The sequence below is a fragment of the Streptococcus sp. 27098_8_186 genome (assembly GCF_041432055.1).
In the GTDB taxonomy this organism is placed as follows: Bacteria; Bacillota; Bacilli; order Lactobacillales; family Streptococcaceae; genus Streptococcus; species Streptococcus dentalis.
The window spans coordinates 1-53,734 of record NZ_JAPVYV010000011.1 but is presented as its reverse complement, the minus strand read 5'-3'; the positions used below and the strand labels follow the sequence as shown (position 1 = coordinate 53,734).

The window sequence follows — 53,734 nt, the reverse complement described above, 5'->3', positions numbered from 1 at the left end:
TGTTTGTCAAGAAGGGGGTTGGTTGGTCGTTGCATCGGGTAAAAAGAATTGGTATACTAGTAGAAAGAAAAAAGGAGGATGCTGTGACCTTTCGAAAATTACGTCTATTAATGTCCAAATATGGATTTAGTATTTTGTTTATGGGCTTTGAACTATGGGCATCCTTTGCGGCCTTCTTCTGGCTCAATAGATGGTTCCCGCATTGGCTATCTGTTGCAGTCATTGGGCTCTTATATGTGTCGACGATTCTAGCTATTGTTAATCGAAATACCCCGCCTGAAAATAAGGTTACCTGGCTCTTGATTGCGGTCATTCCTGTCTTTGGATCACTCTTGTATCTCATGTTTGGAGAGCGGCGTTTGTCCAAGAAGGAAATGATCCAGTTGGAAAATATGGAGTCCATGAAGTTTCGAGAGGACAATAGTCATCAGTTGCGTAAGGAGCTCAAGCAAGAAAGCAAGGCTGTCTATGGCTTGGTTAAGTCTATTTTATCCATGGACCACAATGCGGATCTCTACAATGGGACGGCATCGACCTTTTACCCTCTAGGGGAGGAGATGTATGCGCAACTACTAGAGGATCTGCGAGCAGCGAAAAAATTTATCTTCATCGAGTTTTACATCATTGACGAGGGCTTGATGTGGAACAGCATCCTAGAGATTTTAGAGCAGAAAGTGAAAGAGGGGGTTGAAGTCAAACTCCTTTATGACGATATCGGCTGTATGGCAACCTTGGCTGGGAACTATACCAAACGGTTGCGAAAGATGGGGATTGATGCCCATAAGTTTAACAAGGTGATCCCCCGTCTAACAGTGGCTTATAACAACCGAGACCACCGCAAGATTCTGGTCATTGATGGGCAGATCGGCTATACGGGTGGTGTCAATTTGGCAGACGAGTACATCAACCACATTGAGCGGTTTGGTCACTGGAAGGACAGTGCGATTCGCTTGGATGGACGAGCTGTTAAGGCCTTAACGAGACTGTTCCTCATGAACTGGTACATTAACCGTGGGGAAATCGAGGATTTTGACCGCTACCATATTGAAAACAAGGCAGTCAAAGGCGAAGGACTCTACATTCCCTATGGGAGTGGACCAAAGCCGATTTACAAGTCGCAGGTCGGAAAGACGGTTTATCAAAATATGATCAACCAAGCGACGGATTACGTCTATATCACGACTCCTTACCTGATCATCGATTATGATTTGACAGAAGATATCCGCAATGCAGCCCTTCGTGGGGTGGATGTTCGAATCGTGACTCCGCATATTCCGGATAAAAAATTAATCCAAATCGTAACTCGTGGGGCTTACTTGGATTTGATGGATGCTGGTGTGAAAATCTATGAGTACACGCCTGGTTTTGTCCACAGTAAGCAAGTGTTAGCAGATGATGAAATGGCGGTTGTAGGGTCGATTAACTTTGATTACCGCAGTTTGGTCCATCACTATGAAAATGCCGTCTGGATGTATCGGACGCCTGCCTTGAAAAAGATTCGGGAGGACTTTGACCATATCTTTGAAGTGTCTCAAGAAATTACAGAGGATACCTTCCGCTTTACATGGCACCAAAGCTTAATCAAGGAAATTATGCAATTGTTCGCACCGATGTTGTAATAGGTGTGGGCATACGGAAGAAAGAGTCAGAAGCTAAGAGATCTGACTCTTTTTTCGTAGGACTATGTGGCAAGAGGCTGACACGGTCGGCAGAATTTGGTATACTAGAAAAGATAGCGAGCTTTTTTAAAAGGAAAAAGCAGAGGAACATGGAAGAAAAGGAAAAAGAATGAGCGAAAAAGAGCAAGAAATGACTTCGAAAAAGTTAGGGCTTCACGTGGGAGTTAGTTTTCAGGATACACGTGAAATTCGCGAAGTGCTAGATAAATCAGTCTTTCGTGAAGAAGAGCCGACTCATAGCCAGCAGGCAGAAGTCTTGGAGGAGCCGGTTGCAATGGAGGAATTAGAGCCCATTAGTGATGCAAAGTCAGAACTAGTAGCAGAACCTGAACAAGAATCAGACCAGGAACCGGAGCAACCGCTCAGTCGGATGAGTCGTCGTTCGCGTAAAGCGGGAGTTGAAGCAACAAAAGCGGAAGTACCTAGCGTAGAAGAGAACACGGAGGAGTTAGAGGCAGATGTAGTAGCTGGGTCTGTGCGCCGTCAATGGAAGCGTCCAGTCCCTATGGAGATTCCTCTTGTGTTGAGTCTCTTGATTAGTTTACTGCATGTCGGGGTGCCATTTTTAACCCGTTTTGCCACCAATCAACAATCTCAAAATTTGTATGCTGGCTGGGCAATGACCAAGGGGCAAGTACCGTTTGGTGATTTTTACGGAACCAATGGTCTGCTCTATTATGCGATCAACTGGTTGGGAAGTTTAGCTGGTGGACATTGGATCTTGATGATCCTCCAAGCGATTGCCCTCTTCTTTGCGGGGACTTATCTCTATCGTGTTGTGCGCTTGCTGGTGTCTGATAAAGATACAGCGAAGAATGTCCAGTTACTCTTTTATTTCTTGGTGCTAGGCCTTGGTTTTGGAGGGACTTATGTGACTCTCTTTAGCCTTCCAATCCTATTTGCCAGCATGAATTTCATTTTGGCTTATCTGATTGGGTATCATAAGGATGAAGGATTTATCCTTTATGGTGCGATTGCAGCTGTGGCTTTCTTGATTGATCCGATGACCAGTGCCTTGTTTTATTTGTTGGCCTTCCTTGGATTAACAGCCTTTAATATCAAGCAGAAGAGATGGGCGCGTGGCTTTTATCAACTGCTAGCAGCTCTCCTTGGTTTTTCACTCGTCTTTTATCCAATTGGCTATATCACCGTTTTGAATCAGACTTTTGGCTATGCCATTAACCAAGTAACCTATGTCTTTAATGCCTTGAATTTCACGAATGGACAGACCTTCAGTAATGTTATTTATTACGGATTGTTGGCGCTCGCCTTTGGTTTAGTCTCTGCCTTTTTGATGTCCTTTACTAAGCAAAGTAGCAGTGCTCGCCGGATCTTCCGCTTTATGGGATGGGCAGGTAGCCTGGTAGTCCTCGTCGTGTCTATTGGTCTTCCTGAACAAGGCGCTTACCAATTGTTGCCAATGTTGCCATTTGTTCTTCCCTTGTTTGCGATCTGGTTCTCACGAGATGGGGAAGAAAACGACGGTATCGAACGTCGTGGTCGGAAGAAGAAAAACAAGGAAGTTTGGGCCGCTTACTTTACGAGCCAAGTTTTCTTACCGCTAGTAGCCCTTGTCTATCTGTTGGTGAATCCAGTGGTTCAAGATGTCGTGCTTCAGTCTGGCCAATCGAGTGAACGGAGCGCTATTGCCAGCTACATTAAACATCATACCAAGTCGAAAGATACCATTTATGCTTGGGATACAACGGCTACCATCTATCAAGAAAGTGATCGTTTGGCAGCTTCTGCCTTATTGACCCCGACGTCTTATCTGGGAATTAATGAAAATCGGACCAATGTAGTCCAACAAATCGATCGGTCTGAACCGAAGTATATTGTGGTCAATAATCAGGTAGAGTTGACCTCCAATATGAAGGACTTGCTCAAAGAAAATTATCGTCTGGTTGAGAAGAAATACAGTCGTTTCAAACTCTATCAACGCTCTTAAGAAAATCAATATCTTGTGTTTTAGAAAGTTTTTTAGAATTTTCACCACAAGATATTGATTTTTATTTTTGGAGTGGTATAATACAACTTGTATGTAAATAAATGAAGAGAGGCATGTTTGGTATGATCACCTTGAGAGAAGAAAAACTAAGAATGGTCCCGGATATTTTTGTTGAAAAACGAGATGGCCGCCGTGTTCAATTCGATGTTGAAAAAATTTATAAAGCCTTGTTGAAGGCGACAGAAGAAGTGACTTCTCTCACTCCAGTGATGGAAGCCAAACTAGAAGCCATTGTCGATCGTGTGATCGCAGAGATCTTGGAACGTTTTCCAAATGGCGTGAAGATCTATGAGATCCAAAATGTCGTCGAACATGAATTGCTTCAAGCCAACGAATATGCGATTGCTGAGAGCTACATTACTTATCGGACTCAGCGGGATTTTGAGCGCTCAAAAGCGACGGACATCAACTTTACGATTGGAAAACTCCTCAATAAGGACCAAGCTGTCGTCAATGAAAATGCCAATAAGGACAGCGATGTCTTTAATACGCAACGGGACTTGACGGCAGGGATTGTCGGTAAGTCTATTGGTCTTAAAATGTTGCCTAAACACGTAGCCAATGCCCACCAAAAAGGGGATATCCACTACCATGATTTGGACTATAGCCCTTATACACCGATGACCAACTGCTGTTTGATCGATTTTGAAGGCATGCTCAGAAATGGCTTTAAGATTGGGAATGCAGAAGTAGAAAGTCCTAAGTCCATCCAAACTGCAACGGCTCAAATCTCGCAGATTATTGCCAATGTAGCCTCTAGTCAGTACGGGGGTTGCTCAGCAGACCGGATCGATGAAGTTTTGGCCCCTTATGCAGAAAAGAACTACCAAAAACACTTAGCGGATGCCAAAGAGTGGGTGCTTCCTGAAAAGCAAGAGGACTACGCTTGGAGCAAGACACAAAAAGATATCTATGATGCCATGCAATCGCTGGAATATGAGATCAATACCCTCTTTACTTCGAACGGGCAAACCCCCTTTACTTCGCTTGGCTTTGGTCTTGGAACCAATCGCTTCGAGCGGGAAATCCAAAAGGCGATTTTGGAAATCAGAATCAAGGGACTTGGATCGGAACATCGGACCGCTATCTTTCCAAAACTGATCTTTACCCTCAAGCGGGGGCTCAACCTAGAATCTGGAACCCCTAACTATGATATCAAGCAATTGGCCTTGGAATGTGCGACGAAGCGCATGTACCCAGACGTTTTGTCTTATGACAAGATTGTCGAGTTGACAGGCTCCTTCAAGGTGCCAATGGGATGTCGCTCTTTCCTTCAAGGTTGGAAGGACGAGAATGGTGTGGAAGTTAATTCTGGTCGGATGAACCTAGGGGTTGTGACGGTCAATTTACCTCGGATTGCCTTGGAATCAGGCGGAGACAAGGAGAAGTTCTGGCAAATCTTTAATGAACGGATGAACATCGCTGAAGATGCCTTGGTTTACCGGGTGGAACGCACCAAAGAAGCAACACCAGCCAATGCACCGATTCTCTACCAATATGGCGCTTTCGGGAAACGCTTGGGCAAGTACGATCAGGTAGATCAGCTCTTCCGTCATCGCAGAGCAACTGTTTCTCTTGGCTATATCGGACTCTATGAAGTCGCAACCGTCTTTTATGGTCCAAATTGGGAACACAATCCAGAAGCCAAACAATTCACGATCGATATCATCAAGGATATGAAAGCGCGCGTGGAAGAATGGTCTGACCAGTATGATTACCACTTCTCTATCTATTCGACACCGTCAGAAAGCTTGACAGATCGCTTCTGTCGCCTGGATACGGAGAAATTTGGTAAGGTTCCGGATATCACAGACAAGGAATACTACACCAATAGTTTCCACTACGATGTTCGTAAGAACCCAACCCCATTTGAGAAGTTGGATTTTGAAAAAGTATATCCAGAAGCTGGGGCGTCTGGTGGTTTTATCCACTACTGTGAATACCCTGTGCTCCAACAAAATCCAAAAGCCCTTGAAGCGGTTTGGGATTATGCCTATGACCGGGTCGGTTATCTCGGAACCAATACGCCGATTGACCGTTGTTACAAGTGTGATTTTGAGGGAGACTTCACGCCGACTGAGCGCGGATTTGCTTGTCCAAACTGTGGCAATAGCGATCCGAAAACGGTTGATGTGGTCAAACGGACCTGTGGTTATCTAGGAAACCCTCAAGCTCGTCCGATGGTCAATGGCCGTCATAAGGAAATTGCTGCACGTGTCAAACACATGAATGGATCCACTATCAAATCAGCTGGACACCAAGTGACAAATTAGAAAAGGACATTATGGGAAAATACCAATTAGATGATAAAGGTAAGGCTCAGGTTCAACGATTCCACGAGAAGCATTCAAAGGGTGGAATCAATAAAAAAGACCGAGTAGCCAGCCTAAGAGAGCAATTTTTAAATAAAAATAAGAAAAAGTGAGAGTTCGCTCTCGCTTTTCTCGTATGGGGGAGGTAAAGATGGAATTACGCAGACCAACATTAGCAGATAAAGAAACCATTCTAAACATGATGACAGAGTTCGAAGAGACCCAGTCGGCCCACGACGGCGGCTTTTGGGATGCTGAGAACTTTGATTATGAGGAGTGGCTAGAAACTAACCTTGATAAAGAAATGGGAATAGGATTGCCTGAAAATCGCGTTCCATCAATTCAGTTCGTATTGTTTGATGAATCAGGTCATGCTTTAGGTTTTTTGAATCTACGGCTGAGACTAAATGAGGGATTGCTGAATTATGCTGGTCATATCGGTTATTCCATCCGCCCTTCTGAAAGGGGAAAAGGTTATGCCAAGGAAGCTCTCTATCAAGGTCTGCAACTAGCTAAAGAAAAGAACATCCATCGTGCTCTGGTGACATGTAGCACGGAAAATCCGGCCAGCCGAGAGGTTATCTTAGCTAATGGCGGTCAATTTGAAGATGTTCGAAATGGAACGGAGCGTTATTGGATAGAAGTGGAGTAAAAGGATGACATGGAATACACCTAAACCAGGCGAATGGAAGAGTGAGGAACTGAGTCAAGGGCGTATCATTGATTACAAGGCTTTTAACTTTGTCGATGGTGAAGGGGTGCGCAATTCCCTTTATGTGGCCGGCTGCATGTTTCACTGTGAGGGCTGTTACAATGTAGCGACCTGGTCTTTCAATGCAGGTATTCCCTATACCAAAGAGTTGGAAGAGCAGATCATGGCCGATCTGGCCCAACCTTATGTCCAGGGCTTGACCTTGCTTGGAGGGGAACCCTTTCTCAACACAGGCATCCTTCTGCCCTTGGTCAAGCGCGTGAGAAAGGAGTTGCCTGATAAAGATATCTGGTCTTGGACCGGCTACACCTGGGAAGAAATGATGCTAGAGACACCAGACAAACTAGATCTTCTATCACTGATTGATATTCTGGTCGATGGGCGCTATGATAAGAGCAAGCGCAACCTCATGTTGCAGTTCCGTGGCTCTTCTAACCAGCGGATCATTGATGTTCAAAAATCATTGAAAGAAGGAAAAGTCGTCATCTGGGATAAGCTCAATGACGGAAGGGAAAGTTTTGAGCAGGTCAAGCGGGACGATCTTTTGTAATCGCTTCAAAAAACCGGGTTTTGCACTCGGTTTTTTTGGATTCTCTGCATAAGTATACAAGAGATTTCTCTAGTTTTAGAAAACGCTTATTTTATAAATGTCTATAATGGACAAAATGGTGATAATTAATGCATTTTTTAATAAAAATATGTTACAATAAATATGATTAGGACTAATTGGAGGTATTTATGTCACAAAGGAGACGGTGCCGTCGTTCAGAACATAAGTGGGGGCAATTGCGAATCATTAATTCCGTATTGCTTATTTTTTTGCTTATGAGTGCAAGTTGGGCGACCTATACCATGTTGGCCAATAACATCTTGGCTTTTCGCTATGTTAATATTCTCGTGATTGTACTACTAGCTCTTCTCTTGCTCTTGTCAGCTTGGTTTGTGATCAAAAATCAGGCCAAAAAGACAACGTTCGTCCTGCTTCTTGTCGGCTTATTGGCTAGTTCAGGAGTTTTGTTTGCTAGCCAACAGCTTTTGAATCTGACCAGTAATGTCAATGGCCACTCTAACTATACAGAGTTTGAGATGGCTGTCTATGTCAAGAAAGACAGTGACATCAAAGATATCAAAGAAATCAAGGAAGTGGTGGCACCAAAGGGCAACAATAACGAAGCCAATCTTACTGCCCTCTTGGACAACATCAAAAAGACCAAGGGTCAGGAAATTTCTGTAGTGGATGCACCGACTTATCTAGATGCCTATAAGAGTCTGCAGGAAGGGAATGCCTCTGCTATGGTCCTCAACAGTACCTTTGAGGATACCATTGCCGCAGAAGATGCGGACTATGCGAAGAAGTTGAAGAAAATCTATTCCTACAAGATCCGAAAAGAAGTGGCAGCGACGAGCAAGGTGTCTGCCAATGCGGATGTCTTTAACATCTATGTCAGCGGGATCGATACCTATGGTCCGGTAACCTCGGTTTCTCGTTCAGATGTCAATATCATCATGACGGTCAATCGGAAGACCAAGCAAGTCCTATTGACAACGACACCACGGGATGCCTATGTACCGATTGCAGATGGTGGTAATAACCAAAATGATAAGTTGACCCATGCGGGGATCTACGGAGTGGATGCTTCTATCCATACCCTTGAGAATCTCTATGATATCAAGCTCAACTACTACGTTCGTCTCAATTTCACATCCTTCCTCAAGTTGATTGACCTTCTAGGGGGAATCGATGTGGAAAATGACCAGGAATTCACGAGCCTTCATGGCAAGTTCCATTTCCCAGTTGGCAAAGTCCATTTGAATTCGGAGCAAGCCCTCGGTTTTGTTCGCGAACGCTACTCTCTTCAAGGTGGCGACAATGACCGTGGGAAAAACCAAGAAAAAGTCATTGCAGCTATTATCAAAAAGTTGACCTCTACTAAGGTTTTAAGCAACTACAATGAGATTATTGGAAACCTCCAAGATTCTGTCCAAACCAACATGCAGTTGCCGACTATGATGAACTTGATCAATACCCAGCTAGAATCGGGTGGCTCTTATGAGGTGACTTCCCAAGCAATCACCGGTCAAGGACGCACCGACTTACCATCTTATGCCATGCCTGGTTACAACCTCTATGTTATGGAGTTGGATCAAGCCAGCTTGACCAAGGCTAAGGAAACCATTCAAAAAGTAATGGAAGGAAAAGAAAAATGATTGATATCCACTCGCACATCGTCTTTGATGTGGATGATGGACCAAAGACAAGAGAAGATACGCGTGCCTTATTGGAAGAAAGCTATCGCCAAGGGGTACGGACCATTATCTCCACTTCTCATCGCCGCAAGGGAATGTTTGAAACTCCCGAAGAAAAGATTTCTGAAAATTTTCAAGAAGTGAAAAAAATTGCGGCAGAGGTCGCGCCAGATTTAACGATTCATTATGGGGCAGAGATCTACTTTACCAATGATGTCTTGAAAAAACTGGAAGAAAAGATCATTCCACGTTTGGCAGATACGCGCTTTGCTCTGATCGAATTCAGCATGGGAACACCTTACAAGGAGATTCATACCGCTTTGGACCGCTTACTCCATCTAGGTGTGACACCAGTGGTGGCCCATATCGAGCGCTACAAGTGCTTGGAGAAAAATGAGGAGCGCGTGCAAGAGATGATTAACATGGGCTGCTACATGCAGATCAATAGTTCTAGTGTTCTCAAGCCTCGCCTCTTTGGGGATGAACAAAAACAACTCAAAAAACGAGCTCGGTACTTCTTAGAAAAAGACTTGGTACACTTTGTTGCCAGTGATATGCACAATGTGGATAAACGACCGCCTTATATGGCAGAAGCCTATCGCTTGATCAAGGAAGAATACGGAGAACAAAGAGCACAAGCTCTCTTTGTCAGCAATCAAGAACTCTTGTTAGCGGATGAATTAATCTAACCATGAAACAGGTGGAGAGATCCACACGAAGGAGTAATTAGGAAATGAACAATCAAGAAAATCAAGCAGTGGAAATTGATGTTTTCGCTATGCTGAAGACCCTATGGAAACGCAAGTTCTCAATCGTTTTGGTCGCTCTTGTCTTTGCCATCGCAGCATTTGGCTATAGTGCCTTTTTAGCCAAAAAAGAATACCAAAGTACTAGCCGGATCTATGTGGTCAGTCGTCAAAACCAAGACAACAATGCCTTGACAAACTCGGATTTGCAGGCGGGTTCTTACTTGGTTAAAGACTACCGTGAGATCATCCTTTCTCAAAATGTATTGAGTCAAGCCATCGAAGAATTGAAACTCGATCTGACACCAGCTGAGCTGTCGAAAAAGATCAGTGTATCCGTTCCGACAGATACTCGTATCCTTTCCATCACGGCTAAGGATGGAGATCCAAAAGAAGCGGCCCGCATTGCCAATGGCCTTCGAAATGTAGCAGCTGCAAAGATCATCTCTGTGACCAAGGTGTCAGATGTTACGACTTTGGATGAAGCAGAAGTGCCTCAATCACCTTCTTCACCAAATATCCGACGCAATGTCCTTCTTGGCTTTATTGCTGGAGCTGGCTTGATGGTGGTTCTCATGGTCGTAGTAGAAGTCTTGGACGATCGTGTCAAGAGACCAGAGGATATCGAAGAATTGATGGGCTTCACCTTACTTGGTATTGTGCCAGATATTAAGAAATTGTAGACCGAGGAACGCATGAATACATTAGAAATTTCAAAAAATAAACTACAAGAAATCCATAAGGCAGAGGAGTATTTCAATGCTCTTGCGACGAATATCCAATTGAGTGGTGTGAATCTGAAAGTCATCGCTGTCTCATCTGTTAAAGAAAACGAAGGAAAATCAACCACTTCAACCAACTTGGCCGTTGCCTTTGCGCGTGCGGGTTATAAGACTCTCTTAGTCGACTGCGATATCCGGAACTCTGTCATGACAGGGGTTTTCCGTAGCCGTGATAAGATCCAAGGATTGACTGACTTCTTATCTGGTCGTAGCCAATTGAACCAAATTTTATATCCTACTGATTTTCCAAACTTGGATATCATCGAATCTGGACAGGTCGCGCCAAACCCAACGGGTCTCTTGCAAAGTAAGAACTTCACCGTGATGATGGATGCCCTACGTGAGCATTTTGACTACATCATTGTCGATACACCTCCAATCGGAATCGTGATCGATGCGGCGATTATCGCTCAACGCTGTGATGGAACCGTCTTGATCACGGAATCTGGTGCCAATGGACGCAAGGCTGTCCAAAAGGCGAAGGAACAATTAGAACAAACAGGCACCCCTTTCTTAGGAGTAGTGCTCAATAAATTTAACATTAAAGCTACCGAGTATGGTTCGTATGGTGGATATGGATCTTACGGGGAATATGGGAAAAAGTAAAGAATAGGATCGAGGGAAAATGGGAGAAGAAAGAATTGAACTGGAAAAATTAACGATTGTTCTCTTTCAAAGTTTGGCTGTCCTATTTTCAGCTTACATTGTGAGCTTTTTTAAGAATGCAGAATACACGCCACAGACGATCGCGGTGCTCTATCTTTTGCACTTTGTAGCCTTTTACATTAGCAATGTCTCCTATCGTTTTTACAGTAGGGGTTACCTAGATGAGCTCTTTCAGGTCTTGAAATACAATGTATTTTTCGCTGTTGGGATCACCTTTACCTCTTTTATGCTCGATGGGGTCTTTTCTATCTCTCGACGGGGGATGATCTACTTCTTTCTTTTTAATACCTTTGCCGTCTATGCCATGGATCTCTTGCTTAAGAGATACCGGAAATCTGTTTCACCACGGCGGAAAAGTTCGAGAAAGATCTTCTTGATCACAGCGACCAGTCGGATGGAAAAAGTATTTGATATCTTGCATTCACCCAACCTCTATCATGGAGATCTAATCGGTGTCACTGTCATGGACAATACGGATTTTGCTCATTCAGGTGTCAGGGTGGTGCAGCCGGATCAAATGATGAACTTTGTGACCAAGGAAGTGGTGGATGAAGTCTTTATCAATCTGCCAAGTGAGGACTATAATATAAGTGACTTCGTCTCGGAGTTTGAGAGTATGGGGATCGATGTGTCGGTCAATCTCAATGCCTTTAACTTCGCTTCCTTAGGCAATAAACGGGTTCGAGAAGTCGGGGGACTAAGCGTCGTCACTTTCTCAACCAATTTTTACAAACCGAGCCACGTATTTGCAAAACGTCTCTTGGACATTGCAGGAGCTTTCTTTGGCCTCTTGATTTGTGGACTAGTGAGTATCGTTTTGGTCCCTCTAATCCGCAAAGATGGCGGTCCTGCCTTCTTTGTACAGAAGCGGGTCGGAAAGAACGGACGGTATTTTAACTTCTATAAATTCCGCTCCATGCGCGTGGATGCCGAAGAGATTAAAAAAGATCTGATGGCGCAAAACACCATGACAGGTGGGATGTTTAAGATGGAAAACGATCCACGGGTAACACCGATCGGACGCTTTATCCGTAAGACCAGTCTTGATGAATTGCCACAATTTTACAATGTTCTGATCGGTGACATGAGTCTAGTCGGAACTCGTCCTCCAACGGTAGATGAATACCAAGACTATACGCCAGCCCAAAAACGTAGACTCAGTTTCAAGCCAGGGATTACCGGGCTTTGGCAAGTGAGCGGACGCAGTGAGATTACAGACTTTGACGAAGTGGTCAAACTCGATGTTGCATACATGGATGATTGGACGATCTGGAGAGATATTCAGATCCTGCTAAAGACCGTGAAGGTTGTACTTAGAAAAGAAGGAGCGAAGTAGGCTGTGAGTAAAGTTAGACAGATTCAATTAGGAGAACTATCCTTATTAGAAAAGTATATTGAGATTTGCACAAAACACAATCTTCGATACTATGCTTTAGGGGGCACTTTATTGGGAGCCATTCGTCACAAAGGCTTTATCCCTTGGGATGACGATATGGATTTGGGCATGCCTAGAAAAGACTATGAAAAGTTTCTGGAAATTTGCCAAAACGAATTACCAAGCAATGTCATCTTGAGAATCCATGATGATAATTTAGGCAATACATCCATCATGGATACCTCGCTTCAAATTGAATTTGGTGGGGTTGTGTGTAGTCCTTTTATCGATGTGTTTCCTTTAGATGGTTACCCATCAGATGGCTTCCACTATTTCTTACACACCAATAAAATTAAGTATTACCGTGCCCTTTCCAAAATATCTGTCATCAATCGATTGCACAATCGCGACCGAGGTTTCTTTGAAAATTCAATTGTGAAGGTTTCTAAGATCCTTCACCTAGACAAATTACTAAATACTGAAAAAATCAATCAAAAGTTACAAAATACGATTAAAAAATATGACTTTGAGACAAGTGATCTCGTGGGAAATGTATTAGGCTCATATCGTGAGAGAGAATTGGCCTACAAAGAAGTATTTGGGGAGCCACAACTCCTTGATTTTGAAACCATTAAAATCAGTGGTCATGCTGATCCGGATGCTTATCTGACAAAAATTTATGGCGATTATATGAAGTTGCCAGAAGAATCAGAGCAAAAAGGTCACTTTGAATCCACTTGGGGAGAATAAGCTTGAAAAGTTTTACAATGATGGGGGTCAGAATTGACCCTTTAACAATGGCAGAAACCGTTGCTGCTACAGAAAAATTTGTCCGAGATAAAAAACCACTCCATTTGATGGGGGTCAACGCAGATAAGCTCAATCAGTGTGCGACAGACGAAGCCATCAAGAAGATTGTCAATGAATCTGAAATCATCAATGCAGACGGTGCTTCTGTTGTTCTCGCAGCGCGCTATTTGGGCTATTCTGTGCCAGAGCGCGTGGCAGGCATTGATTTGATGCAGAAATTGCTCCATTTAGCCAATGAAAAAGGCTACTCTGTCTACTTCTTCGGAGCAAAAGAGGAAGTCTTGACCGATATGTTAGCTATCTTTAAAAAGGATTTTCCAAATCTCCGAGTAGTGGGCCATCGCAATGGCTATTTCTCTGCTGAAGAGGAGGAGGCTATTCAAGAAGATATTCGTGAGAAGAAGCCAGATTTTGTCTTTGTCGGCATTACCTCTCCTAAAAAAGAGTACTTGATCCAGAAGTTTATGAACAATGGAGTCAATTCTGTCTTTATGGGAGTGGGAGGAAGCTTTGATGTCCTTTCAGGACATATCAAGCGGGCACCTATGTGGATGCAAAAAGCCAATCTGGAATGGTTGTTCCGTGTGGCCAACGAACCCAAACGGCTCTTTAAGCGTTATTTTGTAGGAAATGCCACTTTTATTAAGAGAGTAGTACATGAAAAACGGAAAGCAAAAAAATAATATTCTTCACATTTCGCGGACCATGGATATCGGTGGAGCGGAACGTATTGTCTATCAGTTGGCGACAGACCTCAAGGATGAATTTGACCAGGTTCATGTCGCATCAACTGGTGGATTGTGGGAAGAAAAACTAGCAGAGAATGGGATTCAACACCATCGGATTCTAGACATCGATAGCAAACAGCCAGCTACGGTGCTCAAGATCCTTGCTAGTCTCTCCAAGATCATCAAAGAAAATGAGATTACTCTTGTCCACACCCATCACCGGATGGCTGCTTTCTATATTCGTTTGCTGCAGATGCGCCATCCGAACTTGCTCCATGTCTATACAGCTCATAATGTTTTTAAGGACAAATTACCACTTTATAAATTCGCCCTAGGAAAGGCTCGAACGGTTGCTGTCAGTCAAGCTGTCCAGGAAAATATCCTTAATGATGTGAGGTCAAAAAACTCTATTGTGATTTATAATGGAGTAAAAATGAAACAAAGTGAGCATACAGTAAATGAAATTACTCAGTGTGACGGTATCAAAATAGGATGTATCGCTCGCCTGTCCGAACAAAAAGGGTTACCCTATCTGATCGAAGCTATGTCACTAGTGACAAATCCAAGTGTATCCTTGTTTCTTATCGGTGATGGAGAATTGAAAAATGATTTGATAAATCAAACCAAGGAGCTGGATTTGGAAGAAAGAATTCATTTTTTAGGTTATCGGAGCGACGTGGTAGAGTGTATCAATAGCTTTGACTTTTGTGTTCTTCCATCGATTTTTGAAGGATTTGGATTGGTTGCAATCGAGGCCTTTATGAACGGCAAAACCATGATTGCAACAGATATTCCAGGTGTGAACGAAGTAGTGAATTCTGAGAATGGGCTCCTCGTCCCAGCTGAGGATCCGCAAGCCTTAGCTCAAGCAATTAAACAATTAGCAGGGGATCCTGAGAAAAGAGCCTCTTTAGCTGCTCAAGCAAAGAGAGATTATGAAAGCAAGTATAGCTATCCGATCTTTTTAGACAACTATCGCAACTTTTACCAATTCATGAGGAAGGGTTCAAAATGAAAAAAGTAATGTTGGTGTTTGGGACGCGTCCAGAAGCCATTAAAATGTGTCCTTTGGTCAATGAACTCAAACAACACGATACCATTGAAACCGTAGTCTGTGTAACGGGGCAGCACAAGGAAATGCTGGACCAAGTGTTAGACGTTTTTCGTGTTGTTCCAGACTATAATCTAGGCATTATGAAGGCCAATCAAACATTATTTACCATTACGACCTCTATCTTGGAAAAAATCCAACCGGTATTAGAAGAGGAAAAACCTGATATTGTCCTCGTCCATGGGGATACCACAACCACCTTTGCAACAGCTTTGGCGGCCTTTTATATGGGCATCAAAGTGGGGCATGTGGAAGCAGGTCTTCGGACTTACAATCTTCAAAGCCCATATCCTGAAGAGTTTAACCGTCAAGCTACTTCCATAGTGGCAGATTACAATTTTGCTCCAACCCAGGTTTCAAAAGAGAATCTTCAAAAAGAAGGACGGACCAATATTTTCGTTACAGGAAATACTGTTATTGATGCCTTAAAAACAACGGTAAAAGAAGACTACGACCACCCTATATTGGAGTGGGCAAAAGGGAGCAAGCTCATCATGTTGACGGCCCACCGTCGCGAAAACCTTGGAGAACCTATGGAGCACATGTTCCGTGCGGTCAACCGGATTTTGGATGAGTTTGAAGATGTAAAGGTGGTCTATCCCATCCACAAAAATCCAAAGGTCAGAGAATTGGCCAGCAAGGTTTTTGGAGAGAATGAGCGAATGAAAATCATTGAGCCCTTGGAAGTGATTGATTTTCATAATTTCATGAATCAAAGCTATATGATCTTGACGGACTCAGGTGGCGTCCAAGAAGAAGCGCCTTCTTTAGGAAAACCTGTCATTGTCATGCGTGATACGACAGAACGTCCAGAAGGTATGGCTGCAGGGACTTTGAAATTGGTCGGAACAGAAGAAGAAAACATCTATCGCAACTTTAAACTCCTTCTGGAAGATCAAGACGAATACGAGAAGATGAGCCAGGCAAGTAATCCTTATGGGGATGGAACGGCTTGTCAACAGATTGTAGAAATTATCATGAAGGGATTAGCATAATGGAAAAGGTTTCGATTGTCATACCGGTCTATAATGTCGAGGAGTATTTACAGTATAGTGTCGGTAGTCTTAGACAACAGACCTATTCAAATATTGAAATCATCTTAGTTGATGATGGATCGACGGATCGATCAGGAGAAATTTGCGACCAGTATGCTCAGGAAGATGACCGTATTCGAGTTTTTCATGTCGAAAACGGCGGGCAATCTCGAGCAAGAAATATTGGAGTCCAGCAGGCAAGCTCTGATTGGATTATGTTTCTAGATGCGGATGACTACTATAATACAAAAGCTGTTGAATATTTAGTGGCTTTAAAAGATCAGTATGCTGTCGATTTGGTTGTGACCTCTATCGTAGAAGTGCGAGATCACCAGACTGATTTGATCGCCGGTGACCTTCCGCTGGAAGATAGCAAAAAACTAGATCGCCGTACAGCCCTTCTTCATATGTTTTATGGGAATAGTGTAGGGACCCATCCTGGAGGAAAACTCTACAAGAAAGAGATCTTACTCCAGTACCCCTATCCAGAAGGAATGATCTACGAAGATTTGGCCATTGCCTATGAGCATATTGCTGCTTGTAAGGAGATTGCTGTAAGCAACCTTAATCTTTATAAATACTATCGAAGAGCGGGTAGTACAGTCAATTCGAAGTATAGCGATCGCCTTTTGAATTTTTACAAGGCTATGGAATGGAACAGAGCCTATGTCGAGAGAGACTATCCTGATGATCCGGAAATGAAAAAAGCGGTCAATACCCGCTATGTCTTTAATGGCTTGCATGTGGTCCATGCTATGCTGGGTTCTCATATGTATGATCAGGTTAACAAAATTCGCAAAGAGTATCGTCGCTATTGGAAAGATATTCTAATCAATTCACATATTACAAGAAAAAATAAACTCAAATACCTTCTTTTGCTCCTTTCTCCACATTTGTATCAAAAGGTGAGAGCAAAACTAGGCTAGATTACTAAAAAGCCGTGTTCTAGAGAAGGAAAAAGAGACAATATCAGGAGGTTTAGGATGATTTATGCAGGGATTTTAGCAGGTGGGACAGGCTCACGGATGGGGATTACGGATATGCCCAAACAATTTTTGGATTTGGGTGGACGTCCTATTTTAATCCACACGGTTGAGAAGTTCTTATTAGTCCATGAGATTCAGAAAATTGTGTTAGGGATTCATCCGGACTGGGTGACCTATACGGAAGATCTGGTAGACAAGTACTTGTCTTCTTATAAGAACCGGATCTTGGTTGTAGAGGGAGGAAGTGACCGCAACTCTACCATCGAAAACATCATCCTGGCTATCGATGAGCTGCAGCCTTTGACAGATGAGGATATTATCGTCACGCATGATTCGGTTCGTCCCTTTGTTAGCCTAAAAACCATTCAAGAGAATATTGAACTAGCTAAGAGCCATGACGTTGTGGATACAGTGGTCGAAGCGACCGATACTATTGTTCAAAGCTTGGACAATACCTTTATCACGGATATCCCTGAGCGCCAATACCTCTATCAGGGTCAGACCCCTCAAACCTTTAAAATGAAAGACTTTCTTGCCTTGTATCATGACTTGAGTGATCAGCAAAAAGAAGTCTTGACAGATGCCTGCAAGATCTTTGTCATCAATGGTAAAAAAGTAGCCCTTGCAAAAGGGGAATATTCCAATATTAAAATTACGACGATTACAGATTTGAAAATTGCACGCGGTATGATTGAGGACAATTAATATGTTGAACCAAATCTTTCAGCTGACCCAGCCGAAAAATATCACCATCAAATACCAAGAAGAAGACATGAGCCGTGGAGACAAGGTGTTAATACGCCCTTATTACATGGCTATTTGTCATGCGGACCAACGTTACTATCAAGGGAAACGGGATCCTAAGGTGCTTAAAAAGAAATTGCCCATGGCCCTGATCCATGAGTCGTCTGGAATTGTGGTAGCGGATCCTACAGGAACCTATCAACCAGGACAGATTGTGGCCATGGTTCCCAATCAGCCTCCTCGTCAAACAGAGGGTGTCTTCTTTGAAAATTATTTGGAGGGGACGCACTTCTTGTCTAGTGGCTATAATGGCTTTATGCAGGAAGTCGTTGCCTTACCGCTGGATCGTGTAGTGGCTTATCCAGAAGAAGTTCGTGGTCCCGTGACAGCTTTAGCAGAGTTTAGCAGTGTGGCCATGCATGCCATTCATCGCTTTGATCTCATTGCCCACCAACGAAGAGAGTCTGTTTTGATTTTAGGAGATGGGAGTCTTTCATATGTGGTTGCGACTTCTTTGCACTATCTTTATCCAGAGCTGAAGATTACAGTTGTTGGGCGTAATAGTGATAAATTGCAGTTGTTTAATTTTATCCATCAGGCAATTTTAACCAGCGAGTTGACAGACGATCAACGTTTCGATCACGCCTTTGAGTGTACTGGTGGCCAAGGAAGCGAACCAGCCATCAATGATATTATTGATCATATCAAACCCCAAGGAACTGTGATGTTGATGGGAGTTAGTGACAACCGGGTCGCGGTCAATACAAGAGATGTTCTTGAAAAGGGCTTGACCTTTGTAGGGTCTTCTCGTTCGGGTCGTGAGGATTTTGAGCGGGCTGTAGAGATGCTGGCTAATCGTCGAGTCCAAAGTCGTTTGAAAAACATTATTCACGTTGATGGAGAAGTTCAAACCATTCCAGATATTCACCGAGCTTTTGCGACAGATTTGATCACACCGTTTAAAACGGTCTTTAAGTGGGGATTGTAGCCAATCATGAAAGTGCTAAAAAATTACGCCTATAATCTCTCCTACCAGTTGCTGGTGATTATCTTACCGATTATCACCACCCCTTATGTGACACGGGTTTTTAGTTCAAATGACTTAGGGACCTATGGCTATTTCAACTCCATCGTCACTTATTTTATCCTGTTGGCGACGCTAGGGGTGGCCAATTATGGAACTAAGGAGATCTCAGGACACCGGAAAGATATCCAAAAGAATTTCTGGGGGATTTATACCCTCCAGTTGGGGGCTACGATTTTATCTCTTACCCTCTATGTTCTTTTGTGTCTAACCCTACCTTCCATGCAAAATCCTGTCGCTTATATCTTAGGACTTAGCTTGGTTTCTAAGGGACTCGATATCTCCTGGCTTTTTCAGGGGTTAGAGGACTTCCGCAAGATTACGGTTCGGAATATCACGGTCAAACTGGTTGGAGTCATCTCCATCTTCTTGTTTGTCAAATCTGCCAATGATTTGTATCTCTATGTATTCTTACTCACCATCTTTGAGCTCTTAGGTCAGCTGAGTATGTGGCTACCTGCTCGGGAGTTCATTGGGAAAGCCCATTTTGATATGGCTTATGCACGGGTGCATTTGAAACCGGTTATTCTGCTCTTTTTACCGCAGATTGCCATTTCCCTCTATGTCACCTTGGATCGGACCATGCTTGGGGCTCTCGCCTCTACAAAGGATGTGGGGATTTATGACCAGGCCTTGAAATTGGTTAATATCCTATTGACCTTGGTGACGTCTTTAGGAAGTGTCATGCTTCCGCGCGTGGCGAGTCTCTTGGCTTCAGGAGATCACAAGGCGGTCCATAAGATGCACCAAATGTCCTTTTTGATTTATAATTTGGTCATTTTCCCGATTATTGCCGGCATGCTGATTGTAAACGATGACTTTGTTCGATTCTTCTTAGGGAAGGATTTCCAAGATGCTCGCTATGCCATCGCTATCATGATCTTCCGTATGTTCTTCATCGGATGGACCAATATCATGGGGATTCAAATTCTCATCCCGCATGATAAGAACAAAGAATTTATGCTGTCCACCACGATTCCTGCTATCGTCAGTGTCGGGTTGAACCTGCTCTTCTTACCCCATTTTGGTTTTATTGGCGCAGCCATTGTATCCGTTTTAACAGAATCCTTAGTATGGCTGATTCAACTCTACTATACCCGTCATTACCTCAAGGAAGTTCCAATTATCGGTGCGATGACAAAAATTATGTTCGCATCTGCTCTGATGTATGGCCTCTTGCAACTTGTAAAACCGTTCCTACATTTCACCCCTACCCTGAATGTACTCGTGTATGCGGTGCTTGGTGGGATCATTTATCTGATCGCTATCCTATCTCTGAGAGTGGTAGATGTGAAAGAATTAAAACAACAATTTTTAAATAAACAGTAGAGAGTAGAAAGGAAGGATATGAATTTTTAAGTAAACAAAAGCTTCAGAAAAGAATGCTATAGCAGGGGTGTCCCCTAAGCAGGACTTCTAATCTAGTCAGAATGAGCTTTTCTTTAAAAATTCTTTATCAGGTAATTTAATGATAAAAATGAAATTTGACGATCTACTGGTTGGTTTTGTCGTCTCGATTGTGATCTTCTTTAATACAATATCCACTACGATGTTAAATAAGGGCTTTTTGCATGTTGGTGCGAGCTCCCTCTTAGTGGTTGTAGCTCTCTTATTGCTTCGTTTTTTTAATAAAATCTCGATTCCCTATCATTATCTAATCTTGTCTGCCATGTTATTGATGGTAGCTGTTATGGTTTATTTCAAGACGGATAAGTTAAATTTCTTAGTTTATTCTCTCTTAATGGTTTTACTGGTCAATGCGGATAGGAAAGTCATTTTAAAAACTTATATAGGTGTTGCAGGTACGATTGTCCTTGCAGTATTTCTATTGTCACTATTAAAGGTAGTTCCAAACTTACAATATAGTCGGGGTGCCGTTATCCGTAATTCATTTGGGTTTATCTATCCAACAGATTTCGCATCCCATTGTTTCTACCTCTATGTCGCGATCTCCTATTTGCTAAAAGATCGGTATATTGGCCTACGGTCCCTAAGTGGCGTGCTCTTAGCTTTATTTATTATGAAGTTCTGTGATGCTCGTATGAATGCGATCTCACTATTGGTCGCTGTCTTACTGTTTCTCTTCTTTTATTTCACAAAGGAGAAGAAGCTGAAGTTGTATCACTTGTTGCCCTATTCGATCATCCTTTTTTCAACCGGAATGATCTATTTAACCTATCATTTCTCTTGGTCATCTCCACTTTATGTCCAAATTAATCAATTCATTACGGGTCGGTTAGCCTTAGGTAAAAATGCTTTTAATTTATATCCTTTGAATTGGTTTGGAACAAGAGGGGTTCAGTTTATCGGATCCGGAGGAAGCACGGAGTCTGTCCTCAATTATAATTATGTCGATTCGTCTTATGTTCAGATGCTATTTACATATGGTATCGTACCGGTTGCTTTATTAGTCGGTATTTATGTCATTGTTTCAAAATATGAATTCAAGAAGGGGCGTTATTTATTTGTTGCAATTTTGTCCCTCATTGCGATTAACTGTATGATTGAAGCATTTTGGTTTGTACCGACTTATAACATTTTTATGTTCACACTCTTTGCAACAGAAGTTGTCAAGAAAAAGCCGGTCAATTCTCTCTCTTATAGTGAGGAAATTGGGGGAATTTGAAGGTCTAATCTATAGCTACGAGTCTAACGAAACGGCTAAGAGTTTAGATATATTTTAAAATAGAAAAATAATGGAGTCTACTATGTACGATTATCTGATTGTTGGTGCTGGTTTGTCTGGAGCCATCTTCGCACATGAAGCTACAAAACGTGGTAAAAAAGTAAAAGTGATTGACAAGCGGGATCACATCGGTGGGAATATCTACTGTGAAGAGGTTGAAGGCATCAATGTTCACAAGTATGGTGCCCACATTTTCCATACGTCTAACAAAAAAGTGTGGGACTATGTCAACCAGTTCGCAGAATTCAACAACTATATCAACTCACCAGTAGCTAACTATAAGGGCAGTCTTTACAATCTTCCCTTTAACATGAATACCTTCTACGCTATGTGGGGAACCAAGACTCCTCAAGAAGTCAAGGACAAGATTGCTGAGCAAACAGCTGATATGAAAGATGTTGAGCCAAAAAACCTGGAAGAACAAGCCATCAAGTTGATCGGTCCAGATATCTATGAAAAATTGATCAAGGGCTATACAGAAAAACAATGGGGACGTTCTGCAACAGACCTTCCACCATTTATCATCAAACGTCTTCCAGTTCGTTTGACCTTTGATAACAACTACTTTAATGACCGTTACCAAGGAATTCCAATCGGTGGTTACAACGTCATCATTGAAAACATGCTGGGTGATGTAGAAGTAGAACTTGGGGTTGATTTCTTTGCCAATCGTGAAGAGCTTGAAGCTTCAGCTGATAAAGTTGTCTTTACAGGAATGATTGACCAGTACTTTGACTACAAACACGGTGAGTTGGAGTACCGTAGCCTGCGTTTTGAACACGAAGTCTTGGATGAGGAAAACCATCAAGGGAATGCGGTGGTCAACTACACAGAGCGTGAGATTCCTTATACTCGGATCATTGAGCACAAGCACTTCGAGTATGGTACACAACCTAAGACAGTTATCACACGTGAATACCCAGCTGACTGGAAACGTGGGGATGAACCATACTACCCAATCAATGATGAAAAGAACAACGCCATGTTTGCTAAGTACCAAGAAGAAGCAGCCAAAAATGATAAGGTTATCTTCTGTGGACGTTTGGCAGAATACAAATACTACGACATGCACGTGGTTATTGAGCGAGCTTTGGAAGTCGTAGCAAATGAGTTTGATTGAAAGAAACCATAATCTATGAAATACTACTTAAAAGAAGAATTCCTGCATGATGTCAACGCAAAGAACGCGGGAAATAAAGCACGCAATGACGTAGAAAGTATTGTGAAAGAAGAAGGCTATCATCCCTTGGTCCTTTCCGTCGACAATTGGTATCAGATGAGTACCCTTGCGGCTCAACGCCATAAGGCAAAGGCTTTTGGACAAGCCTTGGATCAACTAAAGCAAGGAGATGAGTTGTTGATCCAGTTTCCAATGCTTCACCATAGCTTTTTCTCCACCCATTTGGTCAAAAAAGCGCAAATAAGAGGGATTAAAGTCTATCTTTTGATTCATGACCTAGAAGTGCTTCGCCATGCCAACATGACTTCACTGCCTTTAAAACACAGAATTCGGATGTACCTTCAAGAAGCAAGTTTTCTCAAAGCAGCTGATGGGATCATCGCTCACAATCCAGTTATGAAATCTATCTTGGTGGATAAAGGGATAGCGGAAGATAAGATTGTTAGCCTTGGCATTTTCGACTATTTGATTCCAAATTTCCAAGAGAAGACTGGTCTAACTAAGAATCAGCCAATTATTGTGGCTGGTAATTTGGCACAAGAAAAAGCTGGTTATCTCTATGCTCTTCCTGCAGAACCTGCCTATAATCTCTATGGTGTTGGTTTTGATGAGAGTAGAGCTTTAGAGAATGAAACTTACTTTGGCTCCTTCCTACCGGATGAGCTTCCTGCGGCCCTTGAGGGGGGTTTTGGTCTTGTCTGGGATGGTGATAGTGCTGAAACCTGTAGTGGTGTCTTTGGCGAGTACCTTCGCTATAACAACTCTCATAAAGCATCACTGTACTTGGCCTCAGGATTCCCACTTGTGGTTTGGAAACAGTCAGCCTTGTCTCATTTTGTGCTTGAGAAGGGCTGTGGGATTGCAGTAGAGTCGCTCTATGATTTGAAGGAGACAATCGACAATCTTTCAGACGCTGATTACCAAACCTTGGTGGACAATGCCAAGCGTGTTGGTCAGGAAATCAGAGATGGTCACTACTTAAAGACAGCCTTAAAACATTTATCATAAGATCAAAAGAAGTCAGACGGACTTCTTTTTTAGTTTTTTTTAAAAAATATCACTAATTTTAAAAATTTGCCTTATAAAACTTTTCATCGCTGAAACCGTGTGGTAAAATGATTAACGTATAAAATTTGTATAAAGGGAAGTTTATATGAAGAAGAAAGATCTTATTTTTTATGCCGGAGCGGCAGTCTTGATGGCTGTATTTGCTCAGGGAGTCAGTGCAGATGAGCTGGTTTTAAATGAGGCCACTACTACTGAAGGCAACCAAGTCCAAGCTGAAAAAGCGCCAGAAGTAGCCGTTGCTGAAAAGTCAGTAGCACCTGTCGCTGAAAAGTCAGTAGCACCTGTCGCAAGCAACTATGCAGCACCAGCAACTGTGACCGAACCAGCTGTGGCACCTGTGAGCAAGGCCGCAGCTTCAGAAAGTGGGACCCCATCTGTAGAGAAGGCTACAGAAGCATCGACTACTGAGAAAGAAGAAACTCCTCTTCCGTCTGATTCAGGAAGCACGACCTTCTTTAACACAGGCGCTCACGCTCCAGCTGGTCGTTCAACAGATGTGGCGGTTCAGCCAAAATCATTCGTTGATGTGAGTAGCCATAACGGTGACATTAGTATTGGAGACTACCGTACCCTAGCTAATAAAGGTGTGGGCGGTGTCGTTGTCAAATTGACAGAAGACACTTGGTACAAGAACCCAAACGCGGAGAACCAAATTCGTAATGCACAAGCTGCGGGTCTACAAGTGTCGACCTACCACTTCTCACGCTATACTTCTGAGGAAGCAGCGCGTGCAGAAGCGCGGTTCTATATTGCAGCTGCACAACGTTTGAGTTTGCCAAAGAATACCCTCATGGTCAATGACTTTGAGGATGCCAAGATGCAGCCAAACATTAATCGCAACACCCAAGCCTGGGCTGACGAAATGCGTAAAAATGGCTACACCAACTTGATGTTCTACACCAGTGCCAGCTGGTTGGATGAAAACAACCTTCGCAAGAAAGGTCCTGTCAACACCGCTCAATTTGGGCTTCAGAATTTCTGGGTTGCCCAATATCCTTCTCCAAAACTGTCTGTAAACGATGCGAAAAGCTTGCGTTACAATGGGAAAGCTGGCGCGTGGCAGTTCACTTCTCAAGCGGAATTGCTTCCAGGAAAACACCTATTTGACCACAGTGTGGACTATACAGGTCGCTTTACAGCGAACGCAAAACCTGCAGCAGACCCGACAGAAGGTAGCTTAAGTGGGAAAATTAACATTGTCAATAACGATACCATGGCGGGACGCTTTGACGTTGTCATCTCAAATGTTAAGGCGCCAAATGGAGTTCGAACAGTTTCTGTCCCAATCTGGTCAGAAACAGGTGGTCAAGATGACCTTGTTTGGTATACAGCCAACCGTCAAGCAAACGGGACCTATACCGTCAATGTAAAAGCAGCGGACCATAAAAACTCAACCGGTCTTTACAATGTCCACCTGTACTATGTTCAGAATAATGGACAATTGACGGGTGTAGGTGGAACAACGACGACAGTAGCCATTGGAAAGAAAAATCAGACTCCGGTTTCAGCGGATCTGACTATTGTAAAATCAGAAAAAAACGGTACCTTTACCATTACGGCTAAAAATCTTCAAGGTTTCGAAGGCTACAAGGAAGTGAAGATTCCATTCTGGTCTCATGCTAATGGGATGAAAGACATTATCTGGTACACTCCGACTCGTCAAGCAGATGGTTCTTATACCGTAACAGCCAAAGCCAGTGATCATGAAAATGCTGATGGCAAGTACGAAGCGCAAGTCTTCTATGTAGATGCCCAAGGTCAAAACAAATTTGTGAAAAAGGCTTTTACCGATTATACAGCGACAAAACTGGCCAACGCTGTTGCAGCTGATCTGACTATTACAAAATCAGAAAAAGATGGTACCTTCACCATTACGGCTAAGAACCTCCAAGGTTTTGAAGGCTATAAAGAAGTGAAGATTCCATTCTGGTCTCATGCCAATGGGATGAAGGATATCATCTGGTACACTCCGACTCGTCAAGCAGACGGTTCTTATACCGTAACAGCCAAAGCGAGTGACCACGAAAATGCCGATGGCAAGTACGAAGCACAGGTCTTCTATGTAGATGCTCAAGGCAAAAACAAGTTTGTGAAAAAGGCCTTTATCGATTACACAGCTTCTAAACCATCTGCTGATCTGACCATTACAAAATCAGAAAAAGATGGTACCTTCACCATTACGGCTAAGAACCTTCAAGGTTTCGATGGCTACAAAGAAGTGAAGATTCCATTCTGGTCTCAAGCCAATGGGATGAAAGACATTATCTGGTACACTCCGACTCGCCAAGCAGACGGTTCATATACCGTAACGGCCAAAGCGAGTGACCACGAAAACGCTGATGGCCAGTACGAAGCGCAAGTCTTCTATGTGGACGCTCAAGGCCAAAACAAGTTTGTCAAGAAAGCCTTTATTGATTACAAAAATCAATCTCGTCCAACCGGCACTCTCTTGATCCAAAACAACAATAGGGATACGGGTACTTTTGACGTCGTCATCAAGGATGTCTATAGTCCTAAAGGCGTACGGACTGTTCAAGTCCCTACTTGGTCGGATAAGGATGGACAGGATGATCTCCGCTGGTACGAAGCGACTCGTCAAGCGAACGGAGATTATAAGGTATCCATCAAAGCGAGCGATCACAAGAACTCTACTGGTAAGTACCATGTTCACCTTTACTACATTCAAAATGATGGTTCTCGGATTGGTATTGGTACCACGACTACAGACGTGGAGTTCCGAAATGCCATGACCAAGACGCAAGCTTCTATCAAGAATGTCAATGCAACGAACGGGACTTATACAGTAGCTGTAGATCAAGCCCCTCAGGGGCGTCAGATTAAGAACATTCGTGTCGCCGCTTGGTCTAAAGCTCATCAAGAAAATCTTTACTGGTATTCTGCAACGCCGACAGGTATGCACACAGAGATCACAGTTTCTGCTAATAATCACGGTAATGAAGCAGGCAACTATACTACTCACGTCTATGTGGACTACAAAGATGGGGGAGTTGAAGGCTTTAACCTCGGTCAAACAGCCTTGTCTCCACGAAATCAAAAGGTGAATCCACGAACAACCTATTATTCTCAACGTGATCCTCGTTGGGCTGGGAAATATTACGGTGTGAGCAATGTCGATCAGTCAGGTTGTGTACCAACCTCTCTTGCTATGACTTTCACAGATATCCTTGGTAGAACTATTTTGCCAACAACAGTAGCTGATTATCTCTACAACAATACTGATTCATTCAACAAAGGTGAAGCAGGAACAGATTCTGATGGGATTGTAGCTGCCACTCGTGACTGGGGCTTGAAGAGCCAATTGGTTAATGGAGCTGGAGGTATTGCAGAAGCCCTCATGGCTGGCAAGCATGTACTTGCTGCGGTAGGCAATAGCCAATTCACCAGTGATCCTTATACCCATGAGTTGGTCTTGCATGGCTATGATAATGGTAGAACCTATGTCCGTGATCCATATAATAGTGGCAACAACGGCTGGTATTCGATCAATTATCTCCACTCTATTAAGAGTAAAGACCCAATGGATAACAAGCTCGGAGCACCTTTCTTCTCTATTTTTGCATAAGCTAATCAGAAGGCCAATCTGGCCTTCTGTTTTCTTTAAAAACAGGATAAAATCTTCTAATGAAGTTGTTTCGTGATCTGGCGATTTGTGCTATAATACTACTATGTGGGTAGAATCCGTATAAAAAAATGTAAGGGAAGTTAAATGAAAAAGAAAGATCTTATTGTTTATGCTGGGGCAGCGGTTTTATTAGCCTTTTCGACACAACAGGTCAAGGCAGATGAGCAAGTCGCAGCCGATCAAACCTCAGAAAATACTTCAGCTGTCGTTTTGAAAACAACAACGGTATCAGAAACTCAGAATATTGCAACCGATGGGGTGAAAACTGATCAAGCAGTTCAGACAGAAAAATCTGTTGTAACAGAGACAGCACCTGTCACACCGACTGTTGGCAATAACCCGTCTTTTGATAAGGGAACTAGCGACAAGGTTGTATCAGAGAATCCAGCACCTGCTGTGGGAGCTAGTCGCGCTCCCTATGGCGCACGGGCACGGGTGGTAGAAGCGAGAAATGAGAGTGTCCCTCAACAGGATTCTCCGGTTTCTGCAGATTTGAATATTAAAAAATCAGAGTCAGAAGAAGGTACTTTTACTATCACAGCTAAGAATCTCCAAGGATTCGATGGTTATAAAGAAGTGAAGATTCCATTCTGGTCTCATGCCAATGGCATGAAAGACATTGTCTGGTACACTCCGACTCGTCAAGCAGATGGTTCATATACCGTAACAGCTAAAGCGAGTGCTCACGAAAATGCTGATGGCAAGTACGAGGCGCAAGTTTTCTATGTAGATGCTCAAGGTCAAAACAAGTTTGTGAAAAAGGCCTTTATTGATTATACAGCTCCCAAACCATCTGCTGATCTGACCATTACGAAATCAGAAAAAGAGGGTACCTTCACAATCACCGCTAAGAATCTCCAAGGATTCGATGGTTATAAAGAAGTGAAGATTCCATTCTGGTCTCATGCCAATGGTATGAAAGACATTGTCTGGTACACTCCGACGCGTCAAGCAGATGGTTCATACACTGTAACTGCGAAAGCAAATGACCACGAAAACGCTGATGGCAAGTATGAGGCGCAAGTCTTCTATGTGGACGCCCAAGGTCGAAACAAGTTTGTGAAAAAGGCCTTTGTTGATTATACAGCTCCCAAACCATCTGCTGATTTGACCATAAAAAAATCAGAAAAAGAGGGCACCTTCACGATTACTGCCAAGAATCTTCAAGGTTTCGATGGCTATAAGGAAGTGAAGATTCCATTCTGGTCTCATGCGAATGGCATGAAAGACATTGTCTGGTACACTCCGACTCGCCAAGCAGATGGTTCCTACACAGTGACTGCGAAAGCTAGTGATCACGAAAATGCCGATGGCAAGTATGAAGCGCAAGTTTTCTATGTGGATGCCAAGGGTCAAAACAAGTTTGTCAAAAAAGCCTTTATTGATTTCAAAAATCAATCTCGTCCAACTGGCAATCTTATTATTCAAAACAACAACAAGGATACGGGGACTTTTGACGTCATCATTAAGGATGTCTACAGCCCTAAAGGTGTGCGAACAGTCCAAGTCCCAACTTGGTCTGATAAGGACGGTCAAGACGATATTCGCTGGTATGAAGCGACTCGCCAATCAAATGGAGACTACAAGGTATCCATCAAAGCGAGCGATCATAAGAACTCTACTGGTAAGTACCATATCCACCTCTACTACATCCAAAATGATGGCTCTCGTGTGGGTGTTGGAACAACGACTACAGAAGTCGAATTCCGAAATGCTAAGACAAAGACACAAACAGGGATCAAGAATGTTAATTCTGGTGCTGGAACCTATACGGTAACGGTGGATCAAGCGCCTCAGGGACGCCGGATTAAGAATATCCGTGTTGCTGTCTGGTCTAAAGCACATCAAGAAAATCTTTTCTGGTATGCAACAGCACCTTCTGGTATGCACACAGAAGTGCAAGTTTCTACAGCCAATCACCAGTATCAACAGGGAAACTACACCACTCACGTCTATGTAGATTATGTCGATGGTGGTGTTGAAGGATTTAACCTTGGTCAAACAGCCCTCCATCCTCGTGTAACAGCAGATCAAACTGCTTTTAGTCCTCGTGTGCCGAATGGGCAACGGGACCGTGTCTTACGGGCAGCAGCTAGTCTAGTTGGCGTTCGTGGCGGTACCGCAGCTCACCATCAATTGGTTAATGATTATAACAGTGTCAAACCACTTCCAGTGGGGTATGCAGTGAAAACGACCGATGATTGGTGTGATATCTTTGTCACAACAGTCTTCCAGCGGGAAGGTTTGAGCGGTTTGATTGGTCGTGAATGTGGAGTTGAACGTCACATTCAGATCTTCAAACGCTTGGGCATTTGGAATGAAAATGGTGCCTCTACACCAAAAGCAGGGGATATCATCACCTTTAACTGGGATCAAAATAGCCAGCCAAATAACGGCTTTGCGGATCACATCGGAATTGTCGAAAGCGTCTCAAATGGGATCATTCATACCATTGAAGGAAACTCCAACAACCAAGTCCGTCGCAATACCTACCGGATCGGCCATGGCAATATTCGTGGATTTGCAACCCCTCGCTATCAATAATAAAAAAAGAAGCCTGTGGCTTCTTTTTTGAATGAAGACAAAGTCATTCTAAAAACTTTCCTTAGGTGAGTACGGACGTCAGCGAACTTCAAAGAAGTTCCATGACTAATTATTGAGCCTAAGGTCTCAATAATTCCGAGTGCTAGAAACACTATTGTTTCTAGCACTTTTCTCACGGCGGAAAGTTTCAGAAGATGATTGAATAACTCTAAGCAATAAAATTTTTTGTCTTAATGGAAGTTATTAGGTTGTCTATAACAACGGTTTGTTTACATTCTCCAAAGAAGCCCTATGGCTTCTTTTTTTCAATCTTTCAACCCTTCTTCAAAACTCTTGGAAGGGGCTTCGACTTGGATGGTTTCAAGGGTTAATGGATTGGTAAAGGTCAAGCGGTGAGCATGGAGCATGAGTCGCTCTCCGCGTTCAGGGTTATAGAGAGGATCCCCGACAATCGGGTGTCCATGATGGGAGAGATGAACTCGGATCTGATGAGTACGCCCCGTCTTGAGCTGGCATTTGACCAGGCTGTTTCGCCCGATTTTTTTCAATTGCGTCACCTGGGTTTCTGCGTACTGCCCCTTGCGTGGATCGACCAGGCGCTTGCGCCGATCGTGGCGATCGCGTCCAATTTTATCCTTGTAGATAAGGGCCTTTTGCGCTAAACTTCCTTGGATCAAGGCCCAGTACTCACGTTGGATTTTTTTATCTTCCAAAATGCGGTTGAGAATGGGTAGGATAAAAGGATTTTTGGCAAATAAAATCGCCCCGCTGGTTTCCTTGTCTAGGCGGTGCACGACGTAGCAGGTGGATCCAACATAGCTGGAAACATGGTTGAGAAGAGCAATTTCTGTCGGCTCATTGGCATGGGTTTTCATGCCTTCAGGCTTATTAACGATGATGACATGCTCATCCTGATAGAGTTCTTCGACGAGACTCGGGTCTCCGGCTGGGAGCTCTTTTTCAGGGTAATCATCTGTGTCAAAGATCAGCTGGATCTGGTCTCCTTTTTGAACGGGGCTCTGCCAGTTGATGGTCTCGCCATTGACCAAGACGTGCTTCTTGGTTCGTAAAAAATGCCGGATCTTACGGGGAATGAGGAAGTAGTCCTCAAGCAGCTCTTTCACAGTCATCTGGGGAAAGGATTGTGGGATGGTAAATTGATAGTTCATGACCCTATTGTAGCAAAATCTAAGCTTAAAGAAAACTAAATGGGAGAAGGGGATGAGCGATCTTTTCTTGCTAGGACAAGGATAAGGTGTTAAAATAACAGATATGAATAGAATAAAAGAATTATTTGAAAACCTGATCACTTTTTTTAGAAAGGATCATCCCCCAAAAGCGGTGGCAGAAGAAGTGCCAGAAACAGAACTACAGGAAGAGACAGTAGAGCCAACCTATAGTCGCTCAGGCAAGCACAGAAGCAAGCCCCTCTCTCAGCACCCCTTCCGTCGTTTTTGGCGCCGCTTCCATTTGACCAAGATTCTCCTGATCATTGGGCTAGGCTTTAGCCTCTTGACAGGGGGCTATCTCTTCTACCTCGCTAAGACGACCAACGTCAAGGATTTGCAGAGTGCACTGAAGGCGACCACCATTATCTATGATAAGAATGGGGACCAGGCGGGAAGTTTGACCGGGCAAAAAGGAACCTATGTCGAACTCGATGCCATTAGTGAGAATCTGCAAAATGCCGTGGTTGCAACAGAGGACCGGAGCTTTTACAAGAATAACGGGATCAACTATGGTCGCTTCTTCTTAGCGATTTTGACCCTGGGTCGCTCAGGTGGTGGTTCGACTATCACCCAGCAGCTAGCCAAGAATGCTTATCTGTCTCAGGATCAGACGGTGGAACGCAAGGCCAAGGAATTCTTCCTAGCGCTTGAAATCAATAAGAAATACAGTAAAAAAGAGATCCTCACCATGTACCTCAACAATGCCTATTTTGGAAATGGGGTTTGGGGAATTGAGGATGCTTCCAAGAAGTATTTTGGGGTTTCAGCTAGTCAATTAAGCCTGGATCAGTCCGCGGTACTCGCCGGTATGCTCAAGGGGCCTGAAATCTATAACCCGCTCTATTCGGTAGAGAATGCGACCAATCGCCGCAATACTGTCCTCCAAAATATGGTGGCAGCTGGCTATATTGACCAGAAAACAGCTGATCAGTCTGCTGCTGTCGATATCCATGGCCAGCTGGTCGATGCCTATGAAGGCAAGTCGGAGGATTACCGCTACCCATCCTATTTTGATGCGGTTATCAATGAAGCGGTCAATAAATACGGCTTGACCGAAGAAGACATTGTCAAAAATGGCTACCGGATCTACACCGAGCTGGATCAGAATTACCAAGCAAGCATGCAGGTGATCTATGACAATACGGCCCTCTTCCCAGTAGCGGAAGACGGCACGCGCGCAGAATCTGGTAGTGTCGCCCTCGATCCTAAAACCGGAGGGGTTCGGGCTCTCGTAGGGCGTGTCGGAAGCGATCAAAATCCAGGTTTCCGTACCTACAACTACGCTACCCAGGCTGCCCGTAGTCCGGGATCAACCATCAAACCTTTAGTCGTCTATAGCCCAGCTGTTGCTGAAGGTTGGTCGACCAATAAGGAATTGGACAATAGTACCACCCAATATGGAAGCTATGAGGTTAATAACTATGCGGGGATCCAGTCGAGCCCAACGGTACCGATGTACCAGGCTTTGGCAGAATCCCTTAACCTTCCAGCCGTAGCAACGGCGAATGAATTGGGTCTCGATACGGTCTTTGAATACGGGAAAAAATTCGGGCTCAACATGGACAAGGTGGACAAGTCGCTTGCCGTTGCCTTGGGAGCCGGTGTGACAACCAATCCAATGCAGATGGCACAAGCTTATGGAACCTTCGCCAATGGAGGGGTCATGAATGATGCCCATCTCATTACCAAGATTGAAAATGCAAGTGGCCAGGTCGTCAAGAGCCACAGTCAGAAATCAACACGGGTGCTTAGTGGATCCACAACGGATAAGATGACCAATATGATGCTGGGAACCTTCAGTAATGGTACGGGGGTCAACGCTGCACCATATGGTTATACTATGGCAGGAAAAACTGGTACGACAGAGACCAGCTTTAACAAGGACCTCTCTGGAGACCAATGGGTAATCGGCTACACGCCAGATGTTGTCATCAGTCAATGGCTTGGTTTCCCAACGACCGATGAAGGTCATTACCTAACCGATAGTAGTGCTGGAACGGCGTCGGAGATCTTTCGTAATGTCGCAAGCAGTGTCCTGCCTTATACAGACGGTACTCAGTTTGACTCGGTGAAGAACTCCTATGCTGAAAATGGTATTGCGCCAGTCGGAGAAGAAACTACAGAAACAGATAGCAAAGAAGACAAAGGTTTCTTTGAGGATGTCAAAGAGAAGGCATCGAATATGGTCGATGATGCGAAAAAAGCAATCGACGAAGCCGATATCCCAGGAAAAGCGAAAAACGCTTGGGATACCTTCAAAGGCTGGCTTGGTTTCTAATCAAAAAAACGATTCAGAAATTCTTCTGAATCGTTTTGTATTTAAAGTTCACTATCTGACAAGCTAAAGGTATCGCCGTGTTGCAAATCTCCGTACTGGTAGCCCCGTTTGAACCAGCGCATGCGTTGCTCTGAAGTTCCATGGGTAAAGCTATCTGGCACCGAGTAGCCGTAAGCTTGCTCCTGGAGAGTGTCGTCACCGACCGCATGGGCCGCATTCATGGCTTCTTCGATATCACCGATATCTAGAAGGTTTCGGTCTTGAATGGAACGGGCCCAGACACCTGCTAGATAGTCGGCTTGCAGCTCGATGCGGACGCTGATGGCATTTCGTTCCTTTTCAGAAAGTCCTTGCTGCATACGATGGTATTTGCCAAGGATGCCCAGCTCATTTTGTACGTGGTGGCCGACTTCGTGGGCGATGACGTAGGCCATGGCAAAGTCCCCGCTGGCCTTGTATTTGCTTGTCAATTCCTTATAGAAGCTCATGTCCAAATAAATTTTCTTGTCGGTTGGACAGTAGAAGGGACCAGCCGATGCTTGCCCAACCCCACAGCCTGTCTTTGTCCGTCCGGTATAGAAGACTAGCTTAGGCTCTTGGTAGGTCCGTCCTTCGGCTTGAAAGACCTTGTGCCAATGATCTTCTGTTGTCCCAAGGACTTTGCTGACGAACTGGGCATCTGCATCGTCTACATGGGTCTTGTTGGTGCGCGTGACTTGGGTGGACTGGTAAGGCTGAGAAGAAGTCCCATTTCCAAAGAGACCCCCAAGGCTAGCTCCCCCTCCTAGAAGAACCATGAGAAGGATGATGATGATTTTACTCTTGAAGCTTCCGGGCGATAGCAAAATTTGTAAAATGCCCCCGCCAAGGTTACTGTTACCGGAAGACTGGGAGTAGCTTTGCCCTCGACGGTCTTCGATATTTCTACTTTCTTTTAGGTTATCACTTTTCATATTCGTCTCCTTTTATTTTATTTTACCAAAAATGAAGTGAAAACCTGAGTGATAACGCTTTAGATTTACTTTTTTCTTGACAGAAGGTTTTCTGTCCTTGTCAAAACGTGGAAAACTTGCTATAATGAGGTGAACGGAGGCGTTATGGCATTAAAAAAAGCAAGTCTAGCGTGTACGGTTTGTGGGTCACGCAATTACTCCATTAAGTTGAGTGGGACGCCAAAACCAACACGTTTAGAAGTTAATAAATTCTGCAAACATTGCAGCAAATATACCATCCATAAAGAAACACGATAGGAGAGAGTTGTGAAATTCATTAAAGATATTTTCGTCTTACTAAAAGATACAACTTGGCCAAATCGCAAGGAAAGATGGAAAAACTTTATCTCAGTGATTGAGTACACCGCTTTCTTTGTTGCATTGATTTATTTATTCGACAAAGTCATTGCACGTGGCCTATTGCACATGATCAATTTCTTTTAAGAAAAGAAGCCATGAGGCTGGGCAAAAACTGTCCAGCCTTTGATGTTTGATAGGAATAACTACAAGACGCAGTGGCTGATTGCTCAAAGCACTGCTTTGAGGTGGCGGATAAAACTTGCGAAGCAAGTATCCTAAGTCTTTGTTCGCTTTTCAACCTCTTCAACCTCTTTAAATTTCTTGGAATTCTTTCGCACTCCCACTTTTGTGCTCTTTTCTAAAAAATAAATCAGCAAACCTCTTTGCATTCCTGCAAAATGTGGTATAATGAAGCTAGGAAAAGGAAAGCCAAGAGGCTTTTTTTAGTGTGTTCACAAAAGCTCGAGCAGGCTAAACAGAAAGAAAGGATGCCCAAATGGACAGTTTTGATAAAGGCTGGTTTGTATTACAAACCTACTCAGGATATGAAAACAAGGTAAAAGAGAATCTTTTGCAACGTGCGCAAACTTACAATATGTTAGAAAACATCTTGCGCGTAGAGATTCCGACTCAAACCGTACAAGTTGAGAAAAACGGTAAAACAAAAGAAATCGAAGAAAACCGCTTCCCAGGTTATGTCTTGGTAGAAATGGTCATGACAGATGAAGCTTGGTTTGTTGTTCGGAATACACCGAACGTTACTGGTTTCGTTGGATCCCACGGGAACCGTTCAAAACCAACTCCATTGTTGGAAGAAGAAATCCGCAGCATCTTGCTCTCTATGGGTCAAACCGTTCAAGAGTTTGATTTGGATGTCAAGGTGGGCGATACAGTTCGCATCATCGACGGTGCTTTCACAGACTATACTGGTAAGATCACTGAAATTGATAACAACAAGGTGAAAATGGTCATTTCTATGTTCGGTAACGATACGGTTGCAGAAGTAAACTTGAACCAAATTGCTGAATTGTAAGAAAGCGAGAACCCTCCAAGAAAAACTTGGAGGGTTCATTTCTTCGATGTTATTTCAGATCGGAAATAACTTTTAAGTACTTGATAGTTGCAGCAGATAGGACAATTACGATTTTATCATTTTGAGGGGAACCTTGGTTTACATAGAGTATTTGTTAGGATTTTTTGAGGTGTGCTTGGCATAGAAGAGGAGAGCTTTAGGAAAACCATCATTAAGAAAGGACCCAAAGTGCAACAAAAAACCCCTATTGCTAGGGGAATTTTTAAAAGATAAAAGATGATAAAAAATTTTATTATCAAGGCGGTAGACGGATTTGAACCGACGATCAAGCTTTTGCAGAGCCGTGCCTTACCACTTGGCTATACCGCCATAACATATAATATTGTAACCTAAAAAACAAGATAGGTCAAGAAAAACTTTTTGCTTCAAATTATTGTAGATGAAGAATGGTGAAAAAATCTCTCAAATAACTTGCGAATTCTAGTGATTTCTGCTATACTTATAGAGTTGTCTAAGACAGCAAATACTCATCTCGGATCCATTGTGGCACCGTTGCCCTTGTGGTCGTGCTGCAAGTTGACGTCTGAGAGAGGAGAAAAAAACAAAAAAGGAGAAACTACTCATGGCAGTAATTTCAATGAAACAACTTCTTGAGGCTGGTGTACACTTCGGTCACCAAACTCGTCGCTGGAACCCTAAGATGGCTAAGTACATCTTCACAGAACGTAACGGAATCCACGTGATCGACTTGCAACAAACTGTAAAATATGCAGACCAAGCATACGACTTCATGCGTGATGCAGCTGCAAACGATGCAGTCATCTTGTTCGTAGGTACTAAGAAACAAGCTGCTGATGCTGTTGCAGAAGAAGCTGTTCGTGCAGGTCAATACTTCATCAACCACCGTTGGTTGGGTGGAACTCTTACTAACTGGGGAACAATCCAAAAACGTATCGCTCGTTTGAAAGAAATCAAACGCATGGAAGAAGATGGAACTTTTGAAGTTCTTCCTAAGAAAGAAGTTGCATTGTTGAACAAACAACGCGCTCGTCTTGAAAAATTCTTGGGCGGTATCGAAGACATGCCTCGTATCCCAGACGTAATGTACGTTGTGGATCCACATAAAGAACAAATCGCTGTTAAAGAAGCTAAGAAATTGGGTATCCCAGTTGTAGCGATGGTCGACACAAACACTGACCCAGATGATATCGATGTTATCATCCCAGCGAACGATGACGCTATCCGCGCTGTTAAATTGATCACTGCGAAAATGGCTGACGCTGTTATCGAAGGACGTCAAGGTGAAGACAGTGTTGCTACAGTAGAAGCAGAATTGGCAGCTACTGATGGTCAAGCTGATTCAATCGAAGAAATCGTTGAAGTTGTAGAAGGCGACAACGCTTAATTTCATTCAATAAGTAACGAACCTAAGAGGGCAGGGCTCAGCCCGACCCTCTTATTTTATTAAAAAATATAGGAGAACAAAAATGGCAGAAATTACAGCTAAGCTTGTAAAAGAATTGCGTGAAAAATCTGGTGCCGGTGTCATGGACGCTAAAAAGGCATTGGTTGAAGTTGAAGGTGATATCGAAAAAGCGATCGAATTGCTTCGCGAAAAAGGTATGGCTAAAGCAGCTAAGAAAGCTGACCGTGTTGCCGCTGAAGGTTTGACTGGTGTTTATGTCAATGGTAACGTTGCAGCAGTAGTTGAAGTAAACGCTGAAACTGACTTCGTTGCGAAAAACGCTCAATTCGTTGAATTGGTAAACGCAACAGCGAAAGTGATCGCTGAAGGTAAACCAGCTAACAACGAAGAAGCTCTTGCTTTGACAATGCCTTCAGGTGAAACTCTTGAAGCTGCATACGTATCTGCAACAGCTACAATCGGTGAAAAAATTTCATTCCGTCGTTTTGCTTTGCTTGAAAAAACAGATGCACAACACTTCGGTGCTTACCAACACAACGGTGGACGTATCGGTGTTATCTCTGTAATCGAAGGTGGAGACGAAGCACTTGCTAAACAAATCTCAATGCACATTGCTGCAATGAAACCAACTGTTCTTTCATATAAAGAATTGGATGAACAATTCGTGAAAGATGAATTGGCACAATTGAACCACGTCATCGACCAAGATAACGAAAGCCGTGCAATGGTTGGTAAACCAGCTCTTCCACACTTGAAATTCGGTTCAAAAGCACAATTGACTGACGAAGTGGTTGCTCAAGCTGAAGAAGATATTAAAGCTGAATTGGCAGCTGAAGGTAAACCAGAAAAAATCTGGGATAAAATCATCCCAGGTAAAATGGATCGCTTCTTCTTGGACAACACAAAAGTTGACCAAGCCTACACTCTTCTTGCACAAGTCTACATCATGGATGACAGCAAGACAGTGGAAGCTTACCTTGAATCAGTAAATGCTTCAGTTATCGAATTCGTTCGTTTTGAAGTTGGTGAAGGTATTGAAAAAGCTTCAAATGACTTTGAAGCAGAAGTTGCAGCTACAATGGCAGCAGCTCTTAACAACTAAGAATAAAAAAAGAGGTTTCGAAGGAAACCTCTTTTTTGTAAGATAAATTCATCTAAATAACTTTCCTTAGGTGAGTACGGACGTAAGCGAACTTCAAAGAAGTTCCATGACTAAATTAAGATACAAAGGGCGTTCGCGGATAAAGTCAAAATAGGAAGTTTGATGCAGAATCTTTAGATTCTAGGAAGACTTATCTTTTTGACACGATCCGCAGCCCGTGTTCAATTCGTTTTGAATCCATTCGCTTTTCAAATTTTAGGCTCATGCTAAAACAGTTCCCCGAACTGTTTTACTTCCAAAACTCCCGAGTGCTAGAAACATGATAGTTTCTAGCACTTTTCTCACAGCGGAAAGTTTTAGTAGATGACTGAGTAATTCTAATAAATAAATTTTTTTGTTTTATAGAATTTATTAGATTTGAAAAAAACAGTTTGTCTATACTCTTAGAGGAACGGAAACTTCTTTTTTGTAAGTAAAAACTGAAGCCGTTGCTTCAGTCTTTTGGTTAATGTGCGAAGGTATCGATTCCTAAAAGTAGGGAAAGGGTTCCCATGATGAGGCCGGCTAGGATTACCCCTAGCATGACAGCAAGACTACTGCGTTTGAAGTCCCAGTCAAGGATGGAAGCAGCAAGGGCACCAGTCCAGGCTCCAGTTCCGGGAAGAGGAATTCCAACGAAAAGCAACAAGGCCCAGAAAATACCTTTATCTCCCGCAGCTTTCTCTAATTTTTGTCCGCCTCTATGCCCCTTATTTAGACACCAGCTAAAAAAACCTCCGATGACTGGTTTTTTTGCGCCCCAGGTGAGAATATGGCGGGCGAAAAAGAAGATCAGAGGGACGGGGAGAAGATTTCCGATCACTCCGATCAGGAGTGCTGTCCATAAGGGAATGCCATTTGCAATGGCAAAAGGGATGGCTCCACGCAACTCAACGAGAGGAACCATAGAGATCAGGAAGGTAAATATATATTTCATTGGTAATGCCTTTCGATTAGTCTTCTTTATTCTATCGTATCTTCTTCTAATTGGCAACAATTCCAGCTTTGGAATGATCTTTTTAAATCTTTTATCTTGACTTTCTGATGGAGGAAGCATATAATAAAGACATAGTTAATTAGAATCATTATAAAAAGGAGAAATAACATGACAACTATGAAACATGAAGCAGCTACTGATGTAGCAACTTTTGCGCCTTCTAATAAAGAAACTCTTCCAGAAACAAAAGCCCTCTTGAACCAAGTGGTAGCAGATCTCTACGTGGCTCACATTGCTCTTCACCAAGTACACTGGTACATGCGTGGACGTGGCTTTATGGTCTGGCATCCAAAAATGGACGAATACATGGACAGCTTGGATGCAACCTTGGATGAAGTGAGCGAACGCTTGATCACTCTTGGTGGTGCGCCATATTCTAGCATGACTGAATTTTTGGAACACAGCAATATTGAAGAACGCCGTGGAACATTTACAAAAAATGTAGAAGAAAGCTTGACTCGTGTTCTTGAAATCTTCCATTACCTTGACGGCCTTTACCAAAAAGCTTTGGATGTTACTGACGCTGAAGGCGACGATGTAACCAACGATATCTTTGTTGGGGCTAAAGCAGAACTTGAAAAGAACATTTGGATGGTGGCTGCTGAACTTGGTCAAGAACCAGGATTATAAGATCATAAAAAAAATAGAAGCCGTTGGCTTCTATTTTTTTGCTTCGTAGGAGATTTCCACTAATTAAAGGAGTTCTTAATCTAACTATAGTTGGAGCGAAATCGAGGCCTATCGCTCCTATTTTTTTGGTATAGTTAATATGTGATTTTCTGTAAGCGTTCGCAGGTATAAGAAAGCGCTTACAAATTGAATGGTTAATCCTAAGAGGAGGTTTTTATGGGAAAGTCTTTTTTTGAAAAGCGTCCTGTTTTTAGTATTCGTAAGCTCTCAGTTGGAGCTTGTTCTGTTGTGATTGGGATTTCTGCCTTGGGTCTTTCAAGGGTCCATGCGGAAGAAAAGCCAGCCCTCGAAAGTGAGCCGACTTCAATGGAGGCACCAGGTGTTGTGACGGGAAACTCAGAAACGAAAGTTCCTGAAGCTGTTGCAAGGGTTTCAGAAGCTCCAGCTGTCATCACCCCTACCAGAGCTGAGGAAAAGCCAGCGCCTCAAGACGAAGGCCAGCCCGTTTCAGTTTCATCTGAGCGTGGTACAGGAACGGAAGCAACAGCTGCTCCAGATCAAAATCGTGTAGCGGAGGATATTGTGCAAGATCGAGAACGTGATTTTAATAAAGATTGGTATTTTAAATTAAATGCGGCTCCTGGTGCAGAAGGGCGTCAAGTGGATGTCAAGGATTGGAAAAAATTAGATCTTCCTCATGACTGGTCTATTTTCTTTGATTTCGATCACAACTCTCCTGCTCAAAATGAAGGGGGGCAATTAAACGGAGGGGATGCTTGGTATCGAAAGACCTTCCGTTTGGACGATAAAGATCTAGATAAGAAGGTCCGCTTGGAATTTGGCGGGGTTTACATGGATTCCAAAGTCTATGTAAACGGACAATTCGTCGGTCATTATCCAAATGGCTACAATGCCTTTTCTTATGATATTACTCCTTATTTGAATGCGGATGGAAGCGAGAATACCATCGCCGTTCATGTGGTCAATCAACAACCAAGTAGCCGTTGGTATTCTGGTAGCGGGATTTACCGGGATGTTAAGCTGATTGTGATGGACAAGGTTCATTTAGCGCAGTATGGGACTACGATTACGACCCCTCAGTTGGAGAAACAGCAAGATGGGGCAGTGGATACAGTGGTGAAGAGTCGCATTGTCAACCAGGATGATCAAGCCCATAGTATTTATGTGGAATATGAAATTGTCGATCAAAATGGCCAAGTGGTGAGCGAAAAAACACGCAGTGAAGCACAAGCTGTTCTAGCAGGTCAAGAAATCAACCTATCTCAAACCCTCCATGTTGAAAAACCAACCCTCTGGGATGTGAAAACGGATCATCCAGCTCTCTATACCTTGTATACGCGTGTTTATCGGGATTCGCAGTTGGTCGATGTGCAAAAGGAACGCTTTGGTTATCGCTATCTGAACTGGACGCCAGAAGGTGGCTTCTTCCTGAATGGGGTGGCGACGAAATTCCACGGGGTATCCCTTCACCATGACCACGGGGCTCTTGGAGCTGAGGAAAATTACAAGGCTGAATACCGTCGTCTCAAACAGATGAAGGACATGGGAGTCAATGCGATCCGGACGACCCACAACCCAGCCAGTGAACAAACCTTAAAAATTGCAGCTGAGTTGGGCTTGATGGTCCAAGAAGAAGCTTTTGATACCTGGTATGGTGGCAAGAAACAATACGATTACGGTCGTTTCTTTGAAAAAGATGCCACTCACCCAGAAGCTCGTAAGGGGGATACTTGGTCAGATTACGATCTACGGACCATGGTAGAGCGGGGCAAGAACAATCCAGCTATTGTCATGTGGTCAATCGGTAACGAAGTCGGTGAAGCAGATGGATCAGACAAATCTGTCGCAACTGTTCGTCGGTTGGTCAAGACCATCAAAGACGTGGATGCAACCCGCTATGTCACTATGGGAGCTGATAAATTCCGCTTTGGTGATGGATCAGGAGGCCATGAAAAGGTAGCAGCAGAGCTCGATGCGGTTGGATTTAACTATTCAGAAGCCAACTATGAAAGCTTACGGGCCAAACATCCAAACTGGCTCATTTATGGATCAGAAACCTCTTCTGCAACGCGGACACGGGGCTCATACTATCATCCTGAAAGAGAATGGGTCGGCAGCAACCAAGAAGACCGCCATTATGAACAATCAGACTACGGCAATGACCGGGTTGGTTGGGGTCGGACAGCAACCGCCTCTTGGACCTTTGACCGTGATCATGCCGGCTATGCAGGACAATTTATCTGGACCGGTACGGACTATATCGGTGAGCCAACCCCATGGCACAACCAAAATGATACACCTGTGAAAAGTTCTTATTTCGGTATTGTAGATACTGCCGGCCTTCTAAAGAATGATTTTTACCTTTACCAAAGTCAATGGGTATCGGCTGAGAAACATCCAATGGTGCATCTCTTACCACATTGGAACTGGGACAATCCAGAATTAGCCAATCGTGTCATGGATGAAGAAGGACGGATCCCTGTTCGTGCCTTCTCCAATGCCCGCAGTGTGGAATTGATTGTCAATGGGAAATCACAAGGAGTCAAGACCTTTACTAAGAAGACCACAGCAGATGGCCGGACCTACCAAGAAGGGGCAAATCCGGATGAACTCTATCTAGAGTGGTTAGTCCCTTATGTACCAGGCAAGGTGGAAGCTATTGCCCGCAACGAAGCAGGAGAAGTGATTGCCCGCGATCAGATTAAAACAGCTGGGAAGCCAGCCGGTGTTCGTCTGTTGAAAGAAGAACACGCCATTGCAGCAGACGGCAAGGATCTGACCTATATTACCTATGAAATCGTCGATGAAGAAGGTCGTGTGGTCCCAACTGCCAATAACTTGGTGCATTTCCATCTGCATGGACAAGGTCAAATTGTCGGTGTCGATAATGGGGAACAAGCCAGCCGGGAACGCTACAAAGCGCAGGAAGATGGCTCATGGCAACGTCGGGCCTTTAACGGCAAAGGGGTTGTCATTGTCAAATCAACGGAGCAAGCAGGTGCCTTTACCCTGTATGCAGACTCAGACCGCTTGCAGTCAGACCAAGTCAGCCTCTTTACTGGTAAGAAGGACCAGGAAGAACGCTCTGTCTTGGGAGTCGAACCGGTTCGAACTCAAGTGTACTTGGGACAAAATCCTGAACTTCCAAGTCACGTATCTGTTGTTTATAGTGATGGCAAGGCCCAAGAAGAAGCCGTTGAATGGGATGCAGCAGACTATAGTCGTGCTGGCCAAGTCCGGGTGACAGGTCATGTTCAAGGACGGACGGTCGAAGCTCTGGTCGATGTGATCGGTGTGGAGCAAGTCCTTCCAGTTATCAAACAAATCCCACAGGGAGCAGATCTAGCGACAGTGGATAAGACTGTGCAATTGGTCTTCACAGATGGCCGAACAGTTAGCTATGAAGTTGATCAATGGACCTTGGAAGCTGGTCAAGAAGATCAGTTGTCCACACCAGGTGCTCGCTTGAAGGCGACAGGTCTCCTAGGCAATGGGGAAGCCGTCCAAGCGACGCTAGTGGTTGCAGGTGGAACAGTCAGCAAGGCTAAGAAACCAACTGTGCAGCTAGATGGGGTAGCCCTTCCAAAATTTGGTAGTGGCAATCATACTATTTTCCGTCCGCTGGCTTATGGGCAAGAGCCTGGTCAAGTCACAGCAAGTGCAGAAAATGCCCAAGTGACGGTCCTACAAGCTAGCCGCGAAAATGGTTTGAAGGCTCAAATCTTTGTGGCTGCTCAGGATACGGGAGCTGTCCAGACCTATGTGGTCCAATTCCAAGAAGAAAGTCCACAGATCCAGCGCCTAGAATTGCGTCTGCCAGAAGGACAGGAACTCAAGGAAGACCAAACGGTACCACTTGAAGTCATTGCCCATTACCAAGATGGTAGCCAGGCAAGTTTCAAAGCAGATCAAATCGATGTGAAGACAAGAGCTGGTAGTCAAGGAAAAGCGGTCGCAAGCAAGAAAGGTTTGGAACTACGGGAAGCAGGATTGATTCATTTACAAGCTAGCTTCCAAGGACAAACAGGGGAATTAACCTTTACCATCACGCCAAATCCAGAAGAAAAGACAGTTGTCAAGGTGCGTCCTGTACGGATCAGCACCGATCGAAACGTTTTGCCAGCTCTTCCAGAGACCGTCTTGGTCGAGTATGATAAGGGATTCCCGAAAGAAAAACGTGTGACCTGGGATGCCGTAACCGCAGATCAAGTCAAGGATTATCATAGCTTTACAGTCACAGGTCATGTAGAGGGTGTGGAAAAAGAAGCCCAAGCTCAAGTAACGGTTGAAGGCATTATCGCTGTAGAAGAAGTCAGCACGACAACGCCAGTTGGTGAAAAACCAGCCCTTCCAGAAAGCGTGCGGACTTATCACTCCAATGGCAAGACCTATGCTGCCAAGGTGGCCTGGGATGCGGTCGATCCGCAACTCTTGGCCCAAGAAGGAGAAGTTGTCCTAGCCGGTCGTGTAGAAGGAACCAACCTTCCAACCCGTCTTCATATTCGTGTTTCTAGCACCACAGTCAAGGGAGCCAATGTAGCAGAGCAATGGACAGGATCAGTCTTGCCACTCGCCTTTGCAAGTGACTCTAACGATGCGGATCCAGTTGCTAAGGTCAATGATAAGGTCATCTCCTTTACCGATGCTCCAGCTAACCGTTGGACCAACTGGGGCCGTGACAATGCGGAAGATTCTGTTGGTATCTTGTTTGGAGATTCTGGTATCTTGACCAAGCGAGCAGTGGACAACCTCCATGTTGGTTTCCATGAAGACCACGGCGTTGGGGCTCCAAGTGAGTATGTGATTGAGTACTATACAGGGGAACAAATCCCAACTGTTCCAAGCAATCCAAATCGCGTCAAAGACGAAACAGACCATCCATTTAACAATCCAGCCAACTGGAAAGAAGTCAGCAACCTAACCGTTGAAGAACCGGTAGCAGCTGGCAAGATGAATCATTTCAGTTTTGATAAAGTCGACACCTATGCCGTTCGGATCCGCATGAAGACACCAGAAGGCAAACGTGGAAGCTCTATTTCAGAGATTCAGATCTTTGCCAATAAGGTTGCGGCAGAAGAAAAGAGCCAGGTGACCATTCGTGTCAACGGTGAGGTTTTACCAGGAGTTAATCCAAGTGTGACCGATTACTACATCGATGCGCGTGATCGGGCTTATCCACAAGTGGAAGCGACAGCTAGCCATAACGGTCTTGCAACGGTTGTGCCAAGCGTCCATGAAGGTGAGCCAATCCGTGTCATCCATAAAGCAGAAGATGGTACTATCTTACAAGAATACCGCCTCCATCTCACAAGTGATGCAGAAAAACTGAAACAAGCTGCTCCAGTAGCAGTAGAAGCAGGCAGACGTTTTGTAAAAGTCGGTCAAGATCTAGTTCTACCATCTACAGTAGGTGTCTACTTTAAAGGGGACGCAGGTTATGAACGCAAGGAACTGACGGTGGACTGGAAGCCTCTACCAGCTGATGCACTTTCTCATGAAGGCAGCTTCACGTTAGAAGGGAAAGTCCTCGGCTATGATCTGACAGCTCAGCTGACCGTCCGGGTGTCAGAAAAGACAGGAGAAATCCTCTCTGTGAACCGTGACTACAATGCAGAGGATACCAGAGCATTTGCTAGTGAAACCAACGATCTCGATCCAAATCAAATCGACTATATCGATTACATCAATGATGGTGGCTACAACGAGTACTACCGTTGGACCAACTGGAAGAGAGAGCCGGATCAAACAGAAGTGTTTGCTGGTCTCATCTTCAAGAAAAATGGTCAAGTAACAGAGCGCTTAGTCAATAAAGTAGCGGTCGATTTCTTTGCAGATCAGGAAACCGGTCTGCCAACGAAAACGGTTCTTGAACGCTACATTGGTCCAGACTTTGATGTTCCGGATGATTATGGCAATCTGAAGAATCTTCCAGATCATCCATTTAACCAGGCCTCTAACTGGGAAGAAATCCCGTACAGCTTGGATTATGCCTTTGAGCCTGGTTATATCTCTAACCTCAGCTTCAACGAAACCAGAACGAAAGCCATCCGTTTAAGAATGGTCCGTGATGAACATCTAAAAGGAATTGGAATCGTTGAATTGAGCGCCTATGCTCCAACAGAAGAGGCCCAGGCAACAACTGACGTTACGATCCAAGTGAATGGCAAAGACCTAGAAGGTTTTAAACCAGATGTGACAGATTATCATCTAGAGTATGAGGGAGAACGTCCAATCGTTTCAGCACAAGGCAAGAATGGAACAGCCGTTACGGTCATCGATGCTAAAAGTGCCAATGCTCCGGTTCTTGTCAAGGTTGTCTCAGAAGATGGCAAGCTCGAAAAAGTATATCAACTTTCTCTCTCCGCAAAAGCACCTACAGGCTCAGCCATTCCTGAAGAAGGGGTTAAGAATCTGGTCCATACCAAACCAGAGTTGGTGATTGAGCCAGAAGAGATGGACTTTGAACGCTTAGAACGTCCAAATGCGGATCTTCCAAAAGGTCAGAAACGTGTGGTTCAAGAAGGTCAAAAAGGCCGCAAATTGCGCTTGGTGGAAGTTTCTCAAGAAAATGGTGTGGAAAGCCGGAAGGAACTGGATGCCTTTGTAGAGCTAGATCCAGTGGCAGAAATCACAGAGGTGGGCACGAAAGAAGTACTTCCAGACACTCCACAACCAGAGCCACAACCGCAACCGCAGCCAGATCCACAACCACAACCGCTTCCGAACCCAGAGCGTCCTCATGTCTCAGAAGGACCAGTAGCTACCGCAACTCCTCAAGCATCTCTTGAGGTCAAAGCGGTGCGTCAGGAAGGGACAGATGCAGTAGGGAAGGAAGTCGAGAAAACAGCTCAAACACCAGCAGTTTCAGCTGCTCCAGTTTCCGAAGGTAGATTACCAAATACGGGAACGGAAGAAAGTGTCGCAAGCCTCGTTGCTGGAATCCTAGCGGCGGGCCTTGCCAGTGCTGTGCTGGACGATCAGAAAAAAAGAGCCAATAAGGCCAAGTAAAACAGCTAGAGAAACTAGCAAAAAACGGTGAAAAGTTCACAGGTAAAAGAAGGAGGATGGGGAAGCCCCACCCTCTTTACCTGGTGACATAAAGGAATAGAATATGGGAAAAAGATTATTTGATAAGATTGGCATTCGTAAACTCTCAGTAGGCGTCTGCTCGGTAATCGTAGCGACTTGTTTTTTAGGTGTCACTACCAGTTACGCAGAGGAATAAGCTGAGAATAGTGAACCACGTGAAGAACGGGTTGAAACGAGCGATGTCGATCATCAAGGAAAGGAGGAGAAAACTATGAACGAGCACCAAGAAGAATCAGAACAGCCCTCACCAGCTACTAGTGAGAAAGAAAATCGCACAGTTGGCCAAGGGACAGAAGCAAGCCAACCAGTCGCTTCTCTAGATGAGGAGTCTGAGATTGTGGATTACGGACCGCTTCCAAGCAAGGCCCAAATGCAATACCACCGCGAAGAACTAGCGGCTTTCATCCACTTTGGGATGAATACTTACTACGATCGTGAGTGGGGAGATGGGCAAGAAGATCCTTATTATTTTTATCCAGAGCATCTTGATACCGATCAGTGGATCAAAACCCTGAAGGATACTGGCTTTAAACGGACTATCATGGTTGTCAAGCACCACGATGGCTTCCTCTTGTACCCTTCCAAATACACCGACCATACCATTGCCAAAAGTGGTTGGAAGGATGGAAAAGGTGATGTCCTAGCCGAGGTTTCTGCTTCTGCCAGCAAGTATGACATGGACATGGGGGTCTACCTCTCGCCTTGGGATGCTCACAGCCCACTCTACCATGTGGATACAGAGGACCAATACAACGAATACTATCTCAACCAGCTTAAGGAAATCCTTGAAGATCCAAAATATGGGAATAAGGGTAAGTTCGTAGAAGTCTGGATGGATGGAGCGCGTGGCGATGGGGCTCAAAAGGTCACCTATACCTTTGACAAGTGGTTTGAAGCCATTCGCAAGGCCCAAGGGGATATTGCTATCTTCTCTGCTGAGCCCACCAATGTTCGTTGGATTGGAAATGAAAAGGGGATTGCAGGAGATCCGGTTTGGCAAAAGGTCAATCCAGATAAGATCCGCAACAATCCATCTAATAGCTACCTCAATCACGGGGATCCGGAAGGGAAGCAATACTCAGTGGGAGAAGCCGATGTCTCTATTCGCTCCGGCTGGTTCTACCATGACAATCAAGAGCCTAAGTCCTTGCGCGAATTGATGAACATTTACTTCAAATCGGTCGGCCGTGGAACCCCGCTTTTGCTCAATATTCCACCCAATCAAGATGGGAAATTTGCGGATGCCGATGTGGCCCGTTTGAAAGAATTCCGTCAGACCTTGGACCAACTCTACAGTGTGGACTATGCGGCAGGAGCTTTGGTCGAAGCTGAATCGACACGATGCAATCCGCTCTACAAGGCCAGCCATTTGACAGATGGCGATGAAAAGACCAGGTGGGCCCCCGCTGATGATGCCAAGAACGGTTCTTTTGTCCTCGATCTTGGAAAAGAGCAACACTTTGATGTGGTAGAGCTCAAGGAAACGATCGAGAAAGGCCAACGGATTTCTGCTTTCACCATTGATGTGGCAGTGAATGGCCAATGGGTTCCTTATGGGGCTGGCTCAACCGTTGGATACCGCCGTTTGATCAAAGGGCAACCGGTTGATAGTCGCTATATCCGGGTGTCCATCACCGATGCCCAAGCTACTCCAATCTTGAACGGAGTCTCTGTCTATAAGACGCCAGCTAGCATTGAAGAAACCGATGGCTATCCGCTTGGTTTGACCTATTATTCTGACCGGACAGCTGAGCGGGCCAATGGCCAATGGAATGAAGAGGGAGAAGGCGTTCGAGGCACCTCTATGTGGACCAAGGAAAAGGGAGCTTCCGTAACCTATCAGTTTGAGGGCACCAAGGCCTATGTGGTCGCAACCGTCGACCCTGGTCATGGGGAAATGGATGTCTATGTCGATGGACAAAAGCTAGCGACGGTCAATACCCAAAGCTCGAGCCGCAACCGCAGCCAAAAGGTCTATGAAACACCGGACTTGGCAACAGGATCCCACACCTTGACCTTGGTCAATAGCAAGGGAGATGCGATCGCAATGGAAGGGATTTATGCCCTCAATAATCAAGAAAAGGGGCTCTTTGAGTTTGCTCAGCCAACCCTAGCTGTTAAGAAAGGCGACCCAGCGCAAGTCGTCGTCAAGAGAAAAGGTGGCTATAAAGGAAGTGCCAGTCTTAAATTGATCACAGAACCAGGAACAGGGGTTCATGGCAAGGTCTACAAAGATACCAACGTCACCCTTGAGTTCGCAGATGGCGAAACGGAAAAAACAGTCCAAGTCCCAACCCTTGATTTTGTTGGAAAAGCGAACGATGTCTATGACTTTAAGGTCAAATTGTTGCATCCAGATCAGGGAAGCCTGGTCGGTTTTATTCCAGATCTGACAGTCCAAGTGATGAACGAGGACTAGCTGCCAAAAAATCGCAAAGCAGTGGATGACCAAGAACCGAAAATGCATGATATTGAAGGCTGGACAAAAACTGTCCAGCCTTCACTGTTTGATAGAAATAACTGTATGACGCAATGATTGAGTGCTCAAAGCACCGCTTTTGAGGTGGCAGATAGGGCTTGCGAAGCAAGTTTCCTAAGTTTATGTACACCTTTCAAGTTCCAAAGACGACCTATGGTGGCAGAAACAATATTTTCTTCAATCTCAACCTTCAACAGTCTCTCAGGCTGTTGAAGTTATGTGGGGTGGGAAAATTGAAAAGGTTTTGGGAACTTTTTCAACCGTTTTCAATTTCAAGAGTTCTTTCCTACTCCCTTATTTTTCTCCTTTCCTTAAGAGATTCCTATTTCCATAGAGTCTTTGCTTTATTTACAGCCGTAAAAATTGTATAATAGTCAAATAAGGTCAATGATGAGAAGGAACACTCCAAGGCCATTTTTTATGGGCCAAAGAGCAGAGCATCCATCTAGAAAAAAACAAGTCAGAAAGGAGCATCATGGCAAATAAGAACACATCTGATAGCATTGAAGCTTATATCAAGGCCTTGCTGGCTCAAGCTGGCATGGCAGAGCTCAAAAGAAGTGAGTTAGCCGATGTCTTTCAGGTTGTACCCAGTCAGATTAACTATGTCATTAAGACCCGCTTTACCGAAAGCCGAGGGTATATTGTAGAAAGTAAGCGCGGTGGGGGTGGCTATATCCGCATTGGCAAGGTCCAGTTTTCAGATCACCATCAGATGCTCCAAGACCTGGCAGCCAATATTGGAGAGACCATCAGCCAGCAGGTCTTTAATGATATCCTCCAGATGCTCTATGAAGAAAAATTATTGACAAAACGTGAGGCTCAGCTCTTGCTTGCGACAACCTCCGATGAGGTCCTAGGTCGAGATGCTCTCATCCTACGAGCAACGATGCTGAAAAAAATCATTCAACAAGTAGATAGAAAAGGAAATACCGACTAGATGAACTATTCAACAGCACTGTTAGAAAGTATAGAAGCGGCCCAAATACTAGCAGGGCACTATCAGGGGAACACCTTAGATACTTGGCATCTCTTGACGGCTATGGCCAATAATCCCTATAGCGTGGCAGGTTCTGTACTTAACGATTATCCTATGCAGATCGATGAGTTTCAGGATGCAGCGGAGCATATTACAGGCCAAGCTTTTCAAAGCGACAATCGGTATGAAATCTTCCCATTTTCTTATCGGATGGAAGCCATTATGAAGCACGCAAGGGAGATTGCCCAGGTTCTTCATGCCAAGACCTTGGGAACAGAGCATGTGCTCCTCTCTCTTCTAGCAGACCGTGGGACCTTGGCGAGCCAAGTCATGGAATTTGCCGGATTTGCCTTTACAGAGCAAGACAAGGGAGTTCCTATCGCCTCCCTTCGAAAGAATCTTGAGGACAAGGCAGGCTGGGATAAGAATGATATCAAAGCCATTCGGAGCCTTTATCGGGCCCAAAATCCTAACCGTCAAACCATGGGAAATATGATGGGCATGCCCCCAAGCACCAGTGGAGGTCTTGAAGATTATACCCGTGATTTGACGGAAATGGCGCGTGCAGGCCAGCTTGAGCCTGTGATTGGTCGGGATGCAGAGATTTCACGCATGATCCAAATCCTCAGCCGCAAGACGAAGAACAATCCTGTATTGGTGGGAGAGGCAGGGGTCGGAAAAACCGCCCTTGCATTAGGTCTGGCCCAGCGTGTCGCTAGTGGCAATGTTCCAGCTGAAATCGCGCAAATGCGTGTTCTTGAATTGGATCTCATGAATGTCGTTGCAGGGACGCGCTTCCGTGGGGACTTTGAAGAACGGATGAACAATATCATCCAGGACATCGAAGAAGACGGTCACGTGATTCTCTTTATCGATGAACTGCATACCATTATGGGGTCAGGATCCGGTATTGATTCAACCTTAGACGCAGCCAATATTCTAAAACCAGCCCTGGCACGAGGAACCTTGCGTACAGTTGGAGCAACGACACAAGATGAGTACCAAAAGCATATCGAAAAAGATGCAGCCCTTTCTCGGCGTTTTGCGAAAGTCACCATTGAAGAGCCAAGTGTTGCAGATAGCATCCAAATTCTCCAAGGCTTGAAAGAAACCTACCAGGACCACCATCATGTGACCATTACCGATGAAGCGATCGAAACAGCTGTCAAATATGCCCACCGCTATTTGACCAGCCGTCAATTGCCAGATTCAGCCATTGATCTCTTGGATGAAGCGGCAGCTACTGTACAAAACCGAGATTCCAATGGTCACGTAAAAGAAGAGTTGACCGCCTTAGACCGGGCTTTGATGGATGGCAAGTGGAAGAAAGCAGCCCAACTCTTAGAAGTAGAGGCCGCTCCCATTGTCTACAAAAAAGAAGTCACTGACCAAGATGTCTTGGTGACCTTGAGCCAATTATCTGGTATTCCAACTCAAAAACTGACTCAAACCGATGCCAAGAAGTACTTAAACTTAGAAACAGAATTGCACAAGCGCGTGATTGGTCAAGACCAAGCCGTTTCGAGTATCAGTCGGGCTATTCGACGCAATCAATCAGGTATCCGTAGCAATAAACGTCCGATCGGTTCTTTCATGTTCCTAGGACCTACCGGTGTCGGAAAAACAGAGCTAGCCAAAGCTTTGGCGGAGGTTCTGTTTGATGATGAATCGGCCCTCATCCGTTTTGATATGAGTGAGTACATGGAAAAATTCGCGGCCAGTCGCCTCAACGGAGCCCCTCCAGGCTATGTGGGCTACGAAGAAGGAGGCGAGTTGACCGAGAAAGTCCGCAACAAACCATATTCAGTTCTCTTATTTGATGAGGTGGAAAAAGCCCACCCAGATATTTTCAATGTCCTTTTGCAAGTCTTGGATGACGGAGTCTTAACCGATAGCAAAGGCCGGAAGATTGACTTCTCCAATACCATTATCATCATGACCTCAAACCTGGGAGCAACAGCCCTTCGGGATGATAAGACCGTTGGCTTTGGTGCCAAAGATATTCGCTTTGACCAAGCCAATATGGAAAAACGCATGTTTGAAGAGTTGAAGAAGACCTATCGTCCAGAGTTTATCAACCGGATTGATGAAAAGGTGGTCTTCCATAGTCTCTCAAGCGAGGACATGCAGCAGGTGGTGAAAGTCATGGTCAAACCGCTCATCGCGACCTTGGCTGAACAAGGCATGACCCTCAAATTCCAGCCTTCAGCGCTCAAGTTGCTAGCAACCAAAGGGTACGATCCAGAAATGGGAGCTCGCCCACTCCGTCGTGTCTTGCAGACCGAAGTGGAAGATCAACTAGCAGAGCTATTGCTGAAAGGGCAAGCCCAAGAAGGGCAAACGATCAAGGTTGGAACGACAGCTGGAACGATCAAGTTTGAGATTGTCTAGGAGGACGTCATGACGCTTCAGCGATTAACCCGTATTTCGCTTTTGGCGGCCCTTTGTGTCGCTCTACGTCAGGCTTTTGCCCCTTTTCCAAATGTCCAACCTATTTCGGCCATCTTTTTTCTATTGGTGATGTTTGAAGGGTATAGCTTTGCTTTTCTTGTGATGATGATCACCATGTCTGTCTCCGCCTTTTTCCTGGGGATGAGCCTGATTGTGTTCTTTCAGATTGTCGCCTTTGGCTGTTTGATGCTCATTTGGCGCATCAGTTACAAGTGGTTGCCTTTTGTCCTTCAGGTCCTTTTTGTGGGCCTACTGTCCTTTGCTTATGGGGTCTTGATCGATAGTGTTTATGCCTTGATGTACCATATTCCTTGGTGGACCTATGCTTTGGTCAATGGTTTTAGTTTTAACCTTGCCCATGCTCTATCGACGATCATTTTCTATCCCATTATCTATCAAATCTTTAGGAGATTTTATGTTGAAAAAAACCATTTCTAGCTTGATGACCTTACTTGCAGCTCTTCTTTTATCGAGTTGCGCTCCGTCTCATAGTACAAACAATCAAACAACTGCTTCTAGCACAGAAGTTGCCAAGAAAAACGAA

Annotated in this window: 38 protein-coding genes, 1 tRNA gene and 1 pseudogene; 36 read left to right on the top strand and 4 right to left on the bottom strand. The window is 44.3% G+C overall.

Annotation, left to right across the window (positions count from 1 at the left end):
* Positions 1-83 precede the first annotated feature (83 nt).
* The 24 genes from cls to O3602_RS09050 all read left to right on the top strand — a co-directional run bounded on the left by cls (position 84) and on the right by O3602_RS09050 (position 30,145).
* Positions 84-1,619 carry a cardiolipin synthase gene (cls, locus tag O3602_RS09165; RefSeq protein ID WP_371611528.1) on the top strand — a complete coding sequence of 512 codons (1,536 nt, stop codon included), beginning with the start codon at positions 84-86 and terminating at the stop codon, positions 1,617-1,619.
* Positions 1,620-1,788: 169 nt separating this feature from the next.
* On the top strand, positions 1,789-3,627 hold the full coding sequence (locus O3602_RS09160) for an MFS transporter (protein ID WP_371611527.1): 1,839 nt from the start codon (positions 1,789-1,791) through the stop codon (positions 3,625-3,627).
* A 122-nt stretch (positions 3,628-3,749) separates the two neighbouring features.
* Positions 3,750-5,960: an anaerobic ribonucleoside-triphosphate reductase gene (gene nrdD / locus O3602_RS09155; RefSeq protein WP_371611531.1), complete on the top strand. Its 2,211-nt coding sequence runs from the start codon at positions 3,750-3,752 to the stop codon at positions 5,958-5,960.
* An 11-nt stretch (positions 5,961-5,971) separates the two neighbouring features.
* Complete coding sequence (locus tag O3602_RS09150) at positions 5,972-6,112, top strand: hypothetical protein (RefSeq protein WP_003002079.1); 141 nt, start codon at positions 5,972-5,974, stop codon at positions 6,110-6,112.
* A gap of 38 nt (positions 6,113-6,150) precedes the next feature.
* Entirely contained in the window at positions 6,151-6,651 is a 501-nt protein-coding gene (locus O3602_RS09145) for a GNAT family N-acetyltransferase (RefSeq protein WP_037606886.1), read from the top strand.
* Positions 6,652-6,655: 4 nt separating this feature from the next.
* Positions 6,656-7,261 (top strand): anaerobic ribonucleoside-triphosphate reductase activating protein, encoded by a 606-nt coding sequence (gene nrdG / locus O3602_RS09140; RefSeq protein ID WP_371611526.1) that lies wholly within the window; start codon positions 6,656-6,658, stop codon positions 7,259-7,261.
* 188 nt (positions 7,262-7,449) lie between these two features.
* Positions 7,450-8,919, top strand: a complete 1,470-nt coding sequence (locus tag O3602_RS09135; RefSeq protein WP_003012842.1) for an LCP family protein — start codon at positions 7,450-7,452, stop codon at positions 8,917-8,919.
* On the top strand, positions 8,916-9,647 hold the full coding sequence (cps4B, locus tag O3602_RS09130; RefSeq protein WP_003012712.1) for a capsular polysaccharide biosynthesis protein Cps4B: 732 nt from the start codon (positions 8,916-8,918) through the stop codon (positions 9,645-9,647). Before O3602_RS09135 ends, cps4B begins: the two co-directional genes overlap by 4 nt.
* Positions 9,648-9,691: 44 nt before the next feature.
* Positions 9,692-10,387: a Wzz/FepE/Etk N-terminal domain-containing protein gene (locus tag O3602_RS09125; protein ID WP_003012938.1), complete on the top strand. Its 696-nt coding sequence runs from the start codon at positions 9,692-9,694 to the stop codon at positions 10,385-10,387.
* A 12-nt stretch (positions 10,388-10,399) separates the two neighbouring features.
* Positions 10,400-11,092, top strand: a complete 693-nt coding sequence (locus O3602_RS09120) for a tyrosine-protein kinase (protein WP_003012902.1) — start codon at positions 10,400-10,402, stop codon at positions 11,090-11,092.
* 19 nt (positions 11,093-11,111) lie between these two features.
* The gene (locus O3602_RS09115) at positions 11,112-12,488 is read left to right on the top strand and encodes a sugar transferase (protein WP_003012763.1); all 1,377 of its coding nucleotides are present in this window, start codon (positions 11,112-11,114) and stop codon (positions 12,486-12,488) included.
* 3 nt (positions 12,489-12,491) lie between these two features.
* Positions 12,492-13,277: a phosphorylcholine transferase LicD gene (locus O3602_RS09110; protein WP_023919863.1), complete on the top strand. Its 786-nt coding sequence runs from the start codon at positions 12,492-12,494 to the stop codon at positions 13,275-13,277.
* A 20-nt stretch (positions 13,278-13,297) separates the two neighbouring features.
* Positions 13,298-14,020, top strand: a complete 723-nt coding sequence (locus O3602_RS09105; RefSeq protein WP_371611529.1) for a WecB/TagA/CpsF family glycosyltransferase — start codon at positions 13,298-13,300, stop codon at positions 14,018-14,020.
* Positions 13,995-15,080, top strand: coding sequence for a glycosyltransferase family 4 protein (locus O3602_RS09100; RefSeq protein ID WP_320911094.1), 1,086 nt, complete (start codon positions 13,995-13,997; stop codon positions 15,078-15,080). Before O3602_RS09105 ends, O3602_RS09100 begins: the two co-directional genes overlap by 26 nt.
* A complete protein-coding gene (gene wecB / locus O3602_RS09095) occupies positions 15,077-16,171 on the top strand; it encodes a non-hydrolyzing UDP-N-acetylglucosamine 2-epimerase (protein WP_371611525.1) in 1,095 nt (364 codons plus the stop codon). Before O3602_RS09100 ends, wecB begins: the two co-directional genes overlap by 4 nt.
* Positions 16,171-17,136, top strand: coding sequence for a glycosyltransferase family 2 protein (locus tag O3602_RS09090; protein ID WP_371611524.1), 966 nt, complete (start codon positions 16,171-16,173; stop codon positions 17,134-17,136). Before wecB ends, O3602_RS09090 begins: the two co-directional genes overlap by 1 nt.
* A gap of 57 nt (positions 17,137-17,193) precedes the next feature.
* Positions 17,194-17,901 (top strand): 2-C-methyl-D-erythritol 4-phosphate cytidylyltransferase, encoded by a 708-nt coding sequence (locus O3602_RS09085; RefSeq protein WP_371611523.1) that lies wholly within the window; start codon positions 17,194-17,196, stop codon positions 17,899-17,901.
* 1 nt (position 17,902) lies between these two features.
* Positions 17,903-18,928 carry a zinc-binding dehydrogenase gene (locus O3602_RS09080; RefSeq protein WP_003012858.1) on the top strand — a complete coding sequence of 342 codons (1,026 nt, stop codon included), beginning with the start codon at positions 17,903-17,905 and terminating at the stop codon, positions 18,926-18,928.
* A gap of 6 nt (positions 18,929-18,934) precedes the next feature.
* Entirely contained in the window at positions 18,935-20,353 is a 1,419-nt protein-coding gene (locus O3602_RS09075) for a flippase (RefSeq protein ID WP_003012754.1), read from the top strand.
* 139 nt (positions 20,354-20,492) lie between these two features.
* Complete coding sequence (locus O3602_RS09070; protein WP_003012837.1) at positions 20,493-21,650, top strand: hypothetical protein; 1,158 nt, start codon at positions 20,493-20,495, stop codon at positions 21,648-21,650.
* An 82-nt stretch (positions 21,651-21,732) separates the two neighbouring features.
* Positions 21,733-22,830: a UDP-galactopyranose mutase gene (glf, locus tag O3602_RS09065; RefSeq protein ID WP_270299980.1), complete on the top strand. Its 1,098-nt coding sequence runs from the start codon at positions 21,733-21,735 to the stop codon at positions 22,828-22,830.
* A gap of 15 nt (positions 22,831-22,845) precedes the next feature.
* Positions 22,846-23,898, top strand: a complete 1,053-nt coding sequence (locus O3602_RS09060; protein WP_371611522.1) for a galactofuranosyltransferase — start codon at positions 22,846-22,848, stop codon at positions 23,896-23,898.
* A 145-nt stretch (positions 23,899-24,043) separates the two neighbouring features.
* Complete coding sequence (locus O3602_RS09055) at positions 24,044-27,541, top strand: GBS Bsp-like repeat-containing protein (protein WP_371611521.1); 3,498 nt, start codon at positions 24,044-24,046, stop codon at positions 27,539-27,541.
* Between the two features lie 144 nt (positions 27,542-27,685).
* Positions 27,686-30,145: a GBS Bsp-like repeat-containing protein gene (locus O3602_RS09050; protein ID WP_003012975.1), complete on the top strand. Its 2,460-nt coding sequence runs from the start codon at positions 27,686-27,688 to the stop codon at positions 30,143-30,145.
* A 305-nt stretch (positions 30,146-30,450) separates the two neighbouring features.
* Here the strand turns inward: O3602_RS09050 and O3602_RS09045 are convergent, their stop codons facing one another.
* Positions 30,451-31,314, bottom strand: coding sequence for an RluA family pseudouridine synthase (locus O3602_RS09045; protein WP_003012729.1), 864 nt, complete (start codon positions 31,312-31,314; stop codon positions 30,451-30,453).
* Positions 31,315-31,417: 103 nt separating this feature from the next.
* On the opposite strand from O3602_RS09045, the gene pbp2a reads away from it, so the two are divergent.
* The gene (gene pbp2a, locus O3602_RS09040) at positions 31,418-33,652 is read left to right on the top strand and encodes a penicillin-binding protein PBP2A (RefSeq protein WP_003012882.1); all 2,235 of its coding nucleotides are present in this window, start codon (positions 31,418-31,420) and stop codon (positions 33,650-33,652) included.
* A 41-nt stretch (positions 33,653-33,693) separates the two neighbouring features.
* On the opposite strand, the gene O3602_RS09035 is transcribed toward pbp2a, so the two are convergent.
* The gene (locus tag O3602_RS09035; RefSeq protein ID WP_003002131.1) at positions 33,694-34,605 is read right to left on the bottom strand and encodes a neutral zinc metallopeptidase; all 912 of its coding nucleotides are present in this window, start codon (positions 34,603-34,605) and stop codon (positions 33,694-33,696) included.
* 144 nt (positions 34,606-34,749) lie between these two features.
* Here O3602_RS09035 and rpmG point away from each other — a divergent pair, with 144 nt between their 5' ends.
* From rpmG to nusG, 3 genes are all read left to right on the top strand, one after another.
* On the top strand, positions 34,750-34,902 hold the full coding sequence (gene rpmG, locus O3602_RS09030; RefSeq protein WP_003009043.1) for a 50S ribosomal protein L33: 153 nt from the start codon (positions 34,750-34,752) through the stop codon (positions 34,900-34,902).
* Positions 34,903-34,911: 9 nt separating this feature from the next.
* Positions 34,912-35,088, top strand: a complete 177-nt coding sequence (gene secE / locus O3602_RS09025; RefSeq protein WP_003002261.1) for a preprotein translocase subunit SecE — start codon at positions 34,912-34,914, stop codon at positions 35,086-35,088.
* 352 nt (positions 35,089-35,440) lie between these two features.
* A complete protein-coding gene (gene nusG, locus O3602_RS09020) occupies positions 35,441-35,977 on the top strand; it encodes a transcription termination/antitermination protein NusG (RefSeq protein ID WP_003002077.1) in 537 nt (178 codons plus the stop codon).
* Positions 35,978-36,275: 298 nt separating this feature from the next.
* Here the strand turns inward: nusG and O3602_RS09015 are convergent.
* Positions 36,276-36,346 (bottom strand) — tRNA-Cys (locus O3602_RS09015).
* Positions 36,347-36,599: 253 nt separating this feature from the next.
* Between O3602_RS09015 and rpsB the strand changes: the two genes are divergently transcribed.
* Both rpsB and tsf read left to right on the top strand, forming a co-directional pair.
* Complete coding sequence (gene rpsB / locus O3602_RS09010; RefSeq protein ID WP_151379259.1) at positions 36,600-37,382, top strand: 30S ribosomal protein S2; 783 nt, start codon at positions 36,600-36,602, stop codon at positions 37,380-37,382.
* A gap of 82 nt (positions 37,383-37,464) precedes the next feature.
* Positions 37,465-38,505, top strand: a complete 1,041-nt coding sequence (tsf, locus tag O3602_RS09005) for a translation elongation factor Ts (RefSeq protein ID WP_003001949.1) — start codon at positions 37,465-37,467, stop codon at positions 38,503-38,505.
* A gap of 505 nt (positions 38,506-39,010) precedes the next feature.
* Here the strand turns inward: tsf and O3602_RS09000 are convergent.
* A complete protein-coding gene (locus O3602_RS09000; protein WP_003012690.1) occupies positions 39,011-39,481 on the bottom strand; it encodes a small multi-drug export protein in 471 nt (156 codons plus the stop codon).
* A 168-nt stretch (positions 39,482-39,649) separates the two neighbouring features.
* On the opposite strand from O3602_RS09000, the gene O3602_RS08995 reads away from it, so the two are divergent.
* The 6 genes and pseudogenes from O3602_RS08995 (at position 39,650) to O3602_RS08970 (ending at position 53,628) form a co-directional block, all read left to right on the top strand.
* On the top strand, positions 39,650-40,171 hold the full coding sequence (locus tag O3602_RS08995; protein ID WP_003001978.1) for a DNA starvation/stationary phase protection protein: 522 nt from the start codon (positions 39,650-39,652) through the stop codon (positions 40,169-40,171).
* A 216-nt stretch (positions 40,172-40,387) separates the two neighbouring features.
* Positions 40,388-47,200 carry an Ig-like domain-containing protein gene (locus O3602_RS08990; protein WP_371611520.1) on the top strand — a complete coding sequence of 2,271 codons (6,813 nt, stop codon included), beginning with the start codon at positions 40,388-40,390 and terminating at the stop codon, positions 47,198-47,200.
* Between the two features lie 103 nt (positions 47,201-47,303).
* Positions 47,304-49,763: pseudogene (locus O3602_RS08985) on the top strand (alpha-L-fucosidase); the annotation flags it as partial.
* Positions 49,764-50,235: 472 nt separating this feature from the next.
* Positions 50,236-50,700: a CtsR family transcriptional regulator gene (locus tag O3602_RS08980; RefSeq protein WP_003002068.1), complete on the top strand. Its 465-nt coding sequence runs from the start codon at positions 50,236-50,238 to the stop codon at positions 50,698-50,700.
* Positions 50,701-53,130, top strand: a complete 2,430-nt coding sequence (locus O3602_RS08975) for an ATP-dependent Clp protease ATP-binding subunit (RefSeq protein WP_003002263.1) — start codon at positions 50,701-50,703, stop codon at positions 53,128-53,130.
* 9 nt (positions 53,131-53,139) lie between these two features.
* Positions 53,140-53,628: an ECF transporter S component gene (locus O3602_RS08970; protein WP_371611519.1), complete on the top strand. Its 489-nt coding sequence runs from the start codon at positions 53,140-53,142 to the stop codon at positions 53,626-53,628.
* Positions 53,629-53,734 lie beyond the last annotated feature (106 nt).

What these genes read in the sequence shown, in the direction of transcription:
- O3602_RS09000 (WP_003012690.1), bottom strand. Translation starts at nt 39,481, where the DNA reads ATGAAATATATATTTACCTTCCTGATCTCTATGGTTCCTCTCGTTGAG.
- O3602_RS09105 (WP_371611529.1), top strand. Translation starts at nt 13,298, where the DNA reads ATGGGGGTCAGAATTGACCCTTTAACAATGGCAGAAACCGTTGCTGCT.
- O3602_RS08995 (WP_003001978.1), top strand. Translation starts at nt 39,650, where the DNA reads ATGACAACTATGAAACATGAAGCAGCTACTGATGTAGCAACTTTTGCG.
- O3602_RS09160 (WP_371611527.1), top strand. Translation starts at nt 1,789, where the DNA reads ATGAGCGAAAAAGAGCAAGAAATGACTTCGAAAAAGTTAGGGCTTCAC.
- nusG (WP_003002077.1), top strand. Translation starts at nt 35,441, where the DNA reads ATGGACAGTTTTGATAAAGGCTGGTTTGTATTACAAACCTACTCAGGA.
- O3602_RS09125 (WP_003012938.1), top strand. Translation starts at nt 9,692, where the DNA reads ATGAACAATCAAGAAAATCAAGCAGTGGAAATTGATGTTTTCGCTATG.
- O3602_RS08980 (WP_003002068.1), top strand. Translation starts at nt 50,236, where the DNA reads ATGGCAAATAAGAACACATCTGATAGCATTGAAGCTTATATCAAGGCC.
- O3602_RS09070 (WP_003012837.1), top strand. Translation starts at nt 20,493, where the DNA reads ATGATAAAAATGAAATTTGACGATCTACTGGTTGGTTTTGTCGTCTCG.
- nrdG (WP_371611526.1), top strand. Translation starts at nt 6,656, where the DNA reads ATGACATGGAATACACCTAAACCAGGCGAATGGAAGAGTGAGGAACTG.
- O3602_RS09060 (WP_371611522.1), top strand. Translation starts at nt 22,846, where the DNA reads ATGAAATACTACTTAAAAGAAGAATTCCTGCATGATGTCAACGCAAAG.
- pbp2a (WP_003012882.1), top strand. Translation starts at nt 31,418, where the DNA reads ATGAATAGAATAAAAGAATTATTTGAAAACCTGATCACTTTTTTTAGA.
- O3602_RS09050 (WP_003012975.1), top strand. Translation starts at nt 27,686, where the DNA reads ATGAAAAAGAAAGATCTTATTGTTTATGCTGGGGCAGCGGTTTTATTA.
- O3602_RS09035 (WP_003002131.1), bottom strand. Translation starts at nt 34,605, where the DNA reads ATGAAAAGTGATAACCTAAAAGAAAGTAGAAATATCGAAGACCGTCGA.
- O3602_RS09115 (WP_003012763.1), top strand. Translation starts at nt 11,112, where the DNA reads ATGGGAGAAGAAAGAATTGAACTGGAAAAATTAACGATTGTTCTCTTT.
- O3602_RS08970 (WP_371611519.1), top strand. Translation starts at nt 53,140, where the DNA reads ATGACGCTTCAGCGATTAACCCGTATTTCGCTTTTGGCGGCCCTTTGT.
- nrdD (WP_371611531.1), top strand. Translation starts at nt 3,750, where the DNA reads ATGATCACCTTGAGAGAAGAAAAACTAAGAATGGTCCCGGATATTTTT.
- O3602_RS09120 (WP_003012902.1), top strand. Translation starts at nt 10,400, where the DNA reads ATGAATACATTAGAAATTTCAAAAAATAAACTACAAGAAATCCATAAG.
- O3602_RS09135 (WP_003012842.1), top strand. Translation starts at nt 7,450, where the DNA reads ATGTCACAAAGGAGACGGTGCCGTCGTTCAGAACATAAGTGGGGGCAA.
- wecB (WP_371611525.1), top strand. Translation starts at nt 15,077, where the DNA reads ATGAAAAAAGTAATGTTGGTGTTTGGGACGCGTCCAGAAGCCATTAAA.
- O3602_RS09045 (WP_003012729.1), bottom strand. Translation starts at nt 31,314, where the DNA reads ATGAACTATCAATTTACCATCCCACAATCCTTTCCCCAGATGACTGTG.
- O3602_RS08990 (WP_371611520.1), top strand. Translation starts at nt 40,388, where the DNA reads ATGGGAAAGTCTTTTTTTGAAAAGCGTCCTGTTTTTAGTATTCGTAAG.
- O3602_RS08975 (WP_003002263.1), top strand. Translation starts at nt 50,701, where the DNA reads ATGAACTATTCAACAGCACTGTTAGAAAGTATAGAAGCGGCCCAAATA.
- O3602_RS09080 (WP_003012858.1), top strand. Translation starts at nt 17,903, where the DNA reads ATGTTGAACCAAATCTTTCAGCTGACCCAGCCGAAAAATATCACCATC.
- tsf (WP_003001949.1), top strand. Translation starts at nt 37,465, where the DNA reads ATGGCAGAAATTACAGCTAAGCTTGTAAAAGAATTGCGTGAAAAATCT.
- O3602_RS09055 (WP_371611521.1), top strand. Translation starts at nt 24,044, where the DNA reads ATGAAGAAGAAAGATCTTATTTTTTATGCCGGAGCGGCAGTCTTGATG.
- O3602_RS09145 (WP_037606886.1), top strand. Translation starts at nt 6,151, where the DNA reads ATGGAATTACGCAGACCAACATTAGCAGATAAAGAAACCATTCTAAAC.
- rpsB (WP_151379259.1), top strand. Translation starts at nt 36,600, where the DNA reads ATGGCAGTAATTTCAATGAAACAACTTCTTGAGGCTGGTGTACACTTC.
- O3602_RS09150 (WP_003002079.1), top strand. Translation starts at nt 5,972, where the DNA reads ATGGGAAAATACCAATTAGATGATAAAGGTAAGGCTCAGGTTCAACGA.
- O3602_RS09090 (WP_371611524.1), top strand. Translation starts at nt 16,171, where the DNA reads ATGGAAAAGGTTTCGATTGTCATACCGGTCTATAATGTCGAGGAGTAT.
- O3602_RS09085 (WP_371611523.1), top strand. Translation starts at nt 17,194, where the DNA reads ATGATTTATGCAGGGATTTTAGCAGGTGGGACAGGCTCACGGATGGGG.
- glf (WP_270299980.1), top strand. Translation starts at nt 21,733, where the DNA reads ATGTACGATTATCTGATTGTTGGTGCTGGTTTGTCTGGAGCCATCTTC.
- O3602_RS09075 (WP_003012754.1), top strand. Translation starts at nt 18,935, where the DNA reads ATGAAAGTGCTAAAAAATTACGCCTATAATCTCTCCTACCAGTTGCTG.
- rpmG (WP_003009043.1), top strand. Translation starts at nt 34,750, where the DNA reads ATGGCATTAAAAAAAGCAAGTCTAGCGTGTACGGTTTGTGGGTCACGC.
- cps4B (WP_003012712.1), top strand. Translation starts at nt 8,916, where the DNA reads ATGATTGATATCCACTCGCACATCGTCTTTGATGTGGATGATGGACCA.
- O3602_RS09100 (WP_320911094.1), top strand. Translation starts at nt 13,995, where the DNA reads ATGAAAAACGGAAAGCAAAAAAATAATATTCTTCACATTTCGCGGACC.